The organism is Nitrospira sp., from assembly GCA_005116745.1.
Lineage (GTDB): Bacteria > Nitrospirota > Nitrospiria > Nitrospirales > Nitrospiraceae > Nitrospira_D.
In genome coordinates, this window is the sequence record SWDS01000010.1 from 442,552 (window position 1) to 500,222 (window position 57,671).

General features: G+C 55.3%; 53 protein-coding genes and 1 pseudogene (1 of these 54 running past the window's edge). 35 read left to right on the top strand and 19 right to left on the bottom strand.

What is annotated here, in order from left to right; all coding sequences use genetic code 11:
- Positions 1–150: 150 nt before the first annotated feature.
- The 3 genes from E8D52_16905 to E8D52_16915 all read right to left on the bottom strand — a co-directional run bounded on the left by E8D52_16905 (position 151) and on the right by E8D52_16915 (position 3,969).
- Positions 151–1,716 (bottom strand): hypothetical protein, encoded by a 1,566-nt coding sequence (locus E8D52_16905; protein ID TKB66054.1) that lies wholly within the window; start codon positions 1,714–1,716, stop codon positions 151–153.
- A 110-nt stretch (positions 1,717–1,826) separates the two neighbouring features.
- Positions 1,827–2,891, bottom strand: coding sequence for a sterol desaturase family protein (locus E8D52_16910; protein TKB66055.1), 1,065 nt, complete (start codon positions 2,889–2,891; stop codon positions 1,827–1,829).
- A 718-nt stretch (positions 2,892–3,609) separates the two neighbouring features.
- Positions 3,610–3,969 (bottom strand): hypothetical protein, encoded by a 360-nt coding sequence (locus E8D52_16915; protein TKB66056.1) that lies wholly within the window; start codon positions 3,967–3,969, stop codon positions 3,610–3,612.
- A 635-nt stretch (positions 3,970–4,604) separates the two neighbouring features.
- Between E8D52_16915 and E8D52_16920 the strand changes: the two genes are divergently transcribed.
- From E8D52_16920 to E8D52_16955, 8 genes are all read left to right on the top strand, one after another.
- Positions 4,605–5,063 carry a hypothetical protein gene (locus E8D52_16920; protein ID TKB66057.1) on the top strand — a complete coding sequence of 153 codons (459 nt, stop codon included), beginning with the start codon at positions 4,605–4,607 and terminating at the stop codon, positions 5,061–5,063.
- A 113-nt stretch (positions 5,064–5,176) separates the two neighbouring features.
- Positions 5,177–5,665 carry a DUF3617 domain-containing protein gene (locus E8D52_16925; GenBank protein TKB66058.1) on the top strand — a complete coding sequence of 163 codons (489 nt, stop codon included), beginning with the start codon at positions 5,177–5,179 and terminating at the stop codon, positions 5,663–5,665.
- Between the two features lie 353 nt (positions 5,666–6,018).
- Entirely contained in the window at positions 6,019–6,528 is a 510-nt protein-coding gene (locus tag E8D52_16930) for a hypothetical protein (protein ID TKB66059.1), read from the top strand.
- 164 nt (positions 6,529–6,692) lie between these two features.
- Positions 6,693–7,217, top strand: coding sequence for a DUF4440 domain-containing protein (locus tag E8D52_16935; protein ID TKB66060.1), 525 nt, complete (start codon positions 6,693–6,695; stop codon positions 7,215–7,217).
- Between the two features lie 57 nt (positions 7,218–7,274).
- Entirely contained in the window at positions 7,275–7,595 is a 321-nt protein-coding gene (locus tag E8D52_16940) for a hypothetical protein (protein ID TKB66061.1), read from the top strand.
- A 74-nt stretch (positions 7,596–7,669) separates the two neighbouring features.
- Positions 7,670–8,758, top strand: a complete 1,089-nt coding sequence (locus E8D52_16945) for a saccharopine dehydrogenase family protein (GenBank protein ID TKB66378.1) — start codon at positions 7,670–7,672, stop codon at positions 8,756–8,758.
- Complete coding sequence (locus E8D52_16950; protein TKB66062.1) at positions 8,755–10,284, top strand: aldehyde dehydrogenase family protein; 1,530 nt, start codon at positions 8,755–8,757, stop codon at positions 10,282–10,284. The genes E8D52_16945 and E8D52_16950 overlap by 4 nt, the downstream gene beginning before the upstream one ends.
- Before the next feature lie 13 nt (positions 10,285–10,297).
- A complete protein-coding gene (locus E8D52_16955; GenBank protein TKB66063.1) occupies positions 10,298–10,894 on the top strand; it encodes a hypothetical protein in 597 nt (198 codons plus the stop codon).
- A gap of 92 nt (positions 10,895–10,986) precedes the next feature.
- On the opposite strand, the gene E8D52_16960 is transcribed toward E8D52_16955, so the two are convergent.
- Positions 10,987–12,591, bottom strand: a complete 1,605-nt coding sequence (locus E8D52_16960; protein TKB66064.1) for a peptide chain release factor 3 — start codon at positions 12,589–12,591, stop codon at positions 10,987–10,989.
- A gap of 46 nt (positions 12,592–12,637) precedes the next feature.
- Entirely contained in the window at positions 12,638–13,171 is a 534-nt protein-coding gene (locus E8D52_16965) for a hemerythrin domain-containing protein (protein TKB66065.1), read from the bottom strand.
- 120 nt (positions 13,172–13,291) lie between these two features.
- On the opposite strand from E8D52_16965, the gene E8D52_16970 reads away from it, so the two are divergent.
- Positions 13,292–13,534, top strand: coding sequence for a hypothetical protein (locus tag E8D52_16970; GenBank protein TKB66066.1), 243 nt, complete (start codon positions 13,292–13,294; stop codon positions 13,532–13,534).
- A 97-nt stretch (positions 13,535–13,631) separates the two neighbouring features.
- Here the strand turns inward: E8D52_16970 and E8D52_16975 are convergent, their stop codons facing one another.
- The gene (locus E8D52_16975; protein ID TKB66067.1) at positions 13,632–13,832 is read right to left on the bottom strand and encodes a hypothetical protein; all 201 of its coding nucleotides are present in this window, start codon (positions 13,830–13,832) and stop codon (positions 13,632–13,634) included.
- Between the two features lie 265 nt (positions 13,833–14,097).
- Here E8D52_16975 and E8D52_16980 point away from each other — a divergent pair, with 265 nt between their 5' ends.
- The gene (locus tag E8D52_16980; protein TKB66068.1) at positions 14,098–14,937 is read left to right on the top strand and encodes a hypothetical protein; all 840 of its coding nucleotides are present in this window, start codon (positions 14,098–14,100) and stop codon (positions 14,935–14,937) included.
- A gap of 1,290 nt (positions 14,938–16,227) precedes the next feature.
- On the opposite strand, the gene E8D52_16985 is transcribed toward E8D52_16980, so the two are convergent.
- Positions 16,228–17,313, bottom strand: coding sequence for a sigma-54-dependent Fis family transcriptional regulator (locus E8D52_16985; GenBank protein TKB66069.1), 1,086 nt, complete (start codon positions 17,311–17,313; stop codon positions 16,228–16,230).
- An 851-nt stretch (positions 17,314–18,164) separates the two neighbouring features.
- Here E8D52_16985 and E8D52_16990 point away from each other — a divergent pair.
- Complete coding sequence (locus tag E8D52_16990) at positions 18,165–18,542, top strand: PilZ domain-containing protein (GenBank protein ID TKB66070.1); 378 nt, start codon at positions 18,165–18,167, stop codon at positions 18,540–18,542.
- Positions 18,543–18,664: 122 nt separating this feature from the next.
- Here the strand turns inward: E8D52_16990 and E8D52_16995 are convergent, their stop codons facing one another.
- From E8D52_16995 to E8D52_17005, 3 genes are all read right to left on the bottom strand, one after another.
- Positions 18,665–19,393 (bottom strand): inorganic pyrophosphatase, encoded by a 729-nt coding sequence (locus E8D52_16995; protein ID TKB66071.1) that lies wholly within the window; start codon positions 19,391–19,393, stop codon positions 18,665–18,667.
- 245 nt (positions 19,394–19,638) lie between these two features.
- Positions 19,639–21,669, bottom strand: coding sequence for a cadherin repeat domain-containing protein (locus E8D52_17000; protein ID TKB66072.1), 2,031 nt, complete (start codon positions 21,667–21,669; stop codon positions 19,639–19,641).
- Positions 21,666–23,414, bottom strand: coding sequence for a DUF4347 domain-containing protein (locus tag E8D52_17005; GenBank protein TKB66073.1), 1,749 nt, complete (start codon positions 23,412–23,414; stop codon positions 21,666–21,668). Before E8D52_17005 ends, E8D52_17000 begins: the two co-directional genes overlap by 4 nt.
- An 893-nt stretch (positions 23,415–24,307) precedes the next feature.
- Between E8D52_17005 and E8D52_17010 the strand changes: the two genes are divergently transcribed.
- The 11 genes from E8D52_17010 (at position 24,308) to E8D52_17060 (ending at position 37,404) form a co-directional block, all read left to right on the top strand.
- Entirely contained in the window at positions 24,308–24,766 is a 459-nt protein-coding gene (locus tag E8D52_17010; protein ID TKB66379.1) for a rhodanese-like domain-containing protein, read from the top strand.
- 37 nt (positions 24,767–24,803) lie between these two features.
- Positions 24,804–25,106 (top strand): antibiotic biosynthesis monooxygenase, encoded by a 303-nt coding sequence (locus tag E8D52_17015; protein ID TKB66074.1) that lies wholly within the window; start codon positions 24,804–24,806, stop codon positions 25,104–25,106.
- Positions 25,090–26,169: a hypothetical protein gene (locus tag E8D52_17020; GenBank protein ID TKB66075.1), complete on the top strand. Its 1,080-nt coding sequence runs from the start codon at positions 25,090–25,092 to the stop codon at positions 26,167–26,169. The genes E8D52_17015 and E8D52_17020 overlap by 17 nt, the downstream gene beginning before the upstream one ends.
- Before the next feature lie 513 nt (positions 26,170–26,682).
- The gene (locus E8D52_17025) at positions 26,683–27,606 is read left to right on the top strand and encodes an alpha/beta hydrolase (protein TKB66076.1); all 924 of its coding nucleotides are present in this window, start codon (positions 26,683–26,685) and stop codon (positions 27,604–27,606) included.
- Between the two features lie 293 nt (positions 27,607–27,899).
- Positions 27,900–28,334, top strand: coding sequence for a hypothetical protein (locus E8D52_17030; GenBank protein ID TKB66077.1), 435 nt, complete (start codon positions 27,900–27,902; stop codon positions 28,332–28,334).
- Positions 28,331–28,996, top strand: a complete 666-nt coding sequence (locus E8D52_17035; GenBank protein TKB66078.1) for a hypothetical protein — start codon at positions 28,331–28,333, stop codon at positions 28,994–28,996. Before E8D52_17030 ends, E8D52_17035 begins: the two co-directional genes overlap by 4 nt.
- A gap of 2 nt (positions 28,997–28,998) precedes the next feature.
- Positions 28,999–29,742 carry a hypothetical protein gene (locus tag E8D52_17040; protein TKB66079.1) on the top strand — a complete coding sequence of 248 codons (744 nt, stop codon included), beginning with the start codon at positions 28,999–29,001 and terminating at the stop codon, positions 29,740–29,742.
- A complete protein-coding gene (locus E8D52_17045; protein ID TKB66080.1) occupies positions 29,743–30,492 on the top strand; it encodes a prepilin-type N-terminal cleavage/methylation domain-containing protein in 750 nt (249 codons plus the stop codon).
- 12 nt (positions 30,493–30,504) lie between these two features.
- Positions 30,505–34,695, top strand: coding sequence for a response regulator (locus E8D52_17050; protein TKB66081.1), 4,191 nt, complete (start codon positions 30,505–30,507; stop codon positions 34,693–34,695).
- Positions 34,692–36,959 carry an EAL domain-containing protein gene (locus E8D52_17055; GenBank protein ID TKB66082.1) on the top strand — a complete coding sequence of 756 codons (2,268 nt, stop codon included), beginning with the start codon at positions 34,692–34,694 and terminating at the stop codon, positions 36,957–36,959. Before E8D52_17050 ends, E8D52_17055 begins: the two co-directional genes overlap by 4 nt.
- On the top strand, positions 36,898–37,404 hold the full coding sequence (locus E8D52_17060; protein ID TKB66083.1) for an EAL domain-containing protein: 507 nt from the start codon (positions 36,898–36,900) through the stop codon (positions 37,402–37,404). Before E8D52_17055 ends, E8D52_17060 begins: the two co-directional genes overlap by 62 nt.
- Before the next feature lie 38 nt (positions 37,405–37,442).
- On the opposite strand, the gene E8D52_17065 is transcribed toward E8D52_17060, so the two are convergent.
- Together E8D52_17065 and E8D52_17070 are read right to left on the bottom strand one after the other, a co-directional pair.
- The gene (locus E8D52_17065; protein ID TKB66084.1) at positions 37,443–38,708 is read right to left on the bottom strand and encodes a lactonase family protein; all 1,266 of its coding nucleotides are present in this window, start codon (positions 38,706–38,708) and stop codon (positions 37,443–37,445) included.
- Between the two features lie 231 nt (positions 38,709–38,939).
- Positions 38,940–40,226: a lactonase family protein gene (locus E8D52_17070; protein TKB66085.1), complete on the bottom strand. Its 1,287-nt coding sequence runs from the start codon at positions 40,224–40,226 to the stop codon at positions 38,940–38,942.
- Here E8D52_17070 and E8D52_17075 point away from each other — a divergent pair.
- The gene (locus E8D52_17075) at positions 40,210–41,034 is read left to right on the top strand and encodes a hypothetical protein (protein ID TKB66086.1); all 825 of its coding nucleotides are present in this window, start codon (positions 40,210–40,212) and stop codon (positions 41,032–41,034) included. The two genes, E8D52_17070 and E8D52_17075, sit on opposite strands and share 17 nt — an antisense overlap.
- On the opposite strand, the gene E8D52_17080 is transcribed toward E8D52_17075, so the two are convergent.
- Positions 41,009–42,505, bottom strand: coding sequence for a CPBP family intramembrane metalloprotease (locus E8D52_17080; protein TKB66087.1), 1,497 nt, complete (start codon positions 42,503–42,505; stop codon positions 41,009–41,011). The two genes, E8D52_17075 and E8D52_17080, sit on opposite strands and share 26 nt — an antisense overlap.
- A 144-nt stretch (positions 42,506–42,649) precedes the next feature.
- Here E8D52_17080 and E8D52_17085 point away from each other — a divergent pair, with 144 nt between their 5' ends.
- Positions 42,650–43,828: an alanine--glyoxylate aminotransferase family protein gene (locus E8D52_17085; protein ID TKB66380.1), complete on the top strand. Its 1,179-nt coding sequence runs from the start codon at positions 42,650–42,652 to the stop codon at positions 43,826–43,828.
- A 3-nt stretch (positions 43,829–43,831) separates the two neighbouring features.
- Complete coding sequence (locus tag E8D52_17090; protein TKB66088.1) at positions 43,832–45,040, top strand: amidohydrolase family protein; 1,209 nt, start codon at positions 43,832–43,834, stop codon at positions 45,038–45,040.
- A gap of 75 nt (positions 45,041–45,115) precedes the next feature.
- Here E8D52_17090 and E8D52_17095 read toward each other — a convergent pair whose 3' ends face one another.
- Together E8D52_17095 and E8D52_17100 are read right to left on the bottom strand one after the other, a co-directional pair.
- On the bottom strand, positions 45,116–45,655 hold the full coding sequence (locus E8D52_17095) for a GNAT family N-acetyltransferase (GenBank protein TKB66089.1): 540 nt from the start codon (positions 45,653–45,655) through the stop codon (positions 45,116–45,118).
- Entirely contained in the window at positions 45,652–45,939 is a 288-nt protein-coding gene (locus tag E8D52_17100) for a DUF1778 domain-containing protein (protein ID TKB66090.1), read from the bottom strand. Before E8D52_17100 ends, E8D52_17095 begins: the two co-directional genes overlap by 4 nt.
- A 361-nt stretch (positions 45,940–46,300) precedes the next feature.
- On the opposite strand from E8D52_17100, the gene E8D52_17105 reads away from it, so the two are divergent.
- Positions 46,301–46,573: a hypothetical protein gene (locus E8D52_17105; protein ID TKB66091.1), complete on the top strand. Its 273-nt coding sequence runs from the start codon at positions 46,301–46,303 to the stop codon at positions 46,571–46,573.
- Between the two features lie 39 nt (positions 46,574–46,612).
- Here the strand turns inward: E8D52_17105 and E8D52_17110 are convergent, their stop codons facing one another.
- Positions 46,613–46,813 (bottom strand): type II toxin-antitoxin system HicB family antitoxin, encoded by a 201-nt coding sequence (locus E8D52_17110; GenBank protein ID TKB66092.1) that lies wholly within the window; start codon positions 46,811–46,813, stop codon positions 46,613–46,615.
- 329 nt (positions 46,814–47,142) lie between these two features.
- Here E8D52_17110 and E8D52_17115 point away from each other — a divergent pair, with 329 nt between their 5' ends.
- Both E8D52_17115 and E8D52_17120 read left to right on the top strand, forming a co-directional pair.
- Entirely contained in the window at positions 47,143–47,433 is a 291-nt protein-coding gene (locus E8D52_17115) for a BrnT family toxin (GenBank protein ID TKB66093.1), read from the top strand.
- On the top strand, positions 47,405–47,644 hold the full coding sequence (locus tag E8D52_17120; protein TKB66094.1) for a CopG family transcriptional regulator: 240 nt from the start codon (positions 47,405–47,407) through the stop codon (positions 47,642–47,644). Before E8D52_17115 ends, E8D52_17120 begins: the two co-directional genes overlap by 29 nt.
- Before the next feature lie 61 nt (positions 47,645–47,705).
- Here E8D52_17120 and E8D52_17125 read toward each other — a convergent pair whose 3' ends face one another.
- Positions 47,706–48,344, bottom strand: coding sequence for a hypothetical protein (locus tag E8D52_17125; GenBank protein ID TKB66381.1), 639 nt, complete (start codon positions 48,342–48,344; stop codon positions 47,706–47,708).
- A gap of 299 nt (positions 48,345–48,643) precedes the next feature.
- Here E8D52_17125 and E8D52_17130 point away from each other — a divergent pair, with 299 nt between their 5' ends.
- The 7 genes and pseudogenes from E8D52_17130 (at position 48,644) to E8D52_17160 (ending at position 55,906) form a co-directional block, all read left to right on the top strand.
- The gene (locus E8D52_17130) at positions 48,644–49,330 is read left to right on the top strand and encodes a hypothetical protein (GenBank protein ID TKB66095.1); all 687 of its coding nucleotides are present in this window, start codon (positions 48,644–48,646) and stop codon (positions 49,328–49,330) included.
- A gap of 466 nt (positions 49,331–49,796) precedes the next feature.
- Positions 49,797–50,015 carry a DUF2283 domain-containing protein gene (locus E8D52_17135; protein TKB66096.1) on the top strand — a complete coding sequence of 73 codons (219 nt, stop codon included), beginning with the start codon at positions 49,797–49,799 and terminating at the stop codon, positions 50,013–50,015.
- Between the two features lie 237 nt (positions 50,016–50,252).
- The gene (locus E8D52_17140) at positions 50,253–52,913 is read left to right on the top strand and encodes a type I restriction endonuclease subunit R (protein TKB66097.1); all 2,661 of its coding nucleotides are present in this window, start codon (positions 50,253–50,255) and stop codon (positions 52,911–52,913) included.
- A 25-nt stretch (positions 52,914–52,938) separates the two neighbouring features.
- The gene (locus E8D52_17145; GenBank protein ID TKB66382.1) at positions 52,939–53,553 is read left to right on the top strand and encodes a hypothetical protein; all 615 of its coding nucleotides are present in this window, start codon (positions 52,939–52,941) and stop codon (positions 53,551–53,553) included.
- Positions 53,550–54,068: a Zeta toxin family protein gene (locus tag E8D52_17150; protein ID TKB66098.1), complete on the top strand. Its 519-nt coding sequence runs from the start codon at positions 53,550–53,552 to the stop codon at positions 54,066–54,068. The genes E8D52_17145 and E8D52_17150 overlap by 4 nt, the downstream gene beginning before the upstream one ends.
- Entirely contained in the window at positions 54,065–54,259 is a 195-nt protein-coding gene (locus E8D52_17155) for a hypothetical protein (GenBank protein TKB66383.1), read from the top strand. Before E8D52_17150 ends, E8D52_17155 begins: the two co-directional genes overlap by 4 nt.
- Positions 54,260–54,263: 4 nt before the next feature.
- A pseudogene (locus E8D52_17160) lies at positions 54,264–55,906 on the top strand (type I restriction-modification system subunit M).
- Between the two features lie 97 nt (positions 55,907–56,003).
- Here E8D52_17160 and E8D52_17165 read toward each other — a convergent pair.
- Both E8D52_17165 and E8D52_17170 read right to left on the bottom strand, forming a co-directional pair.
- Positions 56,004–57,491: an NADH-quinone oxidoreductase subunit N gene (locus E8D52_17165; GenBank protein ID TKB66099.1), complete on the bottom strand. Its 1,488-nt coding sequence runs from the start codon at positions 57,489–57,491 to the stop codon at positions 56,004–56,006.
- Positions 57,488–57,671: the 3' end of an NADH-quinone oxidoreductase subunit M gene (locus E8D52_17170; protein ID TKB66100.1), read on the bottom strand. The gene runs 1,370 nt beyond the window's last position; the window shows 184 of its 1,554 coding nt (coding positions 1,371–1,554); its start codon lies beyond the right edge, outside the window; its stop codon occupies positions 57,488–57,490. The genes E8D52_17165 and E8D52_17170 overlap by 4 nt, the downstream gene beginning before the upstream one ends.

Genomic DNA, 57,671 nt, shown 5'->3' on the forward strand with positions numbered 1-57,671 from the left:
ACCTTCGTTCCGCTCATTCAACCCGCAGAAATTGCACTTATGAGTTGAATTCGCGGGTCCATATTGCATCGTGCGCGACGCGCGGGGTCATAATTGGCACCCGCTACGCTCAAACCGCCGCGACCTTCTGTACCTTCCTATATCTGGCTGTTAGGAAGATATGGGTAAACGGTTTTGTCCACAGAACCTCGTTGCCCATGACAGGAACGTCAGCCGAGGTGCTTGCATTAGTTCCAACTGAAACACATACACGCTTGGAGGGCCAATCCATAGAACAGAGGGAAGATAGCTAGGATCACAGAGACACCAGAGAAGACGCGGGCCAACATATCCTTTGTCCAACAGAGAGCATTTTCCTAGAATGCAATGGCGTAACACATCCATGGCAAATCCACGCCATACCCGGTGGTCTGAAGAAGTTCTAGGACCCTCAACGACAGCAGATTTTCGACCATAGGGAATGTGTGCGTACTGCGGGAATGCACGGTTAATTGCCTCCGTATGAAAGCTGTGATCGACGAACATGCGTGCGGGAAGGCCTGCCAACAAATCGTAGACGGCATGGTCCAAAAAAGGGCTGAGTATCTGCCCGACATCAGCCAGGACTCCATACGGGGACAATGCAATTTCCCGCCTTGTCCGGTTCCAGAAGATAAATGAACTGAAGGGATTTGGGGCATCAGCATGTCGTCGCAGTTCTGTGACAATACGAGCGACGGCAACTGCTCGGTTTATTTTTGAACGAATGCCAGCATGCAGGAATGGAGGAACCGGCTGCACACCGATAATGTCCTCAGCCAGTTCCGCCCATCGAGCAGCTTCGCTCAGGTCTAGTCGCTGCTGGGTCAGGAACAGTCCGGCTGACAAGACATCCCCACCAATGCCGTCATACAGCGTCTTCACCTTCCCTTGTAGGTGCTGAGCTGCTGCGAGCATCCATGCGTGCTCATCGGTACAAAGACTCGTCTTGAGATTCTTCTCAAATTCCTCCCCGAAGCTGGTTTCTCGTCTCGGTAATATCGTGTGTGGGACATCCACGGCCTTTGCCAGTTGAGCAGCCACTACAGCATCTTCGTGTTGCACCGGCAAATCAACCGTCAGGCAGAACTTAGGACGGGCTCCACTTCGCACCAACTCAAGCAGGATATGTCGTGAATCACGTCCCCCACTGAGCAGAATTGCAAACTCTTCTGAATACGTCAGCCGGCGTACGATGGCCTGGCGAAACAGCTCGATATAGGCGTCTATGGCCTGATGTCGATCTAACCCTTGTGGCTTTGCAACGGCGAGCTGGGAGGACATCGTAACGGTTCCGTCCTGCCACTCGAAAGAAACCGAGGGCGGCACCGCTCGAATGCTCTGAAACGGCGTATCGTCACCGACAAAATAACCCAGATGGAAGAAGACGGCTAATGCGTCATAATCCAGATCGGTGGGAGCACTCAACGCAAGCAGCTCGGGCAATGAAGGAGATACCGCACACTCTCCGGGACGAACAAAATAATACAATGGATAAAACCCAAACCGATCGTTGAAGACCCGAAGCCGTCTGCCATTCCACTCCCATCCGGCATAGATCCCTTCGGTTTTGCCATCCCGTGTTCCCTGAAGCTTGTGTCCGAGGTCGCACAAGGGCGCTCCCCGCATCGTGACTTCATTGTTCGACAGCTGGAGATGAATAAATTGGTTGTTAACCGAACCTTCATCCTGAGACACGAGTACCCCCTAAACCACTAACTCACATGCAACACTGCATCTCTATGTCGATCATGCGACCCACGGTATACCGATGACAGAGAACCCCTCAGCAAAAGAAGCGCGTGTACTCACACGGATGTCACATCTTTAACGTTACTCAGTTGTTTACGCGTTCGCCTCAGCACTTGTAAGGCTTTTTTAAACAGAAGGACATACAGCTTACTCACACTGGAGAAGTCACGCGGATCACCATACGGTAGGCCAAACCGTATGGATTCCTGAGCTCTCGGCACGTAGAGGGACCTAAAACACGCATCCCAAACTGCAAAGGTAAACCCAAAATTCTTGTCCCAATGTTGCGGGTCTTGACTGTGGTGGATCTGGTGTTGTGCGGGACTAATCAAGATCCGACTCAATACCGATCCGTATGATAGCCAGATGTGAGAATGCCTGAGCTGAAAAGCAAAGGCGAAAAACATGAAACTAATGGCGTTGACGCCAAAGATTTCGACGAAGACGAGATCTTTTTCCGACAGCGTGCTGTACGTCGCTGCCCCGACTGCACTGATACTACTGCCGATCAATCCATTGAGCAATTCTTCCACTGGATGGACACGGTGCACGGTGATCGGCGTCAAGACTTCGGCAGAATGGTGAACCTCGTGAAAGACCCACAACACGGGAATTTTGTGCATGAGATAGTGTGACAGAAAGAAACCAAAGTCGGCCAGAACGAAGCCAACCAGTCCCGGCATGAACGCCGACGAGAACAATACAGACGAGGAGAGATCGACTCCGATTGGCCGGAGAGCCGAGTAGAGACTTTTGTACAGAAGCCAGCTGATACCAGAGAACAACGGCACGTACACGAGGAGCTTAATGGAGAGATCCACGGCCACAAATTTGTAATCCGTGACTGCAGATGGATGAAGATACACAGAACGAGGAAACACGTACTGCACAAAGGAACTATTCCTCAGGCGACCTGTTCGACAGTCATACTGATAGACGAGCCCTGCGATCAATAGGCTAGACAGCATATACGGGAATGCCGTTTTGCTGTTCAGGTCGATGCCGTAGACGTGTAGGCCATGGGACACTGCGGACAGGAATCGTTCCCACGATTCGAAGGGCTCTAGTATCACAGCCAACGTCTTCTCTATAAACCCATTGAAGACATCACTTGCAGCCATCGCGATCCTCCATGGCCATCCCGAACTACTCTAGCAGGGTGCTGAAAGAGTCCACCAGTGACGAACTAGTATTGATAGACAGTACTTTCGAGCATCCTGAAGTAGTTCTGGTGTCAGCACCGAACGGAAACTTCTGGCCATATTTTCACATCGACCAAGCTTATCCTCAGCCTGCTAGATGATGTGGCCTATCAATGATTGCTCTAGATGTAACCGGTCAGGTCGATAAGGATGGATCGGGTCAGCCAGCGCCAGATTGACGTCCCCTGGTCAGTGCACATTTTAGTTCGAGTATCTTCCATCGATGCAGTCTCTGATTCTGTTGTCCTCGTTAGCCCCTATCTTGTGAAATTGTCCCATAAAGTGATTGAGGTGACGAGCAAAATCCCTGTTATCTTGCGGAATGCACGAATAGGGGCAGCGCGGATAATCCAATACAGAAGGCAGGGAACGCAGAGGGTTGAGGCATTCGTCACCTTCCTTCGGAGTCGGTGCTGGAAGGGCCTTTACCGGAGCAGGATTCTTAAGTGCGGAATTATTTCCATGGCGCGTGCGGCATGGCCTGCGGGGGGCAAACCCATGACACTCATGAGCCTCGGGCTGTATCAAAATCCTGCCAGGTCTTTGCTTTCTTCTATATCGTACTGACCGCCACGAGGGTAGAAGAAATAGCGCAGCTACGTAAGGTCTCACAGTGCAGATCGGTGATACTCCCGTTCTATGTTCCCATCATTTCCAGCCTGGCATCGAATTCATGTCCACAGGCTGTGCAGTGGATGCAGTCTGATTCGACGACGAGATCGTCGAATTGAATCCCCATCCCTCCACAATCCGGACAGCGGACAAGGTGGACCCGCGCATCATTCATCGTTTCGTATTGAGTTCCATGTAGACAGTAGACTGGCTTTCCATCGAGGAGCCATGGTCGTCCTTGTTGATCGACGACCGGCAGGGTGAGATAATGACGGCTCACGTATTCTTCCATATCCTGCCGGTTCGTGAAACCGTCTTTGATCAACTTCCCTCCCAGCGCTTCGTAGAGAGCCTGTCCTTTCACGATCGCCTTGGTCGGTCCCATCGCTCCCTCCCCTTACAAAGGTTCAGATCATCCAGCGAGTGTGTATGGGCGCACCCATTCCTTCCGAATCTCACCGTTTCAAACATGGAATCCCCCCACTGGCTCGTGCCCACAAAGAACGAGCCAACGCCACACCGTCCTGCAGCTCGCCTATTGATGGTTGACGATTCGTGAGTCCTGTAAAGATGCGAGGCCGATGTCGATTCCCCAATAGGTCCATGACAGAGGTCACCCGCTCGCGCTATACGATGCGAGCCCTTTGTGCGGTTGCCACCACTGGTCCCTACCGTGGGAGTGCCTCAGACGTCTGTGTATCGACTGCCTTCCTTGCGGCAGGCAGTCGGCATCAGACCGTCTATGCACGAATGTGGGTCGGTATGAGGAAAGGGCCCGTCTAGTGAGGAACTTACACCTGGCAGGTTTGGACCGTTGGAACTGTGCTCCACGGAGGACCATAGTTACCACCTCCAGAATGAGGCAGCGAAGTACTACGTACAACCTACGCCTGGGAGAATAAATAGGTCAAGGGGGGCGAATGAGGCCGCCTTCGCCATGGACGTGTTTCCGTCAGCACAGTAGAATAGAACGCTTCTTTCCCCTCATTGATCACGCTCCATATTTGAGAAGGAGTTCGCATGATGGTTCTGCAATTCACCCGGATCTTTCTGACGGTGATGATCGGTATCGGAGCGCTCAGCATTGGCACGCGTTCCGATGCCGCGCCGCCGCCCTGTTCACTTCTAACAGATGCAGAAGTCGAGCAAGTCGTTGGCCAGCTCATGGGGACACCGAAAGCCGACCAGGAAGGACGTGCTGCCTGGTGTAATTATGAATTTGCAAACGGCAAGGACGCCATGGAGGTCTGGGTATTTCCGGCTGACGGCATCGAGCGCGGGCGGAACAAATCCAAGAAGCCTATGGCGGTTAAGGGGCTGGGTGAGGATGCGTTCATCGAACGTGGTATGCATGGACTCGATTATGTCAATCTCTTCATCAAGAAGGGGGAGACAACCATCCAGCTATCTCTCAAAGAAACGGCGGGAGATGAGGAAAAGCTCAAGGCACTCGGGAAGAAAGCGGTCGGCCGTTTGTGAGGATGCGCCGATATCATTGAGAAGGAGGAACCGCTATGCGCAAGACGAGTTGGGTGATGGGGCAGGTTCTAGTCGTAATCGAATGAGGGCTGATTCTCGGTCTGTGCATTCCTATGCTGGCACTGGATGCACGAGCCGAGTCGCTCAACGTGAAACCCGGTGCATGGGAAATGACAATGACAACCGTTGCATCGGGGATGAAGCTCTCACCGGAGATGGCGGCCAACATGACGCCGGCACCACGGGTTCAAATGGAGCAGATGATGAAAGCCCGCGACGGCAAGCCTCACACGATGACGGTATCATCATGTCTTACAAAAGAGGATGTGGCTCATGACCGCATCATCAAGGAGATGGAAGACGAAGATGATGATGCTGCGGTGAACTGCAAGGTCAAAGTGATTTCGAAATCCTCCTCGAAACTCGTCATCGATCAAATCTGTCCCGGCCCACCGGCATCAACTGGACACCTCACGATCGAAGCAAAGACATCCGAAAGTCTCGTGGCAACCGGTGATAGGAACCTCAAAGGATCAGGCAAGACTCACATGGACATCAAAGGCAAGTGGCTTCGCGCCAGTTGTGAGGGAATTGAAGATTAGAAGAGCCATCTATCGCTCTCGTGCATACTGCCTCCTCCTCGAGGTGAGAGGGACAGGGCTGTGTGTCACTGCCCATTGCAGATGCTGTCCGGCTTCACGTCCGGGTACGTGACGGGCGCAGTTTCTTTTGCGCTGCATTTCTTCCACTCGGAATCCTTGTTAGCATCTCACCGAACGTTCGGTATACCTACCTGGATGGCATACCTCATGGTGGCTACGAATCACGCGCCTCACAGCTCATCTGTTATGAGATGACCAAGCTGTGATGGTCACTGGCTGATTTTCTCAGAACAATGGCTGCATCAATAATTGTCCGCTAGACTGCCTCCTTAGAAATAGTGAGGACCTGGACTATGCGTGAGCGGAAGGAGACGTGCTCGACCGACCAGGCCGGCGAGACGACACCTCCCGGGACTTCCGGACCGGACAACATGTCCGGCGATAACGGAAGACGAAAAGGTCTCGCGCTACTGCTCAAAGCCGGCGCTGTTTATTTCCTTGTCGCATTTGGAGCGGGTTTCGTTTTTGAGATCATTCGGCTTCAAGTGGTGGCCCTGCATGTCAGTGAGCGAATCGCCGCAGTGATGGAAACCCCCACGGCCCTCCTTGCCATGATTATCGGCGCACAGTGGGTGATCGACCGATTCCACTTACCACCGTTACCACGTATACGACTTGGCATCGGTATTGTTGCGCTCTGCCTCATGATTCTCATCGAATCGATGCTTGTCTTGCCGTTCCATGACCTCTCACTCAATCAGTACTTCGCCACCCAGGATTTTGTCGTGGGGGTCCTGCCGGTCGGAGCACATGGTAGCTTAACTGCCATGCCACTGCTTGTGGGGTATCGATGGGAACGCTGATGTGATGTGCGGGACGAGCGCAGGAAACGACTCTCTCTGACAAGGCCCCACCCAACAGCCAAAACCGCGCTCATTTCTTCCTTTGACAAGGCGTGCCTGGCTGTGTAGCGTACCCCTGTTTTGGACATTTCTCCCTTCGCCCAGCGAATCATACGGAGTGGCGCATGATCTATCCTCAGTTTCTTGCATGGCTGCTGATATTTCTGTTTAGCAGCATTGCTACCACTGTAATCGCATCGGAACCGTCCGGTCCCGAATCAGCTGTCCGTCGGATGGTGCGAGCCAATGCCGAAAAGGACCTGCCGACGCTTTCACGACTGATGGCACACGATGTCGATATCATCAGTTACGGGGTTGCCGGCCGTAAGTATGTCGGTTGGACGGAGCTTGAGGAGGGCATGCGGGAAGAATTCGTTAATTCCCAGAAACTCGAGATTCCGATCAATGAACTGAAGGTCTGGACGAAAGGAGATCTGGCTTGGTATGCGATGGAGCTCGACTATATTCGCTATGTGGCCGACGGACCTGACGTGAAACGGACCGTGCTTCCGATGCGGGAAACCGGGGTACTTGAACGACGCAACGGCCATTGGCAATTGTTATCGTGGCACGAATCCTTTCGATCCGCTCTGTTCAGCGGGCCTCTCGTTTCACAGCCTGCTGCATCTTCCAGTCCAGCTCGACAATAACAATATATTCTATTTGAGCAGTGGCGGCCTCATAGCCAGACTTGATAGAGTGTGGTGATGGAGTCCGAAGAACAAGCCACGATGATAGAACTGCGGCTGAGCTATCGCTACATCAAGGAACAGCCCTGGGTGGTGACGGCTGTGAACGGTTTTCTCTCCGCCTACTTTATGGAGCAGCCCAGCTTTCGTGTGCAGCGCCATTTTGAAGAATTAGAATCAGGCATGCATGTTTGGGTGTGCGAAGTGCCCAGCAGGATGAAGATGACGACGCTCTTACGAAGACTGCAAGCCGATATTCCCCCTTGCCGATACAGTCAGACCACAACAGAGCCAATCGACCGTCCGCAGTATGTCATTGATTCTCTCGATCAAGGCTGACGACTTGCCCCGTTTGGTGCTCCATTTCTCAAAGCCAGTGGTCAGAATTCTACGGTGGAGTATAATGTCTCATGATGCATCGCGTGCTTGTCCTCGGTGCCGGCAAGATCGGGTCTCTGATCGCCTGTCTCCTGAATCAGCGTGGCCAGTACGAGGTTCATCTGGGTGACATGGCCTTGGATGCGCCGAAGCATCTGGTCGAAGAGCTCGGTTTGGAACGGGTCACCCCCTGTCTGCTGGACGTCCTGCATCCGGATGCCGTTGGCACCTATCTCTCAGCGCATCGATTCGATGCGGTGCTCTCAAGTCTCCCCTATTTCTGTAATCCGACCGTGGCCGGTCTGGCCCTGACCCATCATCTGCACTACTTCGACCTGACGGAAGACGTCGAGGTCACGAATCAAATCAAGGTCTTGAGCACAGGTGCCACGCAGGCTTTTATGCCGCAATGTGGGCTGGCGCCAGGCTTTATCAGTATTGTGGCGCATGAGCTCATGACGCATTTTGAAACGCTGGATACGGTTAAGATGCGGGTGGGCGCGCTGCCGGTCCATCCCAGTAATGCGCTCAAGTATTCGCTCACCTGGTCGACCGATGGGCTCATCAATGAATATGGCAATGTGTGCTACGGCATCGAACAAGGCGAGAAAGTCCCACTGCAACCGCTCGAAGGGTACGAAACGATCGAGCTGGACGGGCTGCTGTACGAAGCCTTCAATACATCAGGTGGATTGGGTACTTTGGCCGACAGCTACGCGGGAAACGTTCGAACCATGAATTACAAGACTCTCCGATATCCCGGCCACTGTGAAAAAATACAACTGTTGATGAAGGACCTCAAGCTCAACGAAGATCGAGGGACTCTGAAGCGTGTGCTCGAACATGCCGTTCCCCAGACCCTTCAGGACGTCGTCTTGGTCTATGCCTCGGTCACGGGCAAGAACGAGGATGGGTTCTTTGAGGAGAATTATGTGAAAAAAGTGTATCCGCAATGTATCAAGGGAAGGCTCTGGTCGGCGATACAAGTGACGACCGCATCGAGTGTCTGCTGTGTCATGGATCTTGTGTTGACCCATCCATCGGCGTACCATGGATTCGTCACTCAGGAATCCGTATTACTGAAAGATTTCTTGGCGAATGATTTTGGAGCCTGCTTCCGATGAGCACGAGTCACACTGCGCTGAGAGACCTGGGTATCCAAGCCGTGAATTCTGGGGGGAGCACCGGCAGTAGTTGGTGGTCCGGTCGTAATGATGGGTCTCTCCTCCCCTCGATTAATCCTTCTACTGGTGAGCAGATTGCCGGCGTTTATCCCTGTTCGCCAGAGGATTACGAACGGATTGTAAAAGAATCGTGTGAAGCGTTCCGTGCCTGGAGGATGGTTCCTGCACCGAAACGTGGCGAGATTGTTCGGCGCATCGGCCAAGCGCTCCGTGAGAAGAAGGATCAATTGGGCACGCTCGTCTCTCTGGAAGTCGGCAAGATCAAGGCAGAGGGCGATGGCGAAGTCCAAGAAATGATCGATATGGCGGATTTCGCCGTCGGTCAATCTCGAATGCTCTACGGCGCCACGATGCAGTCTGAGCGCCCGGCCCACCGGATGAGCGAACAGTGGCATCCCTTAGGACCGGTCGGCGTGATCACCGCCTTCAATTTTCCAGTTGCTGTGTGGGCCTGGAATGCCTTTGTGGCTGCCATCGCCGGCGATACGGTCATCTGGAAACCGTCACCCAAGGCGCCCCTCTGTGCCGTGGCGGTGCAACAGATCTGCAATCGTGTGATGCAGCAACAGGGGTATGCCGGCATTTTTTCGCTCTTCATCACCGACCAACCGGCCTTGACGGATAACATGGTGCAGGATCCCCGGTTGCCGCTGATTTCGTTCACGGGATCGGTGCCGGTTGGACGCCGAGTCGCCGCCGCTGTCGGTCAGCGATTGGGACGCACGCTGCTCGAACTCAGCGGTAACAATGCCGTCATCGTCGATGAGACCGCCGACTTGGACATGGCTGTCCGCGCGATTGTGTTCGGTGCCGTCGGGACTGCGGGGCAACGATGCACGACAACCAGGCGTCTCATTGTCCATGAATCGCGCTGTGAGGAGCTCGTCGGCAGACTCGTGAAGGCCTATGCTCAAGTGCAGATCGGTAATCCTCTCGACAAAGAAGTGCTCATGGGGCCGCTCATCGACCAGGTGGCGGTGGAGGGCTATCGCACTGCGCTGGACGAGATTAAGAAAGAGGATGGCCAGATTCTTTGCGGTGGCCACGTCCTGAGCCGAGCTGGATTTTTCGTTGAGCCCACGATTGTGCGTGCACAGAACCACTGGCCTGTCGTACAACGCGAAACCTTTGCACCGATTCTGTATATCATGACCTTTCAGACGATCGATGAGGCGATTCAGATGCAGAACGACGTGCCTCAGGGACTCTCCTCCGCCATGTTTTCCAATCATCTGCGTCATGGCGAACGGTTTATCTCCGCGGCCGGCAGCGATTGCGGCATCGCCAATATCAATATCGGAACATCAGGAGCCGAGATCGGCGGGGCATTTGGCGGAGAGAAGGAAACAGGGGGAGGCCGCGAAGCGGGTTCGGATTCCTGGAAAGCCTATATGCGTCGCCAGACTAACACAGTCAACTGGGGAGCGGAACTCCCGCTGGCTCAAGGCATTAAGTTTGGATCGTAAATGAGGTGTGACCATGGATCAGACCCAAAAACTTGATGATCTCATGGAGCGGATGGTTGCCGACTATCTGGCGCGTAATCGTGCCGCCACGGTGCTGAAGGTGATGCTCGATGAAACCGGTGTGGGATTTTCTCCTCTCATTGATCATGTCACACTTCGAACGTTCGATATTGACCGGGGTGCTGAACCATTCGTACAGCTAGGTTACAGCTATGATGAGACCTTGCAGTACGACGATTGGTACGCAAAGGTCTATCGGAAGCCGGGCTACCCGGCGCTCTTTGTCGACCAGGCCTATCCGGATGAACGAGGCAAGACCAGCATTATTCCCGGGTGGGTCAATAAATTCGGTGACAAGGTCTTTCACCACGTTGCCGTTCGTGTGGAGGACATCGACCACGCAGTGGCCCGGCTCAAACAGAAAGGTGTGGTATTTGCCGGCAACATCGTCGGAGCTCCGGGAGACCATCTCCGACAGATTTTTTCTTCTCCGGAGATGGTTGACGGCCAACCATTCTCTGTCTTGGAATTGGCGGAACGACACCGAGGCTACCTCGGCTTCCTCCCTCCACAAGCCGACAGCCTGATGAAATCTTCTGCCGGGCGCTAAACCGTTCTACTACGTTCGGCGCACGCAGGTCTTGAGCAACACGAAATTTACGTGGATGAAGCCCCCTACTGTTTGCTGATCGTCATCAGCTGCTACCCCATGTCCCGCAGCACATGATCGGGATTCCGATCTCGTGCGATGGTTTTCATGAGCTGATCGCCGAAGAGGACGACGACTCGATCCCGGTGGTCCTTCACCATCATTGAGGCCGATGGTGACTTGAATGTGGCTGGGTCGCCGTTCAGCCAGGCACTGCAGGTAAAGGGTAGCGCATCCAGAATGGTGTCCACACGGTATTCGTGGCGCAGTCGATATTGCAATACGTCAAACTGGAGACGGCCGACCGCAGCAACCAACGCTTCCTGATCATTGAGACTCCGCATGATCTGCACCGTCCCCTCTTGCGCCATCTGGGACAGGCCCTTGTCGAATGCTTTGCGTTTTCCAACGTCAGTCGGTCGAAGACGGGCAAATATTTCCGGCTGAAACTGCGGCAGAGGTTTGAAGTTGAATCCGCCCGTCAGCGATACCGTATCGCCGATCGTGAAGATACCGGGGTTGATGATCCCGATAATATCGCCTGGGTACGCCTCCTCTACTGTGCTCCGTTCCTGCGCCACTAGGCTATGCGGACGCGAGAGCCGAATGTCTCGCCCCAGCCGATGATGTTTCACCACCATATCGCGCTCAAATCGGCCTGAACAGACTCGAAGGAACGCGGTACTGTCACGATGCTTGGGGTTCATGTTGGCTTGCAGCTTGAACACATAGGCGCTGAACGGCCTGTCGATCGGTTCCACCGACATCTCTGCTCCGTCCTCGCGGTTCGCCTGCCTTGCCCCAGGACTCGGGGCCAATTCCACAAACGCGTCCAGAAATCTCTCGATCCCAAAGTTGGTCAGTGCCGATGCAAAAAAAACAGGGGTAATGTCACCTTGCAGAAACTGTTCACGCGTAAAGGGATTGCCGGCGATGTCCAAGAGATCCAAATCGTGCTGGACCTGGTCCATGGTTTCTTGCGAGACACGACCTGTGACATCGAGTTCGGCGAGCGGCAAGGTCTGCGTCGTCACTTTCGAGGCCCCACCATGCGCGGTCTTGCTGAACAGCTGCACCTGGTTGTCGGCCCTGGTCACGATGCCGACAAAGTCGCTGCCTGACCCGATCGGCCAATTGACCGCACTCGCATGAATGCTCAAGGCTTGTTCCACTTCCGTCATGAGATCCAGTGGCGGCCGTCCTGGCTGGTCCATTTTGTTGATCAAAGTGAGGACGGGAATGCGCCGCAGCCGGCACACCGCAAAGAGTTTGCGCGTTTGGGCCTCCACGCCCTTGGCTGCATCGATCACCATAATCGCGCTGTCAGCCGCCGTGAGGGTGCGATAGGTATCTTCTGAGAAATCCTGGTGCCCGGGCGTATCGAGCAAATTCATGACGGCGCCTTTATAAGGAAATTGCATGGCTGAGGCGGTGATGGAGATCCCGCGTTCCTGCTCCATGCCCATCCAATCCGATGCCGTACTCTTTCCGCCCTTGCGTCCACGAACCATCCCAGCTGTGCGGATAAGCCCGGAGTAGAGCAGGAGCTTTTCCGTCAACGTCGTCTTTCCGGCGTCCGGATGACTGATGATGGCAAAGGTGCGCCGTCGCCCTGTGGCGGCCGTCAGTTCTGTTGAGGGAGTCGTCTCAGTCGTCATAATTGGAGGCGCAGCATACCATATCGCATGTCAAAGCGGATGATCATCAGAAGCGCATCGAATTGGAGAGATATTCATACCCGGCCCGTTCCACAGCCCGACGGACGGCACTGAGCACAGCCGGAGTATCCGAATGTGGTAGCACCGCCACGGCTGGGGCGGCACGGAGTTTCGCCATCAGATTCTCCGTCTCAGCGCCCACCAACTTGTCGCAGGTGGCGTACAAACCGTCTCGGCCTTCCTCGACCTTGTTGTGCTTCGTCAAGATCGAGCGTAGTGCCGCGATGAGTTCGGGCGTGGGAGTGGGCATGAGTAAAGCCGCAATGGCCCCATGGTCGAGTCGAAGCGTTGCCGCAATCGACAGCGGTGTGCCCCCGTTTGCTCGCTGTGCCGCAGGTAGGAGAATCTTCTCCTCCATCCCAATATGGCGAAGCAGCCCGGCTCGAAACTCATCATACTGTCCCTGCTCGATCCGGCTCTCAGAGGCCAGGGCTTTGTTGAGGAGTTCCTCTAGTCGTCGGTGGTCGTCTTCGAGAAACCTCGCGACAGGGCCTGATGATGGATGTGTGTCTGGTTCCATTGACTGCTGCTGCTCAGTTGAAAACTTTCACAAGTCACCCTTCCCCCGTTGCCTTTGTTAGGGAATGATTGGAAGGGCAAATTTCCGAGTACGGTGCTTCAAAGAATACAGCCGAACGAGGTGCAAATTCCACAGGTGTTCGTCGGACTTGGGAATCAAACGGTTCCCGTTCGGATGAAGCAGTTGCATCCCCGCCTCAAAAGGTTGGTCCGCAAGATCCGGAAGGCGAGCGGGGAATCTCAGTGCCACATGGCTGGTGCGCAGGCCATGAAGACGGAGGCCACAAGAATGAGAATGGCGCCGAGGAAGGACGAGGTGAGCGAGAAGGGCCCATATGATTGGAATGGCGGTCGTCGCGTGTGAGGAAATCGCATGAGGCAAAAGGTGATGAAGGACGATCCCGCTCCGATGAGTATCAGTAGAATGTGTCCGGAGTCTATCATGCCGGTCACGTCCTCGCTTATGTCAGGACATAGGTAAGCCCTGCCCCACCGATGAGCAAGAAGATCAGCCAGCGAAGCAAACCCTCTTGCGCATCCGCTTGAGTTTCGTCGATTCGATTCTTGAGGGCTGGCTGTGCCTGGAGATACGTCTCGATCACATCCTTGGCTTCATGTAATCCGATGTTCCGCTCAAGACGAACCAGTTTGATGGCGTCCATCCTGTGACCTTGCCACAGTGCGGCCATCGCTGCTGGTGAAAGCGTGAGATTCTGTGGAGGAACTGTCGGGACTTCGGAGATGGAAGGCTGAAGTGATGACGGAAGCATAGGCTGAAACACAGCCTAGCACCATCGTGTGAGCGACCGAAGGGAAACCGAAGAATTGACGAGAGGGATCGATGGTCCACGCACCCCACCCGTCTAAATTTCTTCTCTTGCTTCGTATTTTTGAGGCCTAGTCGTAGGATGTTTATCGGAGGTGTGTGTGTATCTTCGATTGTTCTCAATCCTATTGGCAACCCTCATGGAGAGTTTCTGGGAGACGGCTGGTATTGCCGAGACAACCAGAACCACGAACGAGCTCATTGGGCCTGTTCGTAGTGTGACGATTAAGAAACTGGGCTACTCCGCAACGGAAAACTACGATCGTGCCGGTCACCTTATCGAAGCTGTCATCGACATGGCCCATGCCAATACGGCCACGTATTCCCTGTTTCGGTACGACCAGGCTGGCCATCTCCAAGAAGAACTCGTGCTCGATTCCAGCGGGAGACTCATACTTCGAAAACAGATTGTGTATGCTCAAGACGCAGAGGGCCGTGACAGTGCGTCTGTGACGACCTCGGAGAACGGTGGTTTTCAGCATGCTGAGTTTTCTCTGTACGACCAGCATGGCCACCTCGCGGAACAATTGTGGGTCGACGATTCGATCGCCTACAAGAGTCTGTTTGACGTATTCGGGCGGCGCATTTATTCCGCTCGGTATAGTAAGGGTGAGCTGTTCAGTGAGTTGAAACACCAATATGACGCGTGGGGACGGCTACGTGAGCTCGTTATTTACAATGGGCACGGGACTATGGCTGGTCGGGTCGCGAACGACTATGACGACAGGGGAAGGCGGGTGCGAGCGACGACCGAAGCGTTTGACCAGGATCAGCAACAGAAGTGGATCACCACCTATGAGTATGATGACATGGGCAACTGGATCAAAGAAGTGACCGCAGAACACTCGTCTCCGTTACCGAACGCGACGGCTTCCGCTCTTTCGCTCGTGCAAGAACGTCTGATTCAGTACTACCCTCTCACCGAGAATACGACTCCATAAGAACTGCTCCTCCATCGAGTTCAGCCAGGCACGTCTTGGGGACCTGACTCGTAAGGTCTGAGCGTTTCACTCAGAGCTATGAGGGGAGGTCTCGAGGCATGGTCTTATCGCCGCAGAGAAACGAACAGGCTGCTTCTCAGGCTCTCACCACGCGCACGGAACACGTGTGGCTCAGAACCGGGTCAGGCGAAGGTGGAATAGTCAGTTACACCACAGACAGGCTGTGGTCACGACGAAATGCGGGAGCGTTGTGGGAAGGAACTGATCCCTGTTCTTGTTGTTGACGGAACGCGGATATGGCAATGGTTTTCTCGATATGTGTAAGACCGGGAACTTGAGAAGCGGCTCGTTCAAACTCAAATAGAGTCACATTCTTCTGACTACGAAGCCATTGAAGGAATGGTTTCCAGACTGGATCAAAGTGATGGAACCACCAGTCTGGCGATGTATTTTCTACTACGTCTTCCCTTGATGACGTTTGTAAGGCCTGAAGTTGTGGCATGGGGCCACTAGCCACCCCACTCTGATGAGACTTTATGGCCATTAGCCGATGTAGAAGAACAATTCGTTCGTTCCGTCTTAGGTTATCCACAATTTCCCCATACCGCTCCATACCACACACTGCATTGCTTGAAGTGTTAAGCAATTCAGGTGCCCAATCTGTAATATTTCTGTTTGCTAATGTATTGTGAGATATTTCTACTGAGGGTAAGTGACTCGACTGTATGAAATACTAGCCATATGTATTACTTTAGAACGCTCATTTAATTCACGTTTGACGCCTCGTTTCAAATTGAGCAGACTCATTGCTCCGATGAGATAAGAGAATGGCCTATGTTCTTGGGAGTCTGACGCCGATTCTGTTTCGCTCAGGATGATGTTATGCCAATATGAACTGTTTCGTTATGGGACACTCGTACTAATTATAAAAAATCGATATGATCCATAATCATCGTCTAATCTGAAGTGCGTACCACATGGAATACGAATGATCATGAAGACGTACCTAGATGTTGCGGACAACTCATCTTCTTCATAGTGTTTCATCATGAAACACTTCTCAAGTATATGCGGTTCGGCGAGTCAACCTTTTCAAGCACAAACAAATGTCTGTTGAAATTAGGCCTTGACACGATCCATAACAGATCTTGCTGTATTGCATGGAAGACAGAGGGAATTGACTGATTGCCGTCTTGAATTGTAAATGAGTCAAACCTCCCCTCGATTATTACTGAGTAGATCTACTGGAGGAAGGAAAATCTTTTGTAATGCACCAGCTCTGCGAGTTGGTTAAGAGAGCTGGTGCACCGGTTCCAAGGGGGCACCTACCGGAGCAGATTCAGGCGATTCCTCAGGCTTGCTCTCCTGCGCGGAGAGTGTTGCGGATTTCTTGGACTTGGTTCTGGAACCAAGAGAATGCGGGGTGGCGGCGGGCACAAACTTTTTAAGTCCAAAGATTCGCAGTTTGCGATACAACGTCGAGCGGCTTACTTCCAAGTCTCTGGCCACGCGGGTCAAGTTCCCTCGATGCAGACTGATCGCCTTCACCAGCAACTCCATCTCAATCCGACGGTGAGCGGCCCGCAGGGAATCCAGTGAGTCCACCGTTTGGAGTTCTTCGCTGGCCAGATCTAAATCCTGAGGAGTAATCTCCATTCCTTCGGCCATGACGACGGCGCGTCGGATCCGATTGCTGAGTTCCCGCACATTTCCTGGCCAGGAGTAGGTACGCAGCACGTCAACGGCTTGGGCAGTATAGCCTTGAATCGGCTTGCGGTAGGTTATGGCGGCGCGCTTGAGAAAGACCATTGCCATGAGTAAGGTGTCCTCGCCCCGGTCCCGCAGCGGTGGCAGATGAATGCGTAACACGCCAAGCCTATAGTAGAGGTCTTCCCGAAACAGGTTTTTGTCGATTGCCGCTTTCAGGTCGACATTGGTCGCGGCAAGAACACGCGCATCCACATGGAGCGTCTCTTGTCCCCCGACCCGTTCGAAGGTGCCTTCCTGTAAGAATCGAAGCAGCTTGACTTGTAGGGTGGGCAGCAGATCGCCAACCTCATCAAGAAACAACGTCCCACCAGCTGCCGCTTCCAGTTTGCCCTTCTTTTGTTGAACGGCTCCTGTAAAAGCGCCGCGTTCATGACCGAATAGTTCCGACTCCAATAATGTTTCCGGGATAGCTCCACAGTTGATCGGCACGAATGGCCCATGCTTCCTGAGGCTTCGCTCATGGATCTCTTGCGCAGTCAATTCCTTGCCCGTGCCTGTCTCGCCGGTGATCAGTACCGGCATCTCGGTGGTCGCCATCTTGCGAACTAAGTCAAAGACTGCGCAGATAGCGGGACTTGCTCCCACTATTTCGTTCACGGTTTCCACAAGCACCTCCCCGGTGTGGATTCCTGGAATGACACCCCTAAGATCTTCTTTTCCTGAAGCACGTGTCCACGATACGGTCTTGCGTGGTTCACGTCCTAGCCGGCCTGAATGGCTCTATTCTGAGTCATGGTCATTGGTGATGGGTATATTCATACCGTGTAAGTTGAGACGATACTTGTACAGATGGCTCTAGCTTATACCACAAAGAGGCACTAGGGCTCTCGTCAAAGTACTTGCTCTGTTCTACGTATCACTCAGAGTCTCCGCATACTGTCCTATCTTGATACATGACATTGAATGTAAGGCAGTGATTAGTGCCTAATAGGCCTGTTGTGTATATTCAGTTAGAGATGTATGGCTCTAGCTGTCTTTCTATTGGAGGTGTGATGCATATGGCTCACCATGGCATAAGGACGACGGATGAACAGTTTCTGACCGTCACGCGCTAGGTGGAGCGTAATGCGCCGCAGGTAAGACTGGTCAGAGAGGCTAAAAATAACTGGCTATGACTCAGCGTAAAGCGCTGAACGCCGAGAGACGTGAAGCTCCCCGCGTGGTTGAGTAACTGGCCGGTCGACCTTCCACGGAATTAGGTCGTGCAGGTAGTCGTCTTGAAACCGGCGAGGAGTTAGAGGCTCTTGAGAGCGTGTATAGCGTGGCCGCCCATTTTGGCGAGGAAGGTTCAATGAACCGCATGGTGAAATGGTTTGGGATGGAATCTACGTGACGACCCTGCAGGTGTCAAAGCGTCCATCCACCCGTAATGTCTCTTACTGCCCCCCTGCCCTCCCAATGTGGGATACCGCATCACATGGTAGCTGTGTACAATCAGTCTCCATCACGGAGAGGCCATGGCGCAGTTTTCTCACAAGCGCACCTATATACGGTTTCCCTTCCATGCTCCGCTCATTATAGGCGGCGAATCCCATATCTGTGAGGGGATACTTAGGAACCTCTCGATGGATGGTTGTTCGATCGTATGCGATCGTGAAGCGGACCTCGGCAGCAAGGTACGCGTGAATCTGCTCTTGCCAGATCAGACCTCGTCCTTACCCATTGAGCTGGGCCGGGTGACCTGGGTGCAGGGCCGTGAGTGTGGAGTGGAATTTATCCAGCTGCCCTTGCATGCGAGGTTGCGCCTCAATCGCACATTGCGAACCGCGCTCATTCAGTTTCTCGACGCTCCCAAGAATCGAAAGTTACCAGAACATATCGTCTCAGGCTTGTGATCGCTGGTCCCTGTACGGTGTCATCATCCCACGTAGGCCGTCTCTCAGTTTTCCAAGTCTAACCGTGGTCCTCAGAAACAGAACGCTTCACGAAGGGAACGGCAATTAGAGGCCATCGCACGCTACAGATTCTTCGGCCACAATGAACCCAACTCTGGATACTTCGCGCGATAGTCGGCGTGACTAGCACGAATGACTTTCCGCGCTTCCTCCCGTCCATATACACTGGTGATTTCTACTTTGTGATGGGTCGTCCCTGGCGCGCTCTTATAGGTCAAAAAATAATGCTGAAGGCGATCCATGAGTGCAGACGGACATTGTGAAATGTCCGTGAAACTCCCGTACACGGCATCGTCCCGCATCACGGCGATGATCTTGTCATCGGCTTCACCGCCGTCGGCCATGCTCAATCCGCCGATTGGCAGCGCTGTGAGGAGGATATCGCTATGGGGAATGCTCTTTTCCGACAACACGCAAATATCAAGTGGATCGCCGTCTCCGACCATGCCCTTGCGGCGAGCTCGTTTGGCAAAGATGCCGGCGACTTGGTCTCCTGAGTAGGTCTGCGGAATGAGTCCATAGTAGACGGGACAGAAGTTTGAAAACCGCTGCGGCCGATCCACCTTGAGAAAGCCACTGTTCTTGTCCACTTCATATTTGACGGTGTCAGTCGGGACGATTTCAATGTAGGCCGTGACCACATCCGGGGCCTCTTCTCCAATAGACACGCCGTGCCACGGATGTGCCTTGAACATCAGCCCGAGCAGACGTTGAAAGGGGTCGCTCCCTGCCCGTATCTCGGTTGTCTTATCTGAATCCTCTCCCCTTCCCTTTCCCTTCCGCTCTTTCATGTCCCCTCCGGTTCTTTTCTGAATATCTTGGCGAATTGCAACGCTTCTGAATCGTGCCCCAGTATCGCCCAAGATGTTAGCGAGAGCAATGACTTCCTAATCTTAGATGGGGAGAGGTTGAGAAGATCTGTGATTCACAGCTGCTTGGACTAGCCGGGGACCTAAGCCCGAGGCGTCTTCTCTGTGGGTCTAGCGAGTGTGCTGTCTTGCTGACGATGTTGTTCTGGAGATCTCTCGCTTTAGGATTAGGTTTGGTCGGCATCTGCTGCGGCAGATCGAGGATGTTCCAATTTGTCTTGATTGGAAGCGCGATCATCGACGGGGGATTGCTGAGTCGTTGTTTCGGGAGAGACCTTTGACGCACCTGCAGGGCGTGAAATCAACCGACTAAGCTTCGTGTTGTTTCCTAATCCATTCTGTAAGACAACGCCGGCCAGTCCTATGGTTGCCGATAGCTTGAGCGCCGTAGACTCTTCGACGTTTTCTATTGGGTCGTCGGGCTTAAGAAACTCTTTAGGCTCTGCCTTGGCTGTGGCGGTGTTCTGACTATCCGTCTGGTATCCCATTGCATCTGGCTCACGCTTTTCTCCAAGATTGGGCAGCCGTTCTGCCTTATGCTCAGCAAGGGCTTTCTCCACAGGGGCAGAAACAACCGAAGGGTCTGTATGGTCAGGAGTGAGAATTTCTATCGGCAGAGGGCCCTCCGTCTTAATGTCAATCACGTTCCGAGGGTTATCCGGCAGACGGAATCTATCCTCTTCAGACTCATTCGATAAGTTTATTCCTGGCAAAGAAGCATTTGTAAACACATTGCTATCACGAATTCCAAAATTGGCTGTTGCCAGTCTGTGTGCCATATCTTCCGAAAACTCATCCGCCACAGTAGTGGCGATCGGCCCTTCGTTCACATTCGTGAGGTTGATGGTGAATTGCTCGGTATAGCTCTGGCCGCCACTGTCCGTCACTTGCACGGTGAGGTTGTGGCTCGCGGCCGCTACATAATTGAGGAGGCTCCCGTCCGCCACCGTGATCACACCCGTACTCGCATCGATGGCAAAGCGGCCGCCCGCCGTATCGGTCAGGCTATAGGTTTTTGTGTCACTCGCATCGGGATCGGTGCCCGTGACTGCGCCGACTACGGTCCCGGTTACTGCGCTCTCGGCGACGGTGTTGGCGGAGAGGGCGAGGTCCGTTGGCCCCTCGTTCACATTGGTGAGATTGATGGTGAATTGCTCGGTATAGCTCTGTCCCCCGCTGTCCATGACCTGGACCGTCACCGTGTGGTTGGCGGCGCTCTCATAATCAAGCAAGCTGCCGTCGGCGACGGTGAGCCGACCAGTGGCACTGTTAATGGCAAACCGGCCCCCGGCAGTATCGGTCAGGCTATAGGTCTTCGTGTCGCCCGCATCCACATCGCTTCCCGTGACGGTGCCCACCACCGTGCCGGTCGTGGCATTCTCGGCGATGGTGCTCGCGGACAGGCTCAGGTCTGTCGGCGCTTCATTGATATTTGTCACTCGAACAGTGATCGCTTGTGAATCGATGCCTCCTCGTCCGTCGCTGGCCTGTACGACGACCTGATACGTATTGTTGCGGTCTGTATCGGTTGGCTGTTCAAAGTTTGGGGTTGAGTTTAAATGTAATACACCAGTGTTCGGATTGATCGTAAATTGAGCCGCATCCGCCCCTCCAACAACGCTGTACGTGACCCGTGCACCTTGATCCTGGTCTATGGCACGAACTCGTGTGACGCTCGCGTTGTTTTCTCGAATCGTTACGGAAGCGATATCGCCTCCTTGATTGCTGGTAATCCTTGGTGCTTCGTTGACATCCGTGACACGCACACTAATTGACTGTGTGGCCGTCCCTCCGTGGCTGTCAGACACCTGAACCGTCACATCATAGACATTGTCTCTCCCCACATCCGACGATAGCTCGAAGTTCGGAGCAGTGGAGAATCGAAGAGCGCCGGTGGCGCTATCGATCGAAAACCGCGCCGCATCCGGTCCTCCGGCGATGCCGTACGTCAGGGTTGTTCCAGTATCAACGTCCATCGCAGCTACTATAGTCACGGTATTTTGATTTTCCGCTACATTCACAGCAGCCGCTGCTCCTCCGTCATTGCTGGTGATGATCGGCGCCTCATTCACGTTCGTGAGATTGATGGTAAAGCTCTCGGTGTAACTCTGCCCGCCGCTGTCGGTGACCTGGACCGTCAGGCTGTGGCTCGCCGCCGCTTCGTAATTCAACGAGGACCCGTCCGCGACCGTGATCACGCCGGTGCTGGCATTGATGGCAAAGCGGCCGCCGGCGGTATCGGTGAGGCTATAGCTCTTCGTGTCCCCCGCATCGACATCGGTGCCGTGACTGCGCCGACTACGGTCCCGGTTACTGCGCTCTCGGCGACGGTGTTGGCGGAGAGGGCGAGGTCCGTTGGCCCCTCGTTCACATTGGTGAGATTGATGGTGAATTGCTCGGTATAGCTCTGTCCCCCGCTGTCTGTGACCTGGACCGTCACCGTGTGGTTGGCGGCGCTCTCATAATTAAGCAAGCTGCCGTTGGCCACCGTGAGCTGGCCGGTGGCACTGTTGATTGCGAACCGGCCCCCCGCCGTATCAGTCAGGCTATAGGTCTTCGTGTCGCCCGCATCCACATCGCTTCCCGTGACGGTGCCCACCACGGTGCCGGTGGTGGCATTCTCGGCCACGGTGCTCGCCGACAGGCTTAGGTCACTCGGCGCCGTATTCGCATCCGCAACGTTATAGTCCACGTGAACGTTGTCGATGAATAAGCGATCTCCCCCGCTCGTTCCAGTCACCACAAACTGAATCTTGGTATCGGCAGACATGTGTTCCGAGATATCGAAACTGGCCGTGCCACTGCCTGTATGATTCGTCTTAGAAAAAGTGCCGTCGCTCAGGGTACGATAGTTGGCGCCGCCATCGGTTGAGATGCGGACTTCGACAGTGCCCCCCTTATCCAAATCATTATTGTAGTCAAAGCTGAGAGTGGCACTCCGTGCACTACTCAGATCCACAGCTCGGCTCACGGACGCCCCAGCTACCTGGGTCTGAATCCGCAACTCACCGGAATTGATCTGAATATGTCCACCATTGGCATCACTCTTCCCTACATCGACTTCCGTCCAGTTTGAGGACCATGACCTGGTTCCATCATTGTTTCCATAGGACTTGTCCGAGAATGTGTCGGCAACCGTTTCATTTCCCAAGACCTCAGCCCAATTCATTTGCGCATCGTAATCGACAGCCAACGACGTCTCGATGGTTCCCGTACTAACTTCCAACTCCCAATCTCCGCCGAGCGAGATGCTGCCGGTGAGGTCATTGCTCGCCTGCACATCGGCTCCTGTGAGGTTAGCCAGCATGTCCACCGCAGCTTGTCCTGCTTCCCCTTGCGCAAATTCACAGCCATAGACCAGGATATCGGCCTGCTCAGAAAGTGATTGGTGAATGACCGCCAGATCATCCGCATATTGAGTAGACATCGAGTCCGCATTGAGCACCCCAGTCCCGAGCTGGAGTTCACCGGCACCTCCGTGTGAAATAAGATGAATGGCATCGATGCCGTTACGTTGGGACAAGGCGTTCGCCATCTGCTCAATGCCATCCTGTCCGCCGTCGAGCATAATGACTTCGACGTTCGAGTTCATGCTGCTGAGGAGATCCTGGTAGTTCGGAACGGTGGGGTCAACAAACACCACTTCACTTCTTGACTCACCTGGATTATAGGTCGCAATCGCGTCAAGTACGCCCTGCGATTCAGCCTGCTCTGCAGACGGGCCATCGGCATGATGATCTGACGAAACGGCCGTCTCGGCCTGCTCTTGCGCGACCTGTTCAGATGCCACCTCAGAAGCCGTCGCTGAGGCAGCTGCGTCGAACATGAGCCGCTGTTCGAGAGAAATGAGAGACCCTTTGATACCAGACGATGATGTCTGGGCCGGTCGGTCCTTCTGGCCGCTTGAGTGAGGTGCTTTCTTTTTTCTACCGAAACCGAACATAGGTATGCCTCAGTCCATCCAGATAAAGACCCACATCACATATCAGTAAATCTCGGTACGAGTGAGGGTGATCCACAAGCGACAGGGAGGAACCGATCCCAACCATGACAAATAATCAGCTACGCGTGTATACCCCCTTGATTACACTCTAATCTTTCACATTGTATGTGGTCGGTAAGACATTGCTTATTAAGCATGTATCACTTCATTTCATACAGCGGTATGCATTTCACTCTGAAGCGTTAGTTCGATCAGCTCAAATTTGAACTCCGCTTTCTCGCCTCGCGGCCTGATGCATATGCCGAGTCTTTCAATGTCAAACTCGGTGCATGAGGAATGACCGTGACCACTGTTGGTACAGTGCAGGCTCAAGGCACTCTCCAAATCCTCAACCAAACTTGTACTCGACCAACTGTGCCCTGGCCCACCCAGCTTGATCACCCAGTTCACCATTCATACGAACACCACGGAACGTATCTTGGCAATTGGAGATCGAAGTGAGGCAGGATCAGACAGGTTCCATCTTGATATCAAGGGGAATTAGTTCGGCGCCAGTTGCGTTGGCTCGATGAATAGAAGTGTCACTCAATACATTCACTCTGCTATTTAAACTCATGATACGAATCATGTTTTGCTCGACGAGGAAATAATGGCCTAAGAGCCGTCCATACGGAGAATTGCCCCAATACGACGCCCATCTTCGCCCTCCTCGGTAATCTCCAAGCCGGCACTCCAATCGTGACCATGGAAACACAGCTGGCAGGGTCCGCTCTTGAGGGGTCAACAATGTAGCCCTTGAGGAACACCGGGAGTCAGGGTACACTGAATTTCCTGCGCTCTTCCCAAACCCAAGTACGGTACCGTCATCAGAAGGAGATTCTTGTATGAAGACCATGAATGGGTTAGCTCTCTGTCTCGTCTCTGCCCTCATCGGCGCATCCCTGTCCCTATCTTCTCCCGCTCTCGCTCAGAGCCTCCCACCGGCAGCCAAACAAAACGGTGCCGCGGTACAGAAGCCTGTCAGAACCATCGGTATGGAAGAGTATCGAAAGATCGTCGAGAATCCTGGACCAGCCTTGATCGTCGATGTACGAGAGCCGTACGAATATGCAGCCGGGCACGTCCCGGGGGCAATCAACATTCCACGGGGCGTGATCCAAACCGAAATCTGGAAACACGTCGGATCTGCAGAGAAAGCCGACGCGGAACGCCCGATCGTGCTCCAGTGCCAAGCTGGGAGGCGTGCAACCCTTGCTGCTCAAACCCTTGGAGAACTTGGATTCACGCAGACCTCTGCGGTCATCATGAACCTCGACGACTGGAAGCAATCCGGCAATCCTTTCGTGAAGTAATCGTTTAGGTATTCAGATTCCAACTGTGGAGAATCCCATGAGCGTCGACCGCTCTCTCCGTGTGATTGCCCGTGCCAAGGCCAAGACCGACCATGTGGGACAGGTGCGAGAGATCCTGACTGTCTTAGTTGATGCGACTCGCCGGGAACCTGGCTGTCTCAGCTACGAGCTTTTGCAGAACCATGCCGATCCGACTGACTTTGTGTTTGTCGAACGATGGGCCAGCCCGGTAGCAGAACAGGCGCATTTCCTGACGCCTCATCTGTTGGCCACGCTGCAACAGTTGACCGGTCTTCTAGCCTCTGAACCTCAGATCTGTCGGTATGGTGTCGTGCGATAGTTGGCTGTCTTGGTCGATCTCTGTCAGGATGAACCCCAGGATGGGATATCCTGAGATTCCCCTCCAAGTCGACGTTGGCACAACCGAACCCGCACGGAGAACCCAGACGATGACACTCGTGACGCCAGACACAGAACTCACTCTCTCGTACCACAATCAGCGAGCTGTCGTATCTCCCTGGGGCGCGTCGTTACGACGATACTTCTTTATTGATGCAGACGGGCAGGAGATCGATATTGTCTGGGGCTATTCTGGTGGGAGTGGGAAGCGAGGCGGACAGGGCGACGTGCTCATCCCCTTTCCCGGTCGCATTGGGAATGGCCAATATTCATTCGACGGGCAAGTATTCCAACTTGACTGCAATGACAAGGAGGGCCCCAATGCCATTCATGGATTTGTTCGGAGTCTGCCGTGGCAGGTGCAGGATGTTCACGCAAACAAGGTGACGTTTGAAATTCGTCTCGATGCCGAGACATATGCTGGACGAGGCTATCCTTTTTCACTTGCCGTAAGAGTGATGTATGACCTCGGTGCCTCTGGGCTCACCTGCACATTCACCGTGAGAAATGAAGGGCAACAGGCTGCGCCGGTCGGAGTCGGATTTCATCCCTACTTCACCGTTGGAACGTCTGTGATCGACGAGGCTGAGGCGCAGATCCCAGGAGCCGCCTCTGTGGAATTCAATGAGTGGCTTGTTCCAACAGGCAAGATCCTGAGCGTGACCGGCACGCCGTGGGACTACCGGCGATTTCGCGGGATTGGCCATCAGCGCTTCAACCATTGTTATGTACAGCTCGAACGTGACGCACAGGGAATGGCCACGGCATCCTTGCGTCATCCCGCAAGCGGCCGTGTCATCGACATGATAATGGATCCCGCGTTTTTCGCAGTGGTCGTGTATACCGGAGATGCCATTGCCGACGCGCCACGAGCCGCGCTTGCCATCGAACCGATGACCTGCGCGAGTGATGCGTTCAATCATCCGGACTGGGGGCTGAAGCGGCTCGTTCCCGGTGAGACATTCTCCGGGCGGTATGCTGTACGGCATCGGGTCATATCGTAAGGCCGCTTGTGGCTATCGTTCGCAAGAAGACTCAATAAAAAAGCGATGAGGCGTCAGGCGACTCCCTGGATCTAAAAACATGTGCGCTGATGTTTGGGGAAAAGGTTCAAGGGGAAGAGAAGCATGAATCTAGCGTGATGTCTGAAGCACAATTCTGGCTGTATGAGTCAAACGAATGCCTAAGCCGTTGGTCTCAAGCCACCGGCTCGGCCTTGCGTCACAGCAGACAATCTCTCAGGCGATTTTCCGGAGAGGAGCAGGCTTGTCGCTGGTTCGTTCACGGGAGAGATGGCCAAGCTTGAGCTGCAGCTCCTCGAACGACTCTGCTTGAACCTGTTGTTCAGGAGAGCTCTGCAGACAACCACGCCACTTACCCTGCTCTTGCCAGATCGTGTATTTCGTCATGTTGCAGAGTCTAGCTGTAAGTCGATACGCTGAAAAGAATTTTCTCTGTTTTTGCCGTGGTGCGTAAACAAGCGAGGCGGCAACTCCTCTGGGCGGGCATGACTCCTCGTGCAAACCTTGCTTCAGGTCTTGCAGTGGATGGATCTCAATACCGCTGATGCGCAAGCCATGACCTTTCAACAGATTGTCTCGAACCGACTGTCCTTTCGCGTGGCCATGGCCGGGTCCGGCGAGAAGCTGGTGCTCTGCCTGCATGGGTTTCCAGAATCCGCGATCTCATGGCAACATCAAATTGACCCGCTGGCGCAGGCAGGGTATCGGGTCTGGGCCCCCGATCTCCGAGGATATGGTGGCACGACGCGACCGACGAGCATAGACGCCTACCGAATTGAATCCTTGATGGATGATGTTACCGGACTTCTCGATGCCGCGCAGGTTCAACGCGCCATCCTGGTCGGGCATGATTGGGGTGGAATCATCGCCTGGTACTATGGGATGCGGCACGCCGGGCGCGTGGAAGCCTTAATCATTGTGAACGCGCCTCACCCCGCCTGCTTTGAACGGGAAGTACGACATTGGCGGCAATTGCATCGTTCCTGGTACATGGGATTGTTTCAAATGCCCTGGCTACCGGAAGCGGCAATGTCTACCGGTCATGGCTATGTGATTGGTGAGATCTTTCGGCGCATGACGAAGCAGATGCCGGATGATCTCATTCAACGGTATCGACGGCAAGCGTGCGAGCCAGGAGCACTCACAGCCATGCTGAATTACTATCGCGCCGCCCTACGCGGCGGCGGGGCATTGCGGCAGCGAAGGTTGGGATATCCTCCTGTCCCCGTCCCTACACTGGTGATCTGGGGAGTGCAAGATCACGCACTCGTCAGCGAGAATCTTGATGGGTTGAATGAGTTCGTCGACGACCTGACGGTGGTGACGGTCACCGACGCCGGACATTTCGTGCATGAAGACAAGCCGGAGCAGGTCACGCGCGACATGTTGATGTGGTTGCAGCATCACGAGCGAACCTGATTCATAGACGCCATAGCTGACCTTCCTCATCGAACCGCCAGACACTTTCTCCCTTTGATGTGCGTCAACGCGCAAGCCCCATTCGACTGCGTGCCTCCTCATGATTTCACCGTTCTTCATGCGCCCAATTCCCGCCTTGTTATGGGCCGAGTGAAAACCTCCACAGTCTGCGTCACGTCTCACCGCTGTCTTATCCCGCTGAAAGTAGCCAAGTTGTTGACCAATAAGACAACTGCGTTAGTATGCAATGAATTCCTTCTACGTCATTCACAGTCCGACGAGATGAGGTTCCCATGAGAGAAGCGACGACAGCCATGGCTTCGCCTGTCGACACAGAATCCGATCGACGCACCAGGGTCCTCCTTGTGGTCGCCTGCGTGATGCTGGCCGGCCTGATCTATGCCGTGGTGGCACGAGACGAAGCCGTCTCTTGCCCAAACGAACTGATCGGCGCATGGGTCACATCGGCGAAAGGATACGAGGACGGAATGATCGTGTTTACCAAGACCGGCGTGGCCTTCAGCGTCGGAGCAGAACACGTGGATGCGCAGGCCCTTCGTCGCCTCGAGGTGTTTCCTGAAGGCCCTCGTACGTTGTACACGGTAATCTACGGCGACTCGCGACGCGACGAGCAAACCTTGTCGTTCTATTACCACACGAACGAGCAGACCATCACCTTCAAGAACCAGTTGCATCTCGTCTGGACCAGAAAAGCGATGCAATCATGAAGGGAGTGTTTCAGCGCCGACAGCTCTTTGTTCATCCGGTTCAATACTGGTTTGTGATCACCACCCTCCTCTACTTCGCCTGTCTCCTGCTCACGCTCTATGCCGTAGTGTTCCTGCCGATGGCTCAGCCGCTCTATGATTCGACTATTTCCTGGGAACAACGCGCGGACATTGCGACGCAGTTTCTCGAGTTGAATGGGAGAATTTGGCCCTGGTTGATCATCACATTTCTCGTGTTGCTCCTCCATTCCCTGTACTTCATGCATCGCATTGCCGGCCCGCTCTATCGGTTTACGGCACTCTTTCGGTCGATCGGAACCGGTCAACTGCATCAGCGGGCACGCTTGCGGAAGCATGACTATTTGCATCGAGAAGCACAGGCCTTGAACAGCATGCTGGACCATTTCGAAAGCAGGATACAGGCCGTCAACCTGCAGTCGGCACTTGTGGTAGAAGCCTACGAAGCCGTCGCGCGGCGGATTCATGAGCAGACTTCCGACCAGATCACCCCTGCCCTTCAGATGCTCGATGAGGAGATGGGACGGTTCAAGACCTGTCTGGCTGAATGTGAGCTACAGACACAGCAACCACTCGCACAACAGTGCTCTGAACGTGCCGAATCGAGCACCAGTCAATCTTCCACTGCAATGAAGGCCGCATAATCATGGGAGAACCACTTCGAGCGACAAGCCCATCCGACCACCAGGCCGACACTCCAACCGACACCAACGTCTCCAAGGAATCCTCCGGCCCACGTCCGGCACTGGTGTCAGTGCCATTGCAAGATGCGCGAGCGAAGTCGAGCGGCGATCGCACGCACAAACGCCGATTGATGAGCTTCGTCCATCCGCTCCAAGCGCGTGTCCTCAGCCACGTCATTGTGTATTCGCTGATCGTGTTCGTGGTATTGGCCATCCCGGTCTTCAAACCACTCCTGCAATCACTCGACAATCCAGCCCTCTCCTGGCAGAAGCGCGCCGTGGTGGCCGACGACTTGCTCAACCTGCACGCCAGATTCTGGCCCTGGGCGCTTGGCGCGAGTGTCGTGGTCCTGATCCATTGCATTCATTCCTTGCTGCTCATGCAACGTGTCGCCGGCCCGCTCTATCGTCTCGCGCGAGTGTTTCCCCAAATCGGTGATGGGAACTTATGTATTCGGGCCACGTTTCGAGAAGGTGACTATCTTGTCCCGGAAGCCGATCTCGTGAATCAGATGACCGCCCAGCTGCAAACGAAAATTAATATGCTGAAACATGCGCAGGTCATGCTGGCACTCGACACCGCGCGGTTCAAAGAAGTGGCCGTCATCAAGAATGATCCAGCCTTGACGGCTTTGGCCAAGCAGATGGAGCAGAACCTGGCCGGGCTCAAGACCTCCCTCGATACATTTAAAACCTACAGCGGGTAGATGGTCAGGATGGGAAACGGGACCGTGCGTGTCATTCGAAAGCACCCATTTTGTGCGGCGCCACAGTCTGCGCTCACACAGACTGAAGGCTTCACCCTCATTGAACTCATGCTCGCGGTCTCGATCGTTGGGGTATTGGCTTCCCTTGCCGTTCCGAATTACGTGGACTTCATCGAAAAGGCCCGCATGGCCAAGACCGTTGCGGAACTCCACGGCCTCACGAAAGAAATCAAAGGATATGCGCTTGGTGCGGAACAATATCCAGATTCACTGGCGGACATCGGACGGAGCACGATGTTGGACCCATGGGGAACGCCGTATCAGTACTGGCGAGTCAACTGCGATCCTGTTTATGACATCGGCAGCCTTGCCAAACTGAAATTGCGTAAGAAGGGAAATCCACGAGTGATCCCTGCCGCTGACTCCCCCTTCACGCATAACGATTGGCATCGTTCTCTCGCCGTTGATAACGGGGATCATCAAGATCTTCTCCATTTTGCTGCTGGTGGTGGCAACGGTGGCGGAGGTGGAAATGGAGGGGGGGGCGGTGGCAATGGCGGCGGCGGGCAGAATTGTGGACAGGGTGGAGCGAGGAAGGACCGTCACCTCCACCCGATTAGTTCAGACTTTGATCTTTACAGCATGGGAACGGACAAAGATTCTGTGAAGCCCCTGACGGCACAGAAGAGTCATGATGATGTCATCCGGGCAAGTGATGGTGGGTATTACGGCTTGGCCAGGAACTTCTAACTCGTTGAGACCATGCAAACTCCGTTTTCGCTTTCACTCCTTCACAGCCGCATCGGGCGCCGGATTCTTGGTCTGTTCGTGCTCTGTGCGCTGGTGCCGACCTCCATACTCGGATGGGTTTCGTACCGGCAAGTCACGGAACAGCTGATCGTTCAAGCTTCGGCCAGACTGAAACAGGAGAGCAAATCACAAGGGATGGTGCTGTATAGCCATCTCCTGACCTTGACGGCCGATCTGGATCGGATCGCTTCCGAATTGCCGAAGGATGGAATCGTTCTTACAGACACGGCCATCACGGCCTCGGTGAAAGAGTTGGGTCGGCGCTTTCACGAGATTCATCTTTTAGCAGCTGGGGGTTCTGGCCGCCGTGGGCTCACCCAGGCACAGATCGCACATCTTCAGGAAGGGAAAGCCTTGCTGGAGATTCATCCTGTGCCGGACCACCTTCCTCAGCTCACCCTTACTCGCATCGTGAACCCACGCCGATGGGACGCAGGACTTCTCTCCGCTCAGATCGATGAGACATCACTGTGGAGCACACAGGTCAAAGAGGCCCTGCCTGGGGATACGGATCTTGTGATCGAGGACGGCGCCCGACAAGTGCTCTACACAACCTTTTTGCAGCACGTCACTCTTCCTGATTTCAGACGGCGGGACGTTGTCGCCCCGATGGGCGAAGGGGCTTTGTGGCGTTTCGGCAGGCAGGAGTATGTCGCAGGGGCTTGGTCGATGCCGCTTCGACATACGTTTCTTGTCGAACCATGGGTCATTGTGCTGAGTCAACCCAGAGAATCGGCGCTGGCTCCGGTTGAGCAATTTCGCCACACGTTCCTGCTCGTCATCGCGTCCGCGTTGAGCGCTGTTGTTCTGCTCAGCTTCGTACAGATCCGCCGTAGTTTGTACCCGGTGGCGGTCTTGCAAGAAGGCACGGCCCGTCTCGCGGGTGGCGATTTCACGACTCGCGTCACCGTGAAGAGCGACGATGAATTCCACGACCTCGCAAGCTCGTTCAATAGTATGACTGGAAAGCTCAGTCAGCAGTTTCACATGTTGGAGACCATTTCGGCGATCAGCCAAGCGATTCTTTCGAGCCATGAACCAACGGCCATGATCAAGATCGTCCAGTCACGCATTACTGACACGATCACGTGCGACGCCGTGGGGATGACCTTGGTCGATCCTGAAGAGGGAGGCTCCGCCGTCCTATGGGTGCGTGTCATTGACGGTCCATCAGATCATGAGTCGCAGGCCTATCCGTGCCAGTTTTCCGACGACCATCTCGCCGCGATGAAGGCCCACCCCACCCACTTTATTGCTACGGCCTCTACCCTGCCGCCATACCTGACGCCGATGCAGAAGCCGGACCTCTCCCTCTTTGTCACGTTTCCAATCATCGTGAACGAGATCGTCAGCGGCGCGTTGGTGCTGGCCTATCGCCAGAGACACAAACCACCGGCCGACAATCTGGCCCATGCCCGTCGCCTGGCCGATCAGGTGGCCGTGGCCTTGGCCAAGAACCAAGCCATGAAAGCGCAGATACAGGCGCAGATCGAATTGATTGGGGCCGTCGACGACAAGCAGCAGGCAGAGGAGCGTGCGACGATTCTCCAATCCGCCAATCAGTTATTGGAAACAAAGGAAGAGCGGCTTCGCCATCAACAGAGCGCCACACTGGCCCTAGTGCAGGACCGCACGGTGTTTGAGGGGGCGCTCCCGTTTACGGCCAAACAGCTGACCACCGTCGCGGCGCAGGCGCTTGTCGTCGATCGTGTCAGTGTGTGGATTTTTGAAGAGCAGACACAAGCCCTGTATTGTCTTGATAGTTACGATCGACCGGCCAATACGCATGCCTTCGGCGGAAAACTGACCCGCGCACAGTCTCCAATCTATTTTGAAACACTGGGCTGCGGACACCTGCTCGCTGCATCACAGGCGCAACAAGATCCGAATTTACGGGAACTGGTCACAGGGAGTCTCGCCCCTCAGCAAATCGGTGCTCGAATCGACGCACCGTTTCAGACCCAGGGCAAGCTGACAGGCGTCATCACCATCGAACATGTCGGCTCGTCTCGAGACTGGGCGCCGGATGAACAGCAATTCACCCAGGCCTTGGCGAACTTTATGACGCTTGTGCTGGAAGCCGCGCGGCGCCGTGAGTCTGAGGAAGCCCTCGCCCTCGCCAAGATCGCGGCGGAAGATGCGACGAAGGCCAAGGCGGAGTTTCTGGCGAATATGAGCCACGAAATCAGGACGCCGATGAACGGTGTCATTGGCATGACCGAAATTCTCGCCCGCACTCCCCTCTCCGACACGCAACGCCATTATGTGGACACGATTCACAACTCCAGCGACACGCTCTTAACACTGATCAACGACATTCTCGACTTTTCAAAGATCGAAGCCGGCAAACTGGATATCCAGTCGGTGCCGATCGATCTCAGAGATCTCGTCGAACGAACCGTTGAGCAGTTGGCCGAGCGCGCACAGCGCAAACACCTCACCCTGTCGGTGGAGTACGATCCAACTCTCCCAACCGCGGTGATGGGCGACCCGATCCGAGTCCGACAAATCCTCACCAATCTATTAGGCAATGCCATCAAATTCACCCAAGCCGGCGACGTGAGTGTGACCGTGGCACTCGATCCATCCCTTTCCAGTGAGGGGACTCCACATATGATCAGACTGGCCGTCACGGACACAGGATCCGGCATCAGCGCCGAAGGCCAGGCGAAACTCTTTCAGTCTTTTTCCCAAGTGGATGGGTCCTCGACCAGAGTCCATGGAGGGACTGGTCTTGGCTTGAGCATCTGTAAACAACTGAGTGAACTGATGGGTGGGACGATCGGAGTCGAGAGTGTCATCGGGCAAGGCAGCACGTTCTGGGTCGTCCTCCCGTTTCCGCTCCAAGCTGGAACGGTGGTCGAGAACCCGGCTGATTCCGTACTGGCAGGTGTGCGGGTATGCGCGGCTATCAATCACCCTGTGACCCGTCGGATTCTGACCCGCTATCTCAGGCACTGGGGCCTTTCGGTCAACATGGCCAGCTCAGGCTCAGAATTTCTTGAGTTCGTCATGAACGAGCTCGCCACGGATGGTGGTAAGGTATTGGCCCTCGTTGATGAATCCTGTGCAGACATGACCGGCCAGGAACTATTGCAGGCACTGACCTCCGATTCCTCACTGAGCGAAGCCGGCATCCTCCGCTTGGTATCGTTCACGCAGCGGGCGGAGATCGAACAAGACCCCGCATTCGGTGGGATGCACTGTCTCACCAAGCCACTTCGTTACCAGACCCTGCGTGATGGGCTCGTCAATGGGTTGACCAACACATCGGTGATGGTCTCGCAGACACAGATCGCGCCGACTTCGGCCTCGGAGTTGTGTGGACAGGTGTTATTGGCCGAAGACAACCCAGTCAATCAAGAGATCGCCGTGCTCATGCTCCAGACCCTGGGTTGCACCGTCACGGTGGCTCAGAACGGCCAAGAAGCGGTGGACCAGGCGAAGAGAGCCGCCTATGACCTCATTCTCATGGATTGCCAAATGCCGGAGATAGATGGTTTTGAAGCCACCAAGGTGATCCGTGAATGGGAAATGGCTGGATCTCGGCCTGCCATTCCGATCATTGCGCTCACGGCCTATGCGACACCGGGTGACCGTGAACAGTGCTTAGCCGCCGGCATGAGCGACTACATCGCAAAGCCCTTCTCCATGGAACGGCTGCGGGCAGTGTTGACCTCCTGGCTGCAACCGGCTCCGACACCATCAACGATCAATCAGCCTGCTTCACAGCCGACCGTGACGTTGGTCGCGGCGACGCCGGAACCAGAGTTTGAGGCGTCCTTGATTGTCGATGTGAAGGCGTGGGAGTCGATTTCAAGCCTCCAGCGACCGGGCAAAGCAGATCCGCTCGCCAAGATCCTGTCGCTATATTTGGCGGACTCACAACAACTTGTCGATATGCTGCATCAGGGCATGGATGTTGGAGATGCCACGGCTGTCAACCAGGCTGCGCATAGCTTGAAAAGCAGAAGCGCGGTCCTCGGAGCCCTCTCTCTCGCAACACTCTGCCAGCAGTTCGAGACTCTCAGTCGCCAGGGGCAGCTGAACGAGGCTGAACCACTGTTGAATCAACTGGATGCGGCATTTGACCACGCCTGCCAGATTTTTGGAGCTGAACTCAACAAGAGGAGAGCCGCATGACGTCCCCTACCCAACCACCTTTTCCCCTCGCACTGATCGTCGACGATGATCCAACGTTGCGTGCATTATCACGGATGAGCTTGGAACAAGAGGATCTCCGAGTGGAAGAAGCCTCGTCGGGGCAAGCTGCCATCGACTGTGCCGCGGTCACGATGCCGGACATCATCATCCTCGACTTGCAAATGCCGGGCATGGATGGGTTTGTTGCCTGTCAGCAACTCCGGCAGTTGCCGCGCGGGGAATTTGTGCCTATTCTCATCATGACGGGGCTGGATGACATCGATTCGATCGCGCAGGCATACGAAGTCGGCGCGACCGACTTTATCGTGAAGCCTTGTCCTGGGCTCATCCTGAGTCAGCGAGTACGGTACATGCTTCGGGCAAGTGAGATGCTCAACGCGCTTCGCAGCAGCGAATCCCGGCTTGCTCAAGCCCAGAGAATCGCTCAATTAGGCGGATGGGAATGGGATCTCGTCAAAGACCGCATGCACGTCTCGGATGCGGCGTGCCGGATCCTCGGAATCGCGCCAACCTTGTGTGATCACTCCCAGGCTTCGTATCTTGCGCGTGTGCACGAAGCGGATCGCGCATGGGTTGCCGAGGCCATGCGAGCGGCGGTCGCCGATGGAACAGAATTTGATCTAGACCATCGCCTCGTCCAGAACGATGGTGCCGAACGCATCGTCCACGTCCTCGGAGAGACTATCATGGACGATGCCGGGCAGGCGGAGTGTATGGTGGGCACGGTCCAAGATGTCACCGATATGCGAGCGACGGAAGCGAAGATCTATTTTCTCGCCAACTATGACAGCGTGACTCATCTTCCCAATCGAAGCTTATTCCTCCATCGCGTGGCACAAGCGATGACCTGTGGCGCAGGCAGCCATGTCATCGGCGCACTCCTCGTCGTAGGCCTCGACCGGTATCATCGCCTGCGTGACATGCATGGCTCGCGAAAAGCAGAACAGCTCGTCAAGGACGTCGTGGAGCGCCTCCAGCATACCCTTTCGGCTGGCGTCATACCTGTACCGTCCACCGGTGCTGAGACTCCTGTCCTGGCGCGTCTGAGCGATGATCAATTTGCGATGCTGTACACCCATCTGTCTGCGCCTGAGGACTCTGCCAAAGTGGCTCACACATTGATGAGCGCTCTCGGTACTCCGTTTGTGATCGACGGTACGAGCGTGACGCTTTCGGCACATATTGGACTCGCGATACCTGGAGCCGACGGTGCGGATGCTGATGTGCTCCTGCGCAATGCCGTCACAGCCCTTCAAGCCGCCACAACCACGGGCCAGAACAGTTACCGATACTACTCCTCTGCGATGAACACCTCACTGGCTGCCCGGATCAGCCTGGAACAGGATTTACGCGCCGCCACTACCGCAAATCAATTCGTCCTCCACTATCAACCACAGGTCGATATTCTCTCGGAGAAGGTCGTCGGCTTTGAAGCGCTCATCCGATGGCAACATCCCACTCGTGGGTTGATCTCTCCGGCTGAGTTCATTCCGGTGGCCGAAGAAGAGGATCTGATCATCCAGATGAGTGAATGGGTGATCACGAGCGTGGTGCGGCAACAGAGGATGTGGCACAAAGGAGGATTGGCTCCGACCGCCGTGTCCATCAATCTTTCTGGGCTTCATTTCCGACAACGCCATATCGCTAGTCACATCAAGGCACTCGTCTATGAGCAGGGCGGGAATCCACAGGATAATGAAGCTCCCCGCAGCAAGCTGCGGGGTATCACAGAACTAAAACATGTGGAGCTGCCGGAGATCATCGCGGGATTGTCCTTGCCGCTGTACATACCGCTCGACTGTCTGCCAGTTCGCTCGCTCTCCTACCGTGGCCACATAGTACCCATCGGTCCAAAATTCTCCACCCCACAGCACTCGTTTGACGGCAGGCTTTCGGCGAAAGATTTCCCGGGCCGTGATGCTCTTAAATATCTGTACAATCCGCCCCGGCGCCATTTTCGGATGGGCACTGCAGAGGAGATGGATGTGATTCTTGTCCGTCCCAATCGCTTCCATCTCGATCGGAAATCGTTCTGCAATCTCTGCCGCCGTGTCCTCAATAATCGCGGTCACTTCCTCATCCAGCAGCGCCTTGCGGTATTTCACCGGAAACACAATATGGTAGTGGATTTGCCATGCACAGTGCGCCCCCTTGCGAACCTCATTGTCCCTCTGATCCGCCATGCGCCAGAGGGTACCAGAGAAACGGATCCCCGTAGCAAGCTACGGGGAATCACAAGTTGAACTGGAACTCACGGAGAGCGTGTTGATGACCGATGCCTCGACCACCATTGCCACGCTCAGGGAATTGAAGGAGTCTGGGTTCCGCTTGGCCATCGATGATTTTGGCACGGGATACTCATCGCTCGCGTATCTTCAGCGGTTTCCCCTCGACACGCTCAAGATCGATCGGGCGTTCGTTAAAGATCTCAAGCTCGGCACAGTTGATTCCCCCATCATACGAGCGATCATCGGCATGGGTCGCGCACTCAAGCTTCACGTCGTGGCCGAAGGAGTGGAGACTCGCGACGAGCTGGCATTTCTTCGCATGCAAGGCTGTGCCGCGTACCAGGGCTACCTGTTTAGCAAACCGGTCCCCGCGAATCAGCTGCAGCATCTCCTGCGGGATCGCCGATCCGAAGACGCATCAATGGCAGCCGAGCGTTTCCGAAATCGCCTGGCCAGCTGAAGCATGGTGTTGCTAACGGAGAGGTTTCGACAGCTAACCTATGGTCGGCCAGGCGTCGCAATCGCAGAGGGTGTGGTTCCCGCCAGAAAAGGATTACCTACCAGCACTGTCAATGGGACAAGCGTCCCTGTTTCGGGGGTGATGGTAAAAGCCGACACACGCCCCCCCAGGGTTGTCACGTTGGTTGCCACGTACAGGAATCGCCCATCTGGTGACATCGTCAGGGCTACGGGAGTTGCATTTGCCCCGGCTGAAATGGGATTGAGGTTGCCCGCCGAGGTTGACACGAGCCCCAAGAGTCCGTCGCTTCCGATCGTGAATGCCGATATGGTGCCGCCACCATTGGCGGCATAAAGAAATCGTCCATCAAGGGAGACCATGAGGGAGTTGGGAGCCGTAGCGCCGGTGCCCGTGAGGATTGGATTTGTCGTGCCCCCTGCAGGCGGCACTAACGTTAAGAGGCCGTTTGTTCCGATCTGAAAAACCGTCACGTTATGAGAGCCGCTGTTGGCCACATAGAGAAACGATCCGTTCGGCGAGATGGCCATGCCTTTTGGGGCTGTCACACTGGTCTTGATAGGGTTGGCATTTGCTCCAGACGGAGCGATCGGACTGAGAAGTCCGGTGGCTCCGATCGAGAAGGCCATGACATCGTTGGATCCGCTGTTGGCGACATAGAGAAATTGCCCGTTTTGAGTGATCGCAATGGCTGCGGGATCTGCTCCGTTGACTGATACAGGATTCGTGGTGCTGGCCGCTTGCGGTATCAAGGTCAAGGCGCCGGAGGCCTCTATGTTGAACGCGGTCACCTTGTCCGTGCCACTATTCCCTACATACACATGCTTGGTATTTGGAGCGATGGCCAGTGCACCTGGAGCTGCTTCGACCGACACCGGATTGGGATTGGATGGCGTCGTTGGGACTGATAGGAGTGCGCCTTCTGTAGACACTCTGAATGCCGTGACCGTACTTGTTCTACCGTTCGTCACATAGGCGAAAAACCCATCGGAGGACACGGCCATGGCGGAAGGGCCTGAGACATTCGAGAACGGAGAGCCCGGAATCGGGGCGAGGATTCCGCTTGTGGCATTGATACTGTACCCCGACACATTATCAGAGCCGCTATTTGCGACATAGAGGATGGATGTCGTTCCAAGCCCTCCTAATGTTCCCCCGGTTCCTCCAAATCCCCCACCCTCTCCTCCGTCGTCGCCACAGCCTGATGAGAGCACGACCAATGAAAAGAGCCCTCCCAGTAGTGCCTTCTTCAGGATCACAAAGTTGTGCGTGTCTCGGCGGATCATAGTTGTTTTATATCACCCTCACGAAGCGCTGACAACGAAGCAGTTTGGGGTGTTGTACGATTGTCACGTGCGATTAACACGGAGTCGTAGTGAGGTGAGAGTAAGAGATGTGGAGCGCTGGTTGGATGTCGGCGGCAATGGCTGCCGCTTTCAAGTTCAGCGTCTTTGTGGGCAAATAGCCAGCGGCGCAGTACATGCGCCACGGGCTACTATTCGGTTATAGAAGATGACTTACGGTCGACCGGGCGTGGCGATACCAGACGGTGTCGTTCCTGCGGGAAACGGGTTTCCCAACGTCCCACTGACTGGAGTCAGAGCGCCAGTTCCTGCTGTGATGGTATAAGCTGATACATTATTACTGCCACCATTGGCGACGTATAAAAATAGACCACTCGGTTCGATGGAAACTCCGCTTGGCGATGTGCCAGCAGCAATTGTGGCTGGTGATGTCAATGCTCCTGTAGCTCCATCAATTGTGAACATCGACACATTGTCGCTGCTGCCATTCGTCACATATAAGAAGTTTCCGTTAGGGGAGACCGTCACCGCGTTGGGGGTGGTTCCAGCCGCAAAGGGTGAACCGGCTGCCGGCGTGAGTGCGCCTGTGCCTGCCGTGATGGTGTAGGCTGACACGTTTCCACCGCTATTTGCGACGTATAAGAAGTTTCCATTGGGGGAGACTATCACCGCATTGGGGGTGGTCGCAGCTGGAAAGGGTGACCCTGCCACCGGCGTGAGTACGCCCGTGCCTGCCGTGATGGTGTAGGCTGAAACGTCTCCACCGCCATTTGCGACATATAAGAAGTTTCCGTTGGGGGAGATCGTCACCGCATTGGGCGTGGTTCCAGCCACAAAGGGTGACCCTGCTACCGGTGTGAGTACGCCCGTGCTTGCCGTGATGGTGTAGGCTGAAACGTTTCCACCGCCATTTGCGACATATAAGAAGTTTCCGTTGGGGGAGACCGTCACTGCATTGGGCGTGGTTCCAGCCACAAAGGGTGACCCTGCTACCGGCGTTAACGCGCCCGTCGTGCTGTTGACCGTGAATGCCGATACACTGTTCGCGCCACCATGATTTGTCACATAGACGAATGAGCCGTTGACGGACACAGTAACCGCAGATGGGGCCGTTACACCAGAAAATGGAGACCCACCAATGGTGGTCAGAGCTCCGGTTGTCGCGATCATGTACCCAGACACATTGTTGGATCCGCTATTCGCGACATACGCGATTCGCGAGCTTATTCCACCGCCGTTTCCAAATCCCCCATCCCCACCACCTCCACTTGGGCAGCCGGTCAACAGCAGGAGCGGCAAGGCGAGCCATGACGACATTCGTGTGTTCATGTGGTGTCCTTTTGTGTGTCTCGGAGTATGAGATCGCTCATTTCTCGTATAGCACGATAAAATACGTACACCAACTAAAATGACGTTTTTTGTTGGACTCTGATCGGTTCTCGCTGGCACACTGCGGACCCATCGGCATGGAGTATGATTGATCGTGCATCGCTCCCTCATTATTCTCGGATCTGGCTACACGGCTAAGTTTCTCTTGCCGCTCGCTCAGCACCGCTACTCTCAGGTCTTCGCTACCAGTCGGGACCCCGAGCGGCATCTCGGCCATCTGCATCCTGACCAACGGATACGATTCGATTTGGCACAACCTGAGACCTGGCAGGCGATTCCACCCTCAACCGATATCGTATGGTGTTTTCCCGCAATACCGATCGAGTTGGTTCGGCAGTTCGCTGATACCGTATCGCTACGCACCCGCCAGCTGGTCGTGCTCGGCAGTACCTCCGCCTACGACGTCGACGCCTCAGCCGAGTACCCCCCGTCCTGGGCTGACGAAACAGCCCCAATCGATCTGAAGAAACCTCGCGTACAAGGCGAGGAACTCTTACGAACATCATATGGAGCCATCGTCTTACGAGTTGCGGGGATCTATGGCCCTGGCCGCAATCCCGTCGGATGGATCAGAACAGGCCGAGTGAATCGCTCGCGCAAATATGTCAATCTGATTCACGTTGAGGATCTGGCCTCATCCTGCCTCGCAGCCCTCACGCATGCCGACTCCGGCGAGGTCTACAACATCAGCGATGGACATCCGAGGACCTGGATGGAGATCTGTCAGATGGTCGAGCAACGATGGGCTGTTCGATCTTCCGACTCTCAAGAGGTCCAGGCTACAGGGAAGCGGGTGTTGAACAAGCGGATGTGCGAGTTGCTGAAGTTGGATGGTAGAGGTTTGCGCTATGGGGATCTCTTTGAGGCACTTGAACTGATACAGAGCAACTCGCTCAACGAAGCAACGCCATCACCGTAAGGCACACGAGCAAATTGTTCATCGCGTGGGCAACCATGCCGGGAATCAGGCTCCCCGTCCGTTCGTAGATCCACGCCCAGAGGAACCCGCTCCAAAACACGCTGATGAATCCAATCAAGCTATAGCCATGGGCCAGCGCAAAGAGACTGGTACTGATCAAGGCGGCGGGAAGGAATTCCAACCGGCGACGAAGCATCGCGAACAGCAACCCACGAAACGCAAGTTCCTCGAAGATCGGCGCGAAGACGACGTACTCGAGTATGCTCACGGCTATGATGGGTGGAGTTCCCCACACAAGATCCCGATCAAACCATTCCGTCCAGTGGTTATTTAGATGCAGGAATTCGGCGGCACGTCCCATGGCCCATTCACCCCAGAGTCCGGCTGCGACCACTGCGAGCACGGTGCAGGCGAGGCGTCCAAGGTCCTCTCGCTTGATTCCGAGACCGAAGCCGTTCGTGAACGTTAGGCCGGCCGGCTTGAGCAATTGGATATAGGCAAGGACGAGCAGCGGTAGGTTCGCCAATGGAATGGCCAATGCGCGCAACGACACATGCTGAAATGACGGAGTAGACAGAATCAGAGCGGTCGTCACGACTCCTAAGGCACCGCCACGCAGGATGACGGCAGCGGCAGTTTCTCCAGACCACGGAGGCGGAACGCCGGGTCCATGGAGACGCAGGATGTTCATCCGCTGTCCCCGCAGTCTGGCAATACCCAAGAGCATGAGCGACCCTATCACCAGGCATATCGATTCGAACGAGATCAACGGGCGGATCCATTGCTGAACCCGATCTTCCCTGAGTGCACCCTGCTCTTCAACCGTCAGGAGGAGATCCTGGTTGCCCGCTCGTCGTGCCAGCCGTGCAGCCAGGTGATCATAGAACCATCCGCTCGGCAACGTCTCTGCCAATACCGCCTGCAATTCTATTTCTTGGGTCCTATCAAGTGGCTGGGTGCCATACGCCGCGTCGATTAGTTGTCCAAATAACAATGCAGAGGTACCGCGGTCTTGCCACCCCTTGGTCTCAGTGAGTGCTGCTGTTTCTTGCCCGGACTCCCCGAGTAGGATGGCCAGCCGAAGCTTGGAGAGAGGATCATCGGTCGTCTCAACCAGCTCCCGGTACCATTGAATTGCTTGTTCTCTCGCTTCCTCATCGCTGCCCATCGTCCAGTCAGCCATCCATTGCTGCCATGTCGGCGCTCGACGAAGGCTGTCTTGTGTGTCCAACGTACGGCTGACCATCAGATCAAGCGCGCGATCTGGGTCCTCAAATCGCTGGAGTTTGGGAAGGGTCACCGAAAACCACAGCACGGTGCCGAGTGCCGCCACCAGGATGCCGGCGCAGACCCCGCTCACAACCAGCGACCATCGAGAGCCATACGGGGCAATCGATGGCTTGGGAGCTGCCGGTTGGTCATGCTGTGGGAAATCCGATGATTGTCCGATTGAAAGTGCCTGATCGTTCATAGGTTTGTGACTATACCATGCGCTCCTGAGGCTCTAAATCCCCTCAAAGTGGCTACAGCCTAGTTCTAGCGATAACTTCTCACATAGCCTTGCCCCTTCAACTTGGCTATACTAACCGCGTAGATGGAAGGAGCTTATTTGGTGATGGAGAGTTTTCTCGCTCCGCGACGACTGCTTCTGGGGCCAGGCCCCAGCATGGTGCATCCTCGGGTACTCCAAGCATTGGCCACTCCGCTAGTCGGACATCTGGACCCGACATTCTTGCAGGTGATGACCGACATTCAGATCCTCTTGCGCCGTGTCTTCTCGACGACGAATCAATTTACGATTGCCGTTTCAGGGACTGGATCGGCTGGAATGGAAGCGGCGATTGTCAATATCGTTGAACCAGGCGATGCTGTCATCGTGGGCATTAACGGTGTGTTTGGTACCCGACTTTCCACAATCGTTGAGCGCTGCGGAGGCAAGGCCATTCGACTGGAAGTTCCGTGGGGGCAGGTGATCGCGCCAGATATGATTGCCGCGGCGCTCCAGCAATCGTATCCGGTGAAGGCCGTTGCGCTGGTGCATGCAGAAACATCGACGGGGGCGTGCCAACCCCTCGAACCACTCAGTTCCCTGTGTCGCACGTACAATGTGCTGCTGATCGTCGATGCGGTCACCTCGCTTGGTGGAATCCCTGTGGAAGTTGATCGATGGGGCATCGATGTGTGCTACAGCGCCACGCAAAAGTGTCTCAGTTGCCCGCCTGGATTGGCTCCCCTGACGCTCAGTGACCGTGCCCTTTCGGTCATCAAGAATCGCCGCTTCCCTTGTCAAAGCTGGTATCTAGACCTGTCCCTCATTGCGGAGTACTGGACAGAGCACAACCGAGCCTACCACCATACGGCACCGATTTCGATGCTCTATGCGCTCCGGGAGGCATTACGCCTGATCGACGAAGAAGGGCTTCCCGCCCGGTTTGCCCGCCATCAACTGAATAGTCGTGCGCTGCTCGCAGGGCTGAAGGCGCTCGGTCTCGACCCGTTGCCTCCCCCTGATCGGCGGCTTCCGACGCTGATCTGCGTGACCCTTCCAGCGCACATCGATGAGGCAGCCATCCGCTCCCAGTTATTGGAAAAATTCGGCATCGAAATCGGCGGTGGCCTTGGCCCACTCAAGGGAAAAGTCTGGCGAATCGGATTAATGGGAGAATCGTCGACGGAGGCCAATGTCCTGACTCTTCTCAACGCATTGGAGGAGATTGGTATTCGTCGCGGTTGGGTTTCAACTCCTGGCGTTGCGCTACAAGCGGCTGCGCATGTTTATAGTGGAGGACGGTAGGTTGTGACGATTGCCATTCATCACGTGCGCCTCATTGATGGGACGGGAGACCATCACGATAACGCGACGCTGCTCGTGCGCGGTACCAAAATCTCGGCAGTCGGCCCAAGCAACGAGGTCAAAATTCCTCAAGGAGCTGTCCGTATCGACGGCCGTGGCCTCTCGATTATCCCAGGACTCATCGACTGTCATGTCCATCTGTGCTTGGGCGGAGAGCCGGACGTTATCGCCACACTCGAATCAGAGCAGCCCTCCTATACGTTGTTGAAGTCGGCTCGGCATGCGAAGGCAACGATTGACGCTGGATTTACCACGGTGCGCGACGTGGGATCTCGGGATCATTCGATCTTCACGTTGAAACAGGCGATCGAATCTGGCGTGATGCCCGGGCCACGCATCGTCGGTGCAGGACTCGCTATCTGTATGATTGGTGGCCACGCACGGTTCATCGGCCAAGAGGTTGAAGGAATCGAACAAGTCAGGAAGGTTGTGGCGGAACAGGTCGCTGCCGGCGCGGGAGTCATCAAGATCATTGCCTCGGGGGGAGTGCTGACGCCCGGCACCTCGCCGGATGAGGCCCAAATGACGATGGAGGAGTTGGCGGCAGCGGTCGATGCGGCACAGCAAGCGGGGAAGCGAGTCGCCGCCCATGCCCACGGCGCCGCCGGCATGAAGAACGCGATTCATGCAGGGGTGCGATCGATCGAACATGCGACCTTGTTGGACGACGAGTCGGGAGCACTCATGAAGCGGTACGGAGTCTACATGGTCCCGACCCTTTCAGCTCTGGCGACGACGGCGGCCAGCCGGCCCGGCTGCGGTATCCCGGACAGTGCACTCCACAAGGCTAAAGCGATGACCAAGCGCCACCGAGCCAGCTTCAAAGCCGCCCATCAGAGTGGTATCGCCATTGCCATGGGCACCGATGCCGGCACGCCGTTCAATTACCACGGGGATAACGCGCAGGAGCTGGAACGGATGGTCGCGTTTGGCATGACGCCGATGGAGGCCATTGTCGCCTCAACCGCCACGGCAGCCTGTCTCATCGGGATTCAGGACTCAGTCGGAACCGTGACCAAAGGAATGGAAGCTGATCTTGTGATCCTACAAGGAAACCCTCTTCGACGGATCGAGGTCCTACGAGACCGGGACAAAATTATGGGCGTGATGAAAGCCGGCAAGTTTGTGTCGGGACCGCTCGCCAGAACGTAAGACGTAAGGGGTGAGGGGTGAAGCGACAATGACCTCATTACCTGAGCGCGGAATGATCCAGCGGCAGGCCATGTATTAAACCGAGTACGGGTATTTCCCGCTCTTATCACCGAGCGTTTTTCTCGCTTCCGCGAGAGTGATCATCACTGTCATTGGGTCAATCGGCGAAGCGATGAAACCGTAGCTCTGATAAAAACGCTTCGCAGCCTCCGATATTGCATGGACCAGGATGGCGTGGATGCCTGCGATCTCCGCAGCCTGGACGTTACGAAGAACCGCATCGCGCAGCAGCCCGCTTCCGATCCCTCGGCTCTGGAAGTCCTTATCGACGGCAAGGCGCCCCAGCACCATAACCGGCACAGGGTCAGGCATGTTGCGTTTCACACGTCCCGGTGCGCCGGCATGCGCAACCGCCCCCACGGCGAGGGTATAATATCCCACTATCCTCTTTGCAGCAGAAACCACGTAGGTGCGCGATGAGCCGTTTTCTTCATTGGCGAGGGCTCGCCGGCGGAGCCAATCATCGAGGAGAGTTGCTCCGCAATCAAAGCCGGCAAGATCGTGCTCTGCTGAAAGTTTTTCAGGCGGGGTGAGGTCAGAGGCCGATTTGCTCATTTATCCCACGGAGCTCTTGTTTCAAGGAGCCGTCGCAGTTTCGAATTGCTTGCCGGAGGCTTGTCGAGCATGGCCGTGAAGCGTTTGAACGCATTCGAGGACAGTCCGAAATATCGACAATCGAGCAGCACTGTTTCAGCTTCCCTGCACGCTGTTTCCAGCATGAAATCAGACCGAGTGCGTCCGAGCAACTCCGCCGCCCGGTCAATCAGCATTTTCTGCTTTTGACTGGCGCGCAGGTTGATCGTTTCCCCTCGCCCCGCCCCTCTTGTCATAGTGGCCATAACGTTCTCCTTGTATGTACATCCTCTATACATCACAGTATCTACATTGTGAATGCAAATATGACGAGCAGCTGTCGTTCGTCAAAGAAGTCCCTTCCGTGTCAAGGAAAGCTCCTTGACCAGCCGCTGTATCTTGATAGAATGCGCTCAATTGCGCAGACACAAGCAATGCAAATGAAGACTTATGAAAGGGAAACCCACTTCGACGGATCGATGTCCTACAAGACCGGGACAAGATTGTGGGCGTGATGAAAGCCGGTAAGTTTGTGGCGGGACCGCTTGCATGAACGTAATACGTAAGGGGTGAGGCGGCAATGAAGAATCATTGGATCGGCTGAGTGGCGAAAGTTTCGGAGGTTATATGATGCGCGAACCAAAGCTCGAAGACCTCACCGTGGATGAAACCGGCACAGTGCGCCTGCGGGCCGCAGTGGCACGGGAAAAGGCGGTGAAGATCACCATCACGATCGATACGAACAGTCTTTCTGCACTCAGGAATGCCTCGCAGCGAACGGGGGTGCCGTATCACGCTTTGGTGAGCCGGGTGCTGAAGAAAGACCTCGCAAGGCAGACCGCCACGGAGTCGCGGCTGGACCAATTGGAGCGAGAAGTGAAACGAATCTTGGTTGCCTGAGTGCGACAATGGGTAGCCGGTTCACCCGGCGACCTCAATTTACTGGAGTCTGACAAACCGTGGCAGATCTTCGCCGGCATCTTGATATTCTTCAAGACATAACCCCAGCACTTCTTTTAGATTCTTCTGCAATTCGTCCAAGCTTCTCCCTTGTGTATGCGCCCCTGAAATCCCAGGCACAAAGCCAACATACAAGTTTGTTTCTGGGTCCCATTCCAAACAAACAGTAAACGTCTTCATTCAGCGCCCCTCGACAATATGCTCATTTCCTTACCGACGTGACTACGATGGCAGATCTCACCGGAATGGTGGAGAGGAGACGGGAATTCCCCAGCTTAAAAGCCATAGCATTAACTCTGAGAGTCTATTGTGTCTCCAGGCGAATGGGTGGGAGTCGCATACTTCTGCCCCGAAAATTCTCGCCAACTATTCTTGCCTCGTGTGACACGCTCCTCGTGGGTGTTTTTTAACTTCTGACTTGGTGGAGCCTTGGAACCAAGGTCTTCCTATTCATTTACAAGAAGAGCCACAGTATTGTATCGTCCCATATAACTATATGGTATCGTGAAGTGCCTAAACCAAGTTTTGAATGGAATGAAGAGAAAGACATCCTCAACCAAAAGAAGCATGGTGTTTCCTTTGAAGAAGCTCAACAGGCCTTTGACGATCCCAAGCGCATCATTGTTCGAGATCTTGATCATGAAAAAGGCGAGAAGCGGTTCTTCTGCCTCGGATTGGTCGAGAGGAATGTTCTAACGGTACGATTTTCATATAGAAAGAAGCGCGTACGAATTTACGGAGCAGGATACTGGCGGCAAGGGAGGAAACGCTATGCGCAAGAAAATCAGATACACCAATGAGCGCTTGACCATGGGGGACCGTGTCGCAGATTTCCTGCCACCACCTTCGGCCTTAGTCAAGCGTGAGCCAACCACAAAGGTTACGCTTGAGCTGACGCAGAGCAGTCTTGCGTTCTTCAAAAAACAGGCCAAGCGTGCACATGTACCCTATCAACGAATGTTACGCGGTCTCATCGATGCCTATGCAAAGCAATACGACGTTGCGGTGTGAAAGACCTATTATCCTACTGTCCGGATTTCCGGAGCCCCTTCTAATATGTAGAGCGCTCCGTCTACCGTCTTTCATAGAACAGCTCCAGCGCCGAGGCCACGCCGTGGATACGGCCTTTGTGAAAACGCTCTTCCAGACGAGATCGGAGTGAACGAATTTCTCTTTCGTCGTTTCGCTTGGCGAGTCCTTGAGACACCAACATGTCCGTGGCGACCTCGACAAGCCGTTGTTTCCGTTGATTCATGTCTGTCGTCACGAACTCATCCAAGATTTCAGATGCCCTCGCCGCCACGACCGGTTCCAGGAATGAATCGTACCCCTGTTCTCGGATGGTTCGCTCTCGAATCACGCCCAATTCCGCCCGCACTCGCGCGACGTTCTGCATCAAGAGTGAAAACAGTTCTTTCCGGCCTTCATCGAACAGCTTCTGTTCGATGTCGTCGAGAATGATGCCAGGATCAACCGCCTCCGCGCGAGGCTCGTCTCCCCACGACAACCGATCGTAGCTTCGGCGCTTGTCCGCATCACCGATGATTTCGTAGGCGGCATTAAGTTCGCGGATCTTGGCGTCGGCGTCCTTGCTGTCGGGGTTGCGATCTGGATGGTACTGAAAAACAAGCTTGCGGTAGGCTCTTTTGATGTCGTCATCAGACGCGACACGGGAGACTCCCAGCACCTGATAGTAGTCCATTCGACGCATGCGCGGAACTATAACATGGCGCTTCAAAGTCCTTCACCTGGACTCCAACTGTCCCCGATGTAGTGACCAGCGACAGGAGCCGGATTCTGTTTTGACGCGAGGCGAGTCTTAGCGGTGGCTTCCCTCCTTCTGATCGGTTGGCTGGTCACAACAGTAGGCAGGTTTGGGTATGCAGCCAGCACCGTCGCGTTGACCTATCTTCTCGAACTTATTGTGATTTTGTTCTTCCTAGAAACGAAAGGCAGATGCCTTCCTGGCTAGCTCTTGACTTGTTAGAGCCCGGGCTTATCTAATTGATCATGGATACGACACGTACCCCACGAGTCCTCACTCACGACGAGCGAAAAGCCGCCGAAGCAGCGTTCGCTGGTCGACCCTGTAATCCCGTTTGGTCTGAATCTGCTAAGCAAGTGTATGAAGGCCTCATCCATGCACTCCCCACTTTGCCGGATGAGATTGTTGTGACATCCAATCAAAACGTTCCAGGAGACAAAGCGCCTCTTGAAGCGGTTCCAACATTACCGACAGCAGAAGAGCCGAAACTCGAAAACCCCACTCATTTAGGCAATGTGCTGGAGATGCGGACCGATATCCCGGCCAGCCAACTGATCGCGAATCGCCAACAGGCGATTCAAGACGGATTTTTGATCGATGTGTCAACGGATGCGCAAAAACTCGGCCTGACCTTTCCGGTCACGGTGACGAAACCGCTTTGGGAAGTTGGGATTGCGCCTGATCAGTCGATATCAGAGGAAGATAAGACCCAACGGTTGCGGGATGTGTTGATGGCCTTTCGGCTTCGTATCGCCAACCAAGCCACACTTTCGCCGCTGATCGACTTTCCAGCGATGCTGTCCATGCCACCAGGAGAGGTCCCTCAACCGGTACCGTTGTTCGCGTTGATTCAACCGGACGAACAGAATCGCGCGGTGGCGACTCTACTGCTCCCCAACGAAGTCTCCGCGACGATCATTCCGATGAATTGATCCGTCTTCAGGGTCTTTTCAACTTCACCCACCTACGCAAGAAGCCACTGTTGTTAAACCGTGCAGCTCATCCTCGTGTGCTCAGGGCCGCCACGCAATGGATGCGACATAGATCTTCGCCCATCTGGGAAACCTGTCTATCCCCGTTTCTATAGCAGGCGCGGGTGAGCTGCAACGTTAGGCCGAAGACTGGCGAGTCCTGTGGGAATGCGTTATTGTGTGGTCGATGGTGCAGTACACCTTTACCGAATATTTCGAAAAGGAAGTGTTGCGGAAACGTCCGTACCTGAAGAAGGAGTGGTGCATCCGGATTCTTGAGAACTCGCTACGAAGCGAGCCTCAAGAGAGAAATCGATACCGATTCTGGGGTAGGATTGAGGAGCTTGAGGGAAAGGATAGTGAGGGTGATCACCCTCGAAGATAAGACCACAATACACAACGCTTTTCCAGACAGAGGGTTTAAGCCATGAAGCTCAATTATTATCCTGATACCGATTCGCTGTATATCGATCTTTCAGAACAACCGAGCGTCGAAAGTCGAGAGGTCACTGAAGGTATCGTTCTCGATTACGATGCCGCGGGACATCTTGTGGGGATCGACATCGACAACGCGAGCCGAAAGGTCGAGCTGAAACAGCTCACGCTCAGCAAGCTGCCGCTGCTTGTACAGACCATTTCCGCCTAACTTGAAACTAACAGACCGCCCGCTCATTATACGGACAGCAACCGGCCAATCCCATTCTTATGTGGATCGGCCCACACAGTGTTAGCCCGGCATGACACTAAGGAGACCGCGACTTGCACTGGGTCGCACCAACCGAAAAAGACGCCGCCGATCAATTCCGCGCCAACTCCGGCCTCATCCTCAGATTGATCTTCCTGCGCTTCGCCGAGGCGCGCTTCATGTTAAGAGGCGATGACCATGCATAGTTCCTCTGACAGCAAGTACCCAACCGCCGACGCATCTTCCTCCGTCCTCCGCGAGGACACGATCGAATACGGCTTCATCGGCACGCTGCAGGGCCTGAAATATGACTACCGCTCGGACATCATCGACCGAGCCTCGTTGGAAAGGAACTTCCGCGAAAAGTTCGAGGCCTTGAACCGTGTCCACCTGACAGACGCTGAGTTCGCCCGACTCCTCGACGAGATCGTCACCGTCGATGTCTTCACCGCCGCCAAGACCCTGCGGGAGATCAACGCGTTCACTCGCGACGACGGCACGCCGTTGAACTACTCCCTCGTCAACCTCAAGGACTGGTGCAAGAACACCTTCGAGATCGTCAACCAGCTCCGCATCAACACGGACAACAGCCACCACCGCTACGATGTCCTCCTGCTCATCAACGGCGTGCCCTGCGTGCAGATCGAGCTGAAGACGCTCGGCATCAGTCCGCGCCGAGCCATGGAGCAGATCGTCAACTACAAGAACGACCCCGGCAACGGCTACACTCGGACGCTGCTCTGCTTCCTCCAGCTCTTCATCGTCAGCAACCGCGACCGCACCTACTACTTCGCCAACAACAACGCCCGCCACTTCGCCTTCAACGCCGACGAGCGCTTTCTGCCCGTCTATGAGTTCGCCGACGAGGCGAACAAGAAGATCACGCATCTCGACGACTTCGCGGCCCGCTTCCTCATGAAGTGCGCCCTCGGCAAGACCATCAGCCGCTACATGGTGCTTATCCAGAGCGAGCAGAAGCTCATGATCATGCGGCCCTACCAGGTCTATGCCGTGCAGCAGATCGTGCAGTGCATCGAGGACGACGCGGGTAACGGCTACATCTGGCACACCACCGGCAGCGGAAAGACGCTGACTTCCTTCAAGGCCTCCACGCTGCTCAAGCTCAACGACCACATCCACAAGTGTCTGTTCGTCGTGGACCGCAAGGACCTCGACCGCCAGACCCGCGAGGAATTCAACCGCTTCCAGGAAGGCTGCGTCGAGGAAAACACCAACACCGCCGCCCTCGTCCGCCGTCTGCGCTCCGAGGACTACGCGGATAAGGTCATCGTCACCACCATTCAGAAGCTCGGCCTCGCGCTGGATGAAGATAGCAAGCGCAACAAGCAGCGGAAGAAGAACGATCAGCCCACCTACAAGGAGCTATTGGAGCAACTACAAGATAAACGCATCGTCTTCATCTTCGACGAATGCCACCGCTCGCAGTTCGGCGAGAATCACAAGGCCATCAAAGCGTTCTTCCCCAAGGCCCAGCTCTTCGGTTTCACCGGCACGCCCATCTTCGAGCAGAACGCCAGCTTGCAGAAGATCGAGGACACGCAAGCGTCGATGAGGACCACGGAGGACCTCTTCCAGAAGCAGCTCCACGCCTATACCATCACCCACGCCATCGAGGACGGGAACGTCCTGCGCTTCCATGTGGACTACTTCAAGCCCAAGGAGGAGACGGGCAAGAAGGCACCGAAGCCCGGCGAAGCCATCGCCAAACGCGCCGTCTTCGAGGCCATCTTCGCCAAGCACGACGCCGCTACCGCGGGACGCCGGTTCAATGCCATTCTCGCTACTTCGTCCATCAATGACGCCATCGAATATCACGGCCTGTTCAAGACCGTGCAGGCGGAAAAGCAGGCCGCCGATCCCGAGTTCCAGCCGCTGAACATCGCCTGCGTCTTTTCCCCGCCAGCCGAAGGCGACAAGGACGTGCAGCAGATACAGGAAGATCTGCCGCAGGAAAAGACCGACAACGAGCAAGACCCCGAGGGCAAAAAAGCCGCGCTGAAAGACATTCTTGCTGACTACAACGCCCGCTACGACACCAATCACAAGCTCGGCGAGTTCGACCTTTACTACCAAGACGTGCAGAAGCGCATCAAAGACCAGCAGTGGCCCAATGCCGACTACCCTCACGCGCAGAAGATCGACATCACCATCGTGGTGGACATGCTGCTCACCGGCTTCGATTCCCAATACCTGAACACGCTCTACGTGGACAAAAATCTCAAGCACCACGGCCTCATCCAGGCCTTCTCCCGCACTAACCGCGTGCTCAACGGCACCAAGCCCTACGGCAACATCCTCGACTTCCGCCAGCAGCAGGCCGAGGTGGATGTCGCCATCGCGCTCTTCTCCGGCGAGAAAACCGGCGAGCAGGCGTGGGAAATCTGGCTCGTGGACAAGGCCCCCGTGGTCATCCAGAAGCTGGAGGTCGCCGTGCAGCAGCTCGACAGCTTCATGAAGTCGCAGGGGCTCGACACCACGCCGGAAGCCGTGCCGAACCTCAAAGGCGATGCCGCCCGCGCCTGTTTCATCGAGCGCTTCAAGGAAGTCCAGCGCCTCAAGACCCAGCTGGACCAATACACCGACCTCACTGAGGAGAACAGAGCCGCCATCGCCGCCAAGCACGGACTCGCCACCGATACCCTGCAAAGCTTCGTGGACGGCATCCTGGACCGCATGATCTTCGATGCCGAGCAACTCGGCGACCTCTTCGCCCCGCTCGACCTCGGCTGGAAGGCCCGCACCCAGGCCGAACTCGCCCTCATGGCCGATCTGCATCCTCTCCTCACAAAACGCGACGGGGGGCGCGACATCTCAGGACTTCGCGCATATGAGCAGTAAGACGAAAAACACCGCCGCAGCCGTGATGGTGCCGAAGCTGCGGTTTCCGGAGTTTCGCGGAGTGGCGTTGCGAAGCGTGCAGCTCGGTGACGTGACGGAAGAAGGTCGGCGCCGCAACGGCAAAAAGCATTCCGTCGCTTCGGTGATGGGAGTGGCAAAGGCCGACGGTATCGTTCCGATGAAAGCGCGACTCATCGCGGCAGACATCGAGCGCTACAAACTCGTTGAGCATGATTGGTTCGCCTACAACCCTATGCGGCTCAACATTGGTTCTATCGCTCGGTGGAAAGGCGAGAGCGAAATACTCGTCAGTCCCGACTATGTCGTCTTCAAGTGCATCACAGATGATGAATCGGGCATAGTTCCCGATTATCTCGACCACTTCCGGCAAGCCAAAGCTTGGGAAGATTTCGTCACCGAAGGCGGGGATGGTGGCGTTCGCGTCCGCATTTATTACAAGGACATCGCCCGTCTTCAATTAGCACTTCCATCTCTACCCGAACAACAAAAAATTGCCGAGTGCCTGAGTTCGGTGGACGAGGTGATTGCGGCGCAAGCGCAGAAAGTGGACGCGCTCAAGACCCATAAAAAAGGGCTGATGCAGCAGCTTTTTCCATCCCCGGAGGAGGTGGCGGGATGAGCAAAAAGATCATCATCATCGCTGGCCCCAACGGCGCAGGAAAAACGACCTTTGCGCGTTCGTTCCTCCCGGAGGAAGCGCAATGCCCGCGTTTCATCAATGCGGACCTGATCGCGGCGGGACTGGCACCGTTCGCCCCCGAAACCGCGGCGATCAAGGCCGGACGCCTGATGCTGGAGGAGATTGCCGCCTGTGCTCAACGTGGAGAAAGCTTTGCCTTTGAGACGACGCTCGCCGGGCTGAGTTATCTGTCCCACATCAGACAGTGGCGGGAGCAGGGTTATCACGTGAGCCTGTTCTTCCTCGCACTGCCGGATGCAGATGCGGCAATTGCTCGCGTGGCGGAGCGGGTGCGGCAAGGCGGGCATGACATCCCGGAAAGCGTGATCCGGCGGCGGTTCGCTGCAGGACTGCGTCACTTCCACGAGGCCTACAAGGCCGCTGTGGATGCCTGGGCACACTATGATAGTGTGGGTGAAACTCCGATCCTGCTGGAATGGGGGGAGAACCAATAACCATGAAAAACATTCAAGAAGCCAAAGATGCCGACCTCCGCGCCTCCATCGCGGCCATGCGCCGCGCTGCCGAAGCTGCCCGGAAGACTGCAATCCAGACCGGCACAAATCTCATCATCGTGAAAGACGGCAAACTCACCAGAATCCCGGCGCAAGCGCTACGTAAGGCGACACCAAGCTCCGACCGCTGAGTTCATGACCGAACACAACCAAAAACAACTGGGCAACACCCTCTGGAGCATTGCCAACCAACTGCGTGGGGCGATGGATGCGGACGACTTCCGCGACTACATGCTGTCCTTCCTCTTTCTGCGTTACCTCTCGGACAACTACGAGATGGCGGCGAAGAAGGAGCTGGGCAAGGACTACCCCGATGCAGGCGAGGACAGCCGCAAGGTGCCGCTGGCACTCTGGTATGCGAATAACGTGGACGACACTGCCGAGTTCGAGAAGCAGATGCGGCGCAAGGTGCATTACGTCATCAAGCCGGAACACTTATGGACGAGTATCGCCAACCTGGCGCGCACACCCACAACGGCGACTTGCTGAACACGCTACAAACGGGTTTCAAATACATCGAAGAGGAATTCTTCGAGAGCACCTTCCAAGGTCTGTTCTCAGAAATCGACCTGACCTCTCCCAAGCTGGGCAAGACCTACGCCGACCGCAACGCCAAGCTCTGCACCATCATCCAGAAGATCGCCGAAGGGCTGAACGAGTTCTCAGCCAACATCGACGTGCTGGGCGATGCCTATGAATACCTGATCGGCCAGTTTGCCGCCGGGTCAGGCAAGAAGGCCGGCGAGTTCTACACGCCGCAGCAGATTTCCGATATCCTCTCCGCCATCGTGACGCTGGACAGTCAGGAGCCAAAGACGGGAACCAAGAAACGGCTGGAAAGCGTGATGGACTTCGCCTGCGGCTCCGGCTCCTTGCTGCTCAACGTCCGCAAGAAGGTAGCCAAGGCGGGTGGCACCATCGGCAAGATCTTCGGACAGGAAAAGAACATCACCACCTACAACTTGGCGCGCATGAACATGCTGCTGCACGGGGTGAAGGACACGGAGTTTGATATCTTCCACGGCGACACCCTGCTGAACGAGTGGGACATCCTGCGCGAGCTGAACCCGGCCAAGAAGCCGCTCTTCGACGCCATCGTCGCCAATCCACCGTTCAGTTACCGCTGGGACCCGAGCGAGAGTATGGGCGGCGATGTGCGCTTCAAGAGCCACGGTCTCGCCCCCAAGTCCGCCGCCGACTTTGCTTTCCTGCTACACGGCTTCCACTTTCTGAAAGACGAAGGGGTGATGGCGATCATCCTGCCGCACGGCGTGCTCTTCCGTGGCGGAGCCGAAGAACGCATCCGCACCAAGCTGCTCAAGGACGGCCACATCGACACCGTCATCGGCCTGCCCGCCAACCTCTTCTACTCCACCGGCATCCCGGTCTGCATCCTTGTGCTGAAGAAGTGCAAGAAGCCGGACGACGTGCTGTTCATCAACGCCGCCGAGCATTTCGACAAAGGCAAACGCCAGAATCAGCTCAAGCCCGAACACATCCAGAAAATCATCCACACCTACCAGAACCGCACGGAAGAGCCCCGCTACTCCCGCCGGGTGGAGATGGCCGAGATCGAGAAGAACGACTTCAACCTCAACATCTCCCGCTATATCAGCACGGCGGTGGGCGAGGAGGAGATTGATCTGGCGGCGACGCACGCCGAGCTGATGGAAATCGAAAGCACGATTCAAACAGCAACGGGCAAGCACAATGAGTTCCTGAAGGAGCTGCGAATTCCTCTGCTGCCAACAGGTAAGGTCGGCTCGTCAAAGGCATAGCTGGTGCTGAAACCGGCGGCAGAAGTCGATAGCTATGCGTGAGTCCTTACGCTGTTGTTCCACCCATGCAACCCCCGCCAATGGCGCGAGCACTTGTTCACGGTCTCTGCGCAACCACCATGAGTAGATTGCTGACGGATTCACGGATGAGCTGGATCAGCGGTTCTGGATAGACTCCCAAAAGAAGGATGATCGATGCGACAAATCCGAGCGAGCATACGGCCGTCCAACTGACAAACTCTGACCGCTGCACCGTCTCCTGTTGAGGAAGTGCTTCCTGTATTGCTACCTCACCGAACAGAGTCACGAACAGTCGAAGGTAATAGTAGAGACTCACGACGCTGTTCGCAATCAGCGCCAACACCAGCCACCACAGGCCAGCCTCAACACCAGCCGTGATCGCATAAAATTTCCCGATGAATCCCGCCGTCACTGGGATGCCGGCCAACGACAACAAGCTCAGTGCCAACATGCCCGCGAGCCAAGGACGAGTCCAAAACAAGCCTTGATAGTCCTCGACACGGTCCTTCTCCCCTCCCTCACTCGAATAGACCGTGACGACGCCAAAAGCCCCTAACGACATGGCACAATAGACGATCACATAGAAGGTGACTGCTTCCGCAGCGGGAGGACCACCGGCCAGCAAGGCCACGAGCACGTAGCCGAAGTGGGCAATCGACGAATAGGCCAGGAGCCGTTTCACATTCTGTTGCAAGAGCGCAAGCACATTCCCTGTGACCATCGAGACAACAGCCAGAAGACTGAACAGGTGCACAACGGGTGGCAATTCCAATATCCCGACCTCAGTGGCAAGGCGGAGCAGCAGTGCCATCACCGCTGCCTTGGAGACCGTCGCGATGTATGTCGTGATGGGAGTCGGTGCTCCCTGATACACATCGGGAATCCACATGTGAAACGGTGCGAGACCGAGCTTCAATGCGATACCGACCAGGACCAGGATCAATCCTCCCAGCCACAGTGCTGGAACCGTCTGCCACTGTTTCACACTCACGCCAACCTCGTGGAAGGTCATGGCCCCGCTTTCGAAATACAACAAGGCCAGGCCAAACAGGAGGAATGCTGATGCCGTGATGGAGAGCAGCAGGTACTTCACCGCGGCTTCGAGCGGATTTCGTCTGGTTCGCAAATACCCGATCAGACTGCAGAGCGACAGCCCAAGGAGTTCGAATCCAAGAAAAAATGATACGAAGTGCGCAGCGGTGGTCAGGACCAATCCCCCGAACGTGGCAAGTAGCAAGAGCAGGTAATATTCCTCGACACCGTCTTGCTCATGAAACTGACTGTTCAGGTATCGGTACGACAGTGCAATGATGACCATCGTCGCACTCAATATGAGCCCCATATACAACAAGGCATGTCCATCCACGACCAGTAAGGTTGTCACGGCTCGTGGTGCCACCGTGGCTGCCCAGGGCAACGTTGCGAGGGTGAACAGGCACGATAGAAACGCACAGACCGCAATCCTTGCATGATTCCGTCTGAAGGCAATCGCCAGCATCGTCACGATGCAGAAGGCCCCGAGATCCAGAATGGGCGAAAGAGCGATGAAGTCTTGGAGGATCATGGGGTACTCCCCTGCGAGGTCACGATGTGGGACGACAGCAGGGATTCTGATGGCATGTGAGGCGGATTGGCAGACACCAGTGCATGCTGTATCAGTTGTTCCATGACCGGCTTCGTCGTGGTCAACACGACCTTCGGATAGAGCCCCAGCCAGATCTGCAGGCCTGCGATGAACAGTACG

Coding starts and splice junctions, on each gene's coding strand:
- E8D52_17035 (TKB66078.1), top strand. CDS start 28,331: ATGAAGGGAGTGTTTCAGCGCCGACAGCTCTTTGTTCATCCGGTTCAA.
- E8D52_16990 (TKB66070.1), top strand. CDS start 18,165: ATGGCGCAGTTTTCTCACAAGCGCACCTATATACGGTTTCCCTTCCAT.
- E8D52_17145 (TKB66382.1), top strand. CDS start 52,939: ATGGTGCCGAAGCTGCGGTTTCCGGAGTTTCGCGGAGTGGCGTTGCGA.
- E8D52_16930 (TKB66059.1), top strand. CDS start 6,019: ATGCGTGAGCGGAAGGAGACGTGCTCGACCGACCAGGCCGGCGAGACG.
- E8D52_16995 (TKB66071.1), bottom strand. CDS start 19,393: ATGAAAGAGCGGAAGGGAAAGGGAAGGGGAGAGGATTCAGATAAGACA.
- E8D52_16965 (TKB66065.1), bottom strand. CDS start 13,171: ATGGAACCAGACACACATCCATCATCAGGCCCTGTCGCGAGGTTTCTC.
- E8D52_17065 (TKB66084.1), bottom strand. CDS start 38,708: ATGATCCGCCGAGACACGCACAACTTTGTGATCCTGAAGAAGGCACTA.
- E8D52_17070 (TKB66085.1), bottom strand. CDS start 40,226: ATGAGGGAGCGATGCACGATCAATCATACTCCATGCCGATGGGTCCGC.
- E8D52_17110 (TKB66092.1), bottom strand. CDS start 46,813: ATGAAGACGTTTACTGTTTGTTTGGAATGGGACCCAGAAACAAACTTG.
- E8D52_17165 (TKB66099.1), bottom strand. CDS start 57,491: ATGATCCTCCAAGACTTCATCGCTCTTTCGCCCATTCTGGATCTCGGG.
- E8D52_17085 (TKB66380.1), top strand. CDS start 42,650: ATGGAGAGTTTTCTCGCTCCGCGACGACTGCTTCTGGGGCCAGGCCCC.
- E8D52_17050 (TKB66081.1), top strand. CDS start 30,505: ATGCAAACTCCGTTTTCGCTTTCACTCCTTCACAGCCGCATCGGGCGC.
- E8D52_16920 (TKB66057.1), top strand. CDS start 4,605: ATGATGGTTCTGCAATTCACCCGGATCTTTCTGACGGTGATGATCGGT.
- E8D52_16940 (TKB66061.1), top strand. CDS start 7,275: ATGGAGTCCGAAGAACAAGCCACGATGATAGAACTGCGGCTGAGCTAT.
- E8D52_17095 (TKB66089.1), bottom strand. CDS start 45,655: ATGAGCAAATCGGCCTCTGACCTCACCCCGCCTGAAAAACTTTCAGCA.
- E8D52_17130 (TKB66095.1), top strand. CDS start 48,644: ATGGATACGACACGTACCCCACGAGTCCTCACTCACGACGAGCGAAAA.
- E8D52_16935 (TKB66060.1), top strand. CDS start 6,693: ATGATCTATCCTCAGTTTCTTGCATGGCTGCTGATATTTCTGTTTAGC.
- E8D52_16915 (TKB66056.1), bottom strand. CDS start 3,969: ATGGGACCGACCAAGGCGATCGTGAAAGGACAGGCTCTCTACGAAGCG.
- E8D52_17015 (TKB66074.1), top strand. CDS start 24,804: ATGAGCGTCGACCGCTCTCTCCGTGTGATTGCCCGTGCCAAGGCCAAG.
- E8D52_17060 (TKB66083.1), top strand. CDS start 36,898: ATGCGCCAGAGGGTACCAGAGAAACGGATCCCCGTAGCAAGCTACGGG.
- E8D52_17100 (TKB66090.1), bottom strand. CDS start 45,939: ATGGCCACTATGACAAGAGGGGCGGGGCGAGGGGAAACGATCAACCTG.
- E8D52_17125 (TKB66381.1), bottom strand. CDS start 48,344: ATGCGTCGAATGGACTACTATCAGGTGCTGGGAGTCTCCCGTGTCGCG.
- E8D52_17140 (TKB66097.1), top strand. CDS start 50,253: ATGCATAGTTCCTCTGACAGCAAGTACCCAACCGCCGACGCATCTTCC.
- E8D52_16955 (TKB66063.1), top strand. CDS start 10,298: ATGGATCAGACCCAAAAACTTGATGATCTCATGGAGCGGATGGTTGCC.
- E8D52_16945 (TKB66378.1), top strand. CDS start 7,670: ATGCATCGCGTGCTTGTCCTCGGTGCCGGCAAGATCGGGTCTCTGATC.
- E8D52_17010 (TKB66379.1), top strand. CDS start 24,308: ATGAATGGGTTAGCTCTCTGTCTCGTCTCTGCCCTCATCGGCGCATCC.
- E8D52_17005 (TKB66073.1), bottom strand. CDS start 23,414: ATGTTCGGTTTCGGTAGAAAAAAGAAAGCACCTCACTCAAGCGGCCAG.
- E8D52_16960 (TKB66064.1), bottom strand. CDS start 12,591: ATGACGACTGAGACGACTCCCTCAACAGAACTGACGGCCGCCACAGGG.
- E8D52_16950 (TKB66062.1), top strand. CDS start 8,755: ATGAGCACGAGTCACACTGCGCTGAGAGACCTGGGTATCCAAGCCGTG.
- E8D52_16975 (TKB66067.1), bottom strand. CDS start 13,832: ATGGACGCCATCAAACTGGTTCGTCTTGAGCGGAACATCGGATTACAT.
- E8D52_17055 (TKB66082.1), top strand. CDS start 34,692: ATGACGTCCCCTACCCAACCACCTTTTCCCCTCGCACTGATCGTCGAC.
- E8D52_17120 (TKB66094.1), top strand. CDS start 47,405: ATGCGCAAGAAAATCAGATACACCAATGAGCGCTTGACCATGGGGGAC.
- E8D52_17080 (TKB66087.1), bottom strand. CDS start 42,505: ATGAACGATCAGGCACTTTCAATCGGACAATCATCGGATTTCCCACAG.
- E8D52_17040 (TKB66079.1), top strand. CDS start 28,999: ATGGGAGAACCACTTCGAGCGACAAGCCCATCCGACCACCAGGCCGAC.
- E8D52_16925 (TKB66058.1), top strand. CDS start 5,177: ATGCTGGCACTGGATGCACGAGCCGAGTCGCTCAACGTGAAACCCGGT.
- E8D52_17030 (TKB66077.1), top strand. CDS start 27,900: ATGAGAGAAGCGACGACAGCCATGGCTTCGCCTGTCGACACAGAATCC.
- E8D52_17045 (TKB66080.1), top strand. CDS start 29,743: ATGGTCAGGATGGGAAACGGGACCGTGCGTGTCATTCGAAAGCACCCA.
- E8D52_16910 (TKB66055.1), bottom strand. CDS start 2,891: ATGGCTGCAAGTGATGTCTTCAATGGGTTTATAGAGAAGACGTTGGCT.
- E8D52_17135 (TKB66096.1), top strand. CDS start 49,797: ATGAAGCTCAATTATTATCCTGATACCGATTCGCTGTATATCGATCTT.
- E8D52_17105 (TKB66091.1), top strand. CDS start 46,301: ATGATGCGCGAACCAAAGCTCGAAGACCTCACCGTGGATGAAACCGGC.
- E8D52_17150 (TKB66098.1), top strand. CDS start 53,550: ATGAGCAAAAAGATCATCATCATCGCTGGCCCCAACGGCGCAGGAAAA.
- E8D52_17020 (TKB66075.1), top strand. CDS start 25,090: ATGGTGTCGTGCGATAGTTGGCTGTCTTGGTCGATCTCTGTCAGGATG.